Source organism: Sphaerotilus hippei, from assembly GCF_003201595.1.
GTDB lineage: Bacteria > Pseudomonadota > Gammaproteobacteria > Burkholderiales > Burkholderiaceae_C > Sphaerotilus > Sphaerotilus hippei.
In genome coordinates this window covers 113740-170062 of the sequence record NZ_QJJS01000010.1, presented here as the reverse complement: position 1 = coordinate 170062, position 56323 = coordinate 113740, and the positions used below count along the sequence as shown (strand labels likewise).

Below are 56323 nucleotides of genomic sequence, written 5' to 3'. Positions count from 1 at the left end.
CCGCACCCCTGTGCGCGACCACGCCGAGCTGGACCGCCGCATGCGCTCCGGCGAGCTGAGCGTGGCCCTGGAGCTGCCCGCCGGCTTTGCACGCGACATCGCGCGCGGCGCGCCCGTGCAGGTGGGCATGTGGGTGGATGGCGCCATGCCCCAGCGCGCCGAGACCGTGGTGTCCTACGTGCAGGCCCTGCACGCCGGGTGGCTCACCGAGAAAGCGAGGTACGCCGGCCAGACCGCCAGCGTGCGCTTCAATGTGCAGACGCGCTTTCTCTACAACCCCGACATCCAGAGCTTGGTGGCGATGATGCCCGCCGTCATCCCCATCCTGCTGCTGATGATCCCCTCGATGCTGACCTCGCTGAGCATCGTGCGCGAAAAAGAGCTGGGCTCCATCGTCAACTTCTACGTCACCCCGGCCACGCGGCTGGAGCTGCTGCTGGGCAAGCAACTGCCTTACGCCCTGCTGGCCATGGTCAACTTTGCGCTGATGCTGGCCCTGGCCGTGTGGGTGTTCAAGGTGCCGCACAAGGGCAGCTACCTGGCGCTGTGCCTGGGGGCCAGCCTGTACGTGCTGTCGGCCACCGGCCTGGGGCTGTTGACCTCGTCTTTCTTCCGCAGCCAGACGGCGGCCATCTTCGCCACCACGCTGATGACCATGCTGCCGGCCATCAAGTACTCGGGCTTCACCGACCCGGTCACCTCGCTGGAAGGAGCGGGCGCCTTCATCGGCCACATCTACCCGGCCACGCACTTCCTCACCATCGCGCGAGGCACCTTCTCCAAGGCGTTGGGGCTGGCCGACCTGCAGCCCGAGTTGCTGGCCCTGGCCCTGGCCTACCCGGTGATCCTGGGCCTGAGCGTGGCCATGCTGCGCAAGCAGGAGAGCTGAATGCGCTGGAAGACCGTGCTGCAACTGGGCTACAAGGAGCTGTGGGCCTTGTGGCGAGACCCGATGCTGCTCATCCTGATCGGCTACACCTTCACGCTGGGCTTGTACGGCGCAGCCACCTCGGCGCCTGAATCACTGCACAAGGCGCCCATGGCCTGGATCGATGAAGACCAGAGCCAGCTGTCCATGCGCATGGCCAGCGCCCTGTACCCGCCGCATTTCATGAACCCGGTGCCGCTGGGCCCGCAGGCCGCTGACGCGGGCCTCGACAGCGGCCGCTACACCTTTGCCCTGACCATCCCCGCAGGCTTCGAGCGCGACATCAAGGCCGGCCGCCAGCCCGAGCTGCAGCTCAAGGTGGACGCCACCCGCATGAACCAGGCCTTTGTGGGCAGTGGTTACGTGCAGGCCATCCTCAGCCAGGAGGTGGCCGCCTACCTGGACCGCGACGCGCCCGCCGCCACGCCATCGGTGGAACTGGCCACCCGCGTGCGCTTCAACCAGAGCCTCACCACCAGCTGGTTCACCGCCGTGATGGAGCTGATCAACAACGTGACCATGCTCACGCTCGTGCTCACCGGTGCCGCTTTGATCCGTGAACGCGAGCACGGCACCATCGAGCACCTGCTGGTCATGCCGGTGACGCCGCTGGAGATCATGCTGGCCAAGGTCTGGGCCATGGGCCTGGTGGTGCTGGTGGCCAGCGGAGCGGCCCTGGTGGGCGTGATCCAGGGCTTCCTGGCCGTGCCCATCAACGGCTCCTTGCCGCTGTTCCTGGCGGGCACGGCGCTGCACCTGTTTGCCTGCACCGCCCTGGGCATCGTCATGGCCACGGTGGCCCGCTCCATGCCGCAGTTCGGGTTGCTGCTGGTGCTGATCCTCTTGCCCTTGCAGATGCTGTCGGGCGGGCAGACGCCGCGTGAAAACATGCCGCAACTGGTGCAGCAGGTCATGATGCTGGCACCGACCACCCACTACGTGGCCCTGGCGCAGGCTATCCTTTTCAGGGGCGCTGGTTTCGACGTGGTCTGGCCGCAGTTCGCCGCCTTGCTGGCGCTGGGCGGCGGGGCATTTGCCTACGCCGCAGCGCGCTTTCGGCGCACCATTGCCAGCATGTCTTGACCTGAACGCATGAAGCTCATCCAGCGCTTGACCACCCTGCTCATGGCCGCAGCCCTGTTGGCGCTGACGGCCTGCAGCACCGTGCAGTACCCCGTCAACGCCAAGCTCAAGGCGGCCAATGAGCCTGCCATGCCCTACAACACCCAGGGCTTCTTCCGCCACCCCGGTGACGAAGCGCTGCTGATCACGGTCAGCTTCTCCGGTGGCGGCTCGCGCGCGGCCGCGCTGGCCTTGGGCGTGATCGAAGAACTGGCCCGTCATGACATCACCTGGCGGGGCCAGCGCAAGCGCCTCATCGACGAGGTGGACCTGGTCTATGGCGTGTCGGGCGGCGCGATCATCGCTTCCTACTGGGCGCTGAAGGGCGATGCCGTGATCGACGAGTTCCCCGAGCACTTTCTGGCGCGGGACTTCCAGAAGCAGGTGGTGAACGAGGTTTTCTCCATCGGCAACCTGTGGCGCCTGGGCTCGCCCCGCTTTGGCCGGGGTGACCTGTTGGCCGAATCGCTGGACCGCGAGCTGTTCAAAGGTGCCACCTTTGGCACCCTGGCCGCCGAACGCAAAGGGCCGTTCGCCGTGGTCAGCGCGGCCGATTTGAGCGACGGCACGCGCTTCGATTTCCTGCAGGAATACTTTGACCTGATCTGCAGTGACATGAGCCGCTTCCCGCTGGCGCGCGCGGTGGCGGCGTCCAGCGCCGTGCCCCTGGTCTTCGCCCCCATCACCCTGTGGAACCACGGCCAGGACTGCCCCAAGGCCATGCCGCGTGAGGCCGCGCGTGCCGCGCTGGCCCGCAGCGGCGACAAGACCCGTGAACAACAGCGGCTGATGGATCTGTCGCGTTACCTGGACGTGGCAACGCACCCCTATCTGCACCTGGTGGATGGCGGCGTGGCCGACAACCTGGCCCTGCGTGGCATGGTGGAAATGGATGGCATGGCCAAGGCCGTCATGCCCGATGGGACCGTACCCTGGATGCGCAACGTCAGGAAAGCGCTGTTCATCGTAGTGGACTCCGGCACCGAGTCGCCCGAGCATGTGGAGCTGAGCCCCAATGTGCCGCGTGTGGGCGAGGTGGCTGCGGCCCTGGCCGACATCCCCATTCACCGCTACTCGGATGAGACGCGCTACCTGTTCCAGCAGACGTTGGCAAGCTGGCGACAGCGCGCAGCGGGCGCGGGCATCACACCGCAGGAGATGCCCTTGTACCTGGCCGACATCTCCTTGCGCGGCGTGCCCGATGCCCCGCTGCGCAAGAAGCTCGTGTCGCTGCCCACCACCTTGTACCTGCCCGAAGCGGTGACGCGTGAGCTGCGTGAAGCGGGGGCGGACATGCTGAGACGGTCCCCCGATTTCCAACGCTTGCTGCAGGCCCTGGACGCCTCCCCTCCCACCTCACTGCCAGGAGATCAACATGGCCCCTGAACTGAATCACACTGGCAAATCGGCCGCGGTGCGGGCTTCGGCCCTGGCCTGGACCTGGCTGTGCGGCATGTCCCTTGTCTCCGTTTCGGCGGTGGCTGCCGAGCCTGATGGGCCCGGTCGCTGGACGCTGGGCGCGGGCGTGGCCGCTACCCCATCGCCCTACCTGGATGTGAAGTCGCGCACACGCCTCATCCCTGTGGTGTCCTACGCGCGAGGCGGGCTGCGCGTGGCCGACGGCGTGTACTTCGGTGGCCAGTTGAGTCCTGAAATCAAGGCTGAACTGGGCGTGCAGGTCGGCTTCAGTGAAGGGTACAAGGCCAGCGATTCGTGGGCGCTCCAGGGCATGCAAAAGCGCCGCATCGGCGTCTGGCTGGGGCCCCAGGCCAAGTGGCGCTCAGGCCAGAGCGAGGTCCAGGCGTCATGGCAGGCCGATGCATCGGGGCGGGGCAATGGTTTTCGGATGAGCCTGGGCTACAGCCACACGCTGCCTGTGGGCGGGTGGGTGCTGTCGCCATCCGTGGGGGCATCCTGGTGGAGCCAGGGGGTGACGCGCTACCTCTTCGGTGTGCAGGAATCGGAAGCCACGGCGCTGCGCCCCGAATATGTCCCTGGTGCCACCACCAACCTGAATGTGGGCTTGAAACTGATCAGGCCGATCACCGCATCCACCTCGGTGGCCCTGTCTGTGTCCGGCACACGCTACGGCGACGAGGTCGCCAACAGCCCGATTGTCGGGCGCCGTCAGGTCAACGTGAACGCATTGACCGTGGTGTCCGTGTTCTGAACCGCTGTTGATCGGCTGCTCGCCCACCATGGGGCGGTGGTCCGCCTCGGCCTTCCCGGGCCCGGGGCTTGACGGATTTCCCCCGCACGACCAACGGTGACCTGAGGCCAAGGCGGCCTGAATCAAGTTCCGAGCGGCCGCAACGATCACCCATCGGGTTCGGTGGGTTGCATGCGGTGGCCACCGACGCGTTTGCATCATCCACACCACCGCCCTCGGATGGCCGTGGACCCCATTTGCCTTGCTCTATCGCAGGCGCATGGCGCTGGACCGCAACGCCATGGCCCTGCTGATCGGCACCGAGGTGCCCGACACGCTGGTCTCCAGCCGCCCAACAAGCGCCCAGCGGCAGCCGGCTGGCCCAGCTCAGCAATGGGGTGACGCTGTTCAAGGTGCTGGGCGGGGCTGGACGCCGCAGCAAACTGCCGTGCAGCAGAAACTGTCGCAACGGTGACCCCAGTGCCGTGGCGATCTGTCCTGGCAGGTCACCTCAGCGCGGTTCCAAGCTGCGCGCTCCGGTGCAATCAGAATTGGGCAACAAGTGGTGCACGCCAGGACATCAGCTTCCGTGAAAGGCCTTGCGCACCGTACGGGGGTGTCGCCTCTGCGGTGCCGCGCACGCCCACTCAATCCAGCTTGAACAGCCGGCGCGCGTTGCCACCCAGGATGGCCTGCTCGTCGGCCTCGGCCAGGCCCAGTTGGCGGATCACACCCACACCCTCGAAGAACCAATCCTTGCGGATGGGGTAAGAGCCGCTGTAGAGGATGTTGCGTGCCCCCAGCACCTCCACCGCACAGCGCAACTGGGCCGCGCCCCATTGCGGCGCGCCCGAGATGTCGAAGAACAGGTTCTTCTTCAGCTGGCCGCGCAGCTTCTCGGTGTCGGCGGCAAAGCGGTCCACGGCATCGGGGTAGGCTGCGGCCTTGGTGGGGCACAACATGTCGGCATAGGCAAAGAAGCCACCGCCCAGCATCGAGTGGATGAAGGTGAGGTTGGGGAACTCGTCGAACACGCCGCTGAACAGCTCACGCCCCACCGCCGTGGCCTGGGCCACGCAGCGCCCGTATTGCCGACGCTGGTTGGTGTAGCTGAGGATGGAGCCGTAGTCCACCGGCAGGGGCGTGTGGTGCACCACCACCGGCACCTCCAGATCGTTGAGGAAGCGCAGGTAGGGCTTGAACGCGGGGTCGTCAAGGTAGAGCTGACCATAGTGCGCAGCCATCTGAACGCCGGCAAAACCCAGCTCTTTGATGCAACGCTCCACCTCGCGCAGGCTGTCTGCCGTGCCCCAGGGCGGCGCCACCGCCAGCGCCGTGAAGCGGCTGGGGCAACGGGCCACGTGCCGGGCCAGCTGGTCATTCACCAGCTTGCAGGCGTCCAGCGTCAGCCATTCCTGCCAGCAGGGCATGCGGAACACCGCGCGCTCGATGCCGGCGCGGTCCATGTCGGCCAGCTGGGCTTCCAGGCTGTACTGGCTCTCGGCGTAGTTGAGCACCTCTTGCCCACGAGGCTGCTCGATGATGATCTGGCGCAGCGGGCTGCCGGCAATGGGCTCCAGCCGGGCCCAGATGCCGTACTCGCGCGGCGGGGTGTTCAAGAAGGCATCCAGCAGGCGGGGATCCGAGAACAGGGTCTCGGGCAGCCAGTGCATGTTGGCGTCCACCACGCCGGGGGTGGGAAGGGGGGTCGGGGTCGACATCACAGGTTCTCCTTGCGGCGCACCGGTATCCGCGGTGCTGTGAAACCAGTATCGGCAGCCCTGCGTGTCGACATGTTTGCCCAGGTTAAAGAACGGTGAACTTGCGCCGGTGCCTGCTTTAGATCAACCCGCAGGCCGGGTCACTTTTTACGATCTGCCTCATGCAAGCACCCACCCTGCCGATGTCATCGACCAGCCCTTCGGCGCTGGCGGCCCTGAGCCCCGCGCTGCTGTCCTTGTTCCTGGTTTACCTGGTTCTGGGCCTGAGCCTGCCGGTGATCCCCCTGCAGTTGGCGCAGGCCCTGCACCTGGAGCCGGGGCTGTTGGGCCTGGTCGTGGGTTGCTTGTTCGTGACCTCGGTGCTCTTGCGCGCACCGGCTGGCCGTGTGGCGGACGAACGCGGGCCCCGCCAGGCCATGCGCGCGGGCACGGGCCTGGCCCTGGCGGCCGGTGCAGCCTACCTGGTCTCGTGGGGCTGTGGCACGCAGCGCCTGGCTGCCTTGCTGGCGATCGCCTTGGGCCAGGTGTTGCTGGGTGCGGCCAGCAGCTTCACCGCGACGGGAGCCTTGGGCTGGGGTGTGGCCAGGCTGGGCGCAGACAAGGCCGGGCGGGTGATGTCATGGGCGGGCACGGCGATGTTCCTGGCCTTTGCTCTGGGGGCGCCCGCGGGCTCGTGGTTGTGGCACCAGCAGGGCTTTGGCGCCTGGGCGCTGGTGGAGACCCTGCTGGCCGGCCTGGTGGCGCTGAGCCTGCGGCGGCTGCCCCCACAGGCACCCAGGCAGAGCAGCGCACGCAGCAGGGTCAGCATGCTGCGCACCGTGGTCTGGCCGGGCCTGGGCCTGGCCCTGGCCAGCGTGGGCTTTGCCGCCGTCACCGTGTTTGCTGCCGCCCTCTACCGGGCGCACGGGTGGGACATGGGTTGGCAGGCCATGAGCGTGTTTTCTGCGTCGGTGGTTTTGTCCCGCCTGCTGTTGGGCCATTGGCCTGATCGCTTTGGCGGTGCGCGGGTGGCGCTGGCCGCTGCCGGCCTGGAGGCGCTGGGCCTGGTGCAGCTGGGCCTGGCCGACAGCCCCGCCCGGGCCGTGCTGGGCGCCGCTTGCGCGGGCACCGGCTTCGGCCTGGTGTTCCCGGGCCTGGGCGTGGTGGCCGTGCGCCTGGCCGACCCGCAACGCCGGGGCACCGCGATGGGGCTGTATGCCGCCTTCCTGGACCTGACGCTCGGTGTGGCCAGCCCGCTGCTGGGCCTGGTGAGCGCCGCACACGGCCTGGGCGGCGTGTTCATCACCGCATCGGCATGCGCACTGCTGGCCATGGTGGCCGCCTGGGGCTTGCAACGCGGCAGCGCGGCTCGGGCCATGGGCGCCTGAATCGGGCGCCGGCTTCGCACTGCGGCGCGGCACCACACACGGGCATGAAGGCAAAGGCTTCCGCCGCCAAATCCAACAGACCTGATTCCGTCAGATCAAAGGTGCTTTCGGCGGTGAAGTTCGTCGAAAGCAGTCACGCTGAGGCGCCCTTGAAAATCAAGGGCTTTAATGCATTCATGAGACGTTCCGGGACGGTGTGAACCGTCTTCAAATCATTCCCACTCGATCGTCGCGGGCGGCTTGCTCGACACGTCGTAAGCCACGCGGTTGATGCCGCGCACCTCGTTGATGATGCGGCTCGACACCTTCTTGAGCAGGCTGTAGGGCAGCTCGGCCGAGTCGGCGGTCATGAAGTCGGAGGTCTCGACCGCGCGCAGCGACACCACGTACTCGTAGGTGCGGCCGTCGCCCATCACGCCCACGCTCTTGACCGGCAGGAAGACGGTGAAGGCCTGCGAGGTGAGGTCGTACCAGCTCTTGCCCGTGGTGGGGTCGATGGTCTTGCGCAGCTCTTCGATGAAGATGTGGTCGGCGCGCTGCAGCAGCGACACGTACTCGGGCTTGACCTCGCCCAGCACGCGCACGCCCAGGCCCGGGCCCGGGAAGGGGTGGCGGTAGACCATGTCGGCGGGCAGGCCCAGGGCCACGCCCAGCTCGCGCACCTCGTCCTTGAACAGCTCGCGCAGCGGCTCCAGCAGCTTCAGGCCCAGCGTCTCGGGCAGGCCGCCGACGTTGTGGTGGCTCTTGATCGTGGCCTTCTTGCTCTTGGTGCCACCGCTCTCGACCACGTCGGGGTAGATCGTGCCCTGAGCCAGCCACTTGGCGCCCTTGTTGCCGTCGCCCTTGAGCTTGGCCGCCTCGGCCTGGAAGACCTCGACGAACTCGCGGCCGATGATCTTGCGCTTGGCCTCGGGGTCGGTCACGCCCTGCAGGTGACCCAGGAACTGCTCGGCGGCCTGCACGTGCACGACCTTGGCGTGCAGGCGGCCGGCGAACATGTCCATCACCATCTGGCCTTCGTTCAGGCGCAGCAGGCCGTGGTCGACGAAGACGCAGGTGAGCTGGTCGCCGATGGCGCGGTGGATCAGCGCGGCGGCCACCGACGAGTCGACCCCGCCGGACAGGCCGAGGATGACCTCCTCGTCGCCGACCTGCTCGCGGATCCTGGCGACGGCCTCCTCGATGTAGTCGCCCATGATCCAGTCGCCGCGGCAGCCGGCGATCTCGCGCACGAAGCGGTTCAGCATGGCCGCGCCCTGCTGGGTGTGGGTCACCTCGGGGTGGAACTGGACGGCGTAGTAGCCCTTGTCCTCGTTGGCCATGCCGGCGATCGGGCAGCTCGGCGTGGAGGCCATCAGCTTGAAGCCCGGCGGCAGCGTGGTGACCTTGTCACCGTGGCTCATCCAGACCTTGAGCATGCCGTGGCCTTCATCGGTCACGAAGTCCTGGACGCCGTCGAGCAGCCGGGTGTGGCCGTGCGCACGCACCTCGGCATAACCGAACTCGCGGTGGTCGCTCCAGCTGACCTCGCCGCCCAGCTGGGTGGCCATGGTCTGCATGCCGTAGCAGATGCCCAGCACCGGCACGCCCGCGTCCCACACGGCCTGCGGCGCGCGCAGCTGGTGGTCCTCGTAGGTGCTGGCATGGCTGCCGCTGAGGATGATGCCCCTGGGCGCGAAGTCGCGGATGAAGTCGTCGCTGACGTCGCTCGGGTGGATCTCGCAGTACACGTGGGCCTCGCGCACGCGGCGGCCGATGAGCTGGGTGACTTGCGAGCCGAAGTCGAGGATGAGGATCTTGTCGTGTTGCATGTGGAGGGCTCAGGCAGCGGCAGCAGCCGATGCGGTCAGGGCACGATGGCGGCGGAAGTGCAGCAATGCCATCACGGTGGCCAGGCCCTGCAGGGCCGAGCAGAGGAAAAACGGGGCGCCGATGCGCCAGTCACCCCGTGGCAGGTGGGACACGAAGCCCAGCAGCGCCGCACCGATCACCGGCGCGGCCACCGCGGTCAGGCTGTTGAGCGAGGCCACCGCGCCCATGGTGCGGCCCTGCGACTGGTCGTCGGCGGCGTTGGACACCAGGCTCTGGATGGCCGGGTTGGCCATGAAGCCGAACAGGTTCAGCCCGACCACCGCGTACATCATCCAGCCTTCGGTGGCCGCGCCCCACAGGGCGTAGGCCGTGGCCGAGGAGATCAGGCCGATCACGGCGATCTTCTCCGGCGCGGCGCGCTTGAGCGCCACGCGGATCAGGCCGCCCTGCACCAGCACGGCCATCACGCCGACGGTGAACAGCGACCAGCCGTTCTCCTTCGGACCCCAGCCGAACTTGAAGGTCGTGTAGAGCACCCAGGTGGTGTGCATGATGAACTGCGCCAGGCTCGACAGCCCGACCACCGCCACCAGCAGGCCCACGCCCTGGAGCTGCGTCAGCTGGCGCAGCGACGAGACCGGATTGGCCTTGCGCCACTGCACCGGCTGGCGCCGGGCGGGCGGCAGCGATTCAGGCAGCACGAAGATGCCGTAGATCGCGTTGAGCACCGCCAGTCCGCCGGCCACGAAAAACGGCAGGTGCAGGTCGATGCCGCCCAGCAGGCCGCCCATGACCGGCCCGAGCACGAAGCCCATGCCGAACATGGCCCCCAGCATGCCGAAGCGCTTGGCCCGCTCCTCGGGCGCACTGATGTCGGCCACGTAGGCCTGGGCGACCGCGGCGTTGGCCTGCAGCGCACCGCTGACCAGCCGGATCGCCACCAGCATCCACAGGGCCGTGGCCAGCCCGGTGACGAAGAAGCTCAGCGCCAGGCCGGTGAAGCCCAGCAGCAGCACCGGGCGGCGGCCGTAGTGGTCCGACAGCGCCCCCAGCAGGGGCGAGCCGAAGAAGTTGGCGAAGCCGAACGCGAAACTGACCACCCCATACCAGAAGGCATGGTCGGCCTGGGATCCGGTGAACAGCCCCACCAGCGGGGGCAGCACCGGAATGATCAGGCCGATCGCCACCATGTCGATCAGCACGGTGAACATGATGAAAGGCATGGCCGCCTTGCGGCGGCCGGCTTCGGCCGTGCCGACCGGCTCGGCAGCCGGCGGCGGGGTGGTCGGCGTCGGATTCACGCGAGGTCACTCCATCCGGTAGTTCGGCGCTTCCTTCGTGATCTGCACGTCGTGGACGTGGCTCTCACGGATGCCGGCCGAGGTGATCTCGACGAACTCGGCACGGTTGCGCATGTCCTCGATCGAGGCGCAGCCGCAGTAGCCCATCGAGGCCCGGATGCCACCGGCCATCTGGTAGAGGATGGCGACGACCGAGCCCTTGTAGGGCACGCGACCCTCGATGCCCTCGGGCACCAGCTTGTCCGCATTCGGATTGGCGCCGGTGTTGTCCTGGAAGTAGCGGTCGGCGCTGCCCTGCTTCATCGCCCCGATGGAGCCCATGCCGCGGTAGCTCTTGTAGCTGCGGCCCTGGTAGAGGATGACCTCGCCCGGCGCCTCTTCGGTGCCGGCGAACATGCCCCCCATCATCACCGTGCCGGCGCCGGCGGCGATCGCCTTGGCGATGTCACCGGAGTAGCGCACGCCACCGTCGGCGATCAGCGGCACGCCCGTGCCCTGCAGCGCGGTGGCGACGTTGTCGATCGCGGTGATCTGCGGCACGCCCACGCCGGCGACGATGCGCGTGGTGCAGATCGAGCCCGGGCCGATGCCGACCTTGACGCCGTCGGCGCCGGCCTCGACCAGGGCCAGCGCGGCCGCACCGGTGGCGATGTTGCCGCCGATGACGTCGATGTGCGGATAGTTCTGCTTGACCCAGCGCACCCGCTCGATCACGCCGTGGCTGTGGCCGTGGGCGGTGTCGACGACGATCGCGTCGACGCCGGCCTGGGCCAGCAGGTCCACACGTTCTTCGGTGCCTTCACCGACGCCGACGGCCGCACCGACGCGCAGCTTGCCCTGCGCATCGCGGGCGGCGTTCGGGAAGCTGGTCTGCTTGGTGATGTCCTTGACGGTGAACAGGCCACGCAGCTCGGAGGCGTCGTTGAGCACCAGCACGCGCTCGAGCTTGTGCTTGTGCATCAGCGCCTTGGCCTCGGCCAGGGACGCGCCTTCGCTGACGGTGATCAGCCGCTCGCGCGGGGTCATGATCTCGCGCACCGGGATGTCCAGGCGGGTCTCGAAGCGCAGGTCGCGGCCGGTGACGATGCCCACCACGCGGCCCTCGTCGACCACCGGGAAGCCGGAGATGCCGTGGGCACGCGACAGCTCGATCACGTCACGCACCGGGGCACCCGGGGCGATGGTGATCGGATCCTTCAGCAGGCCGGATTCGTAGCGCTTGACGCGCGCCACTTCGGCCGCCTGCTGACGGGGCGTCAGGTTCTTGTGGACGATGCCGATGCCGCCCTCCTGGGCGATCGCGATCGCCAGGCGGGCTTCGGTGACCGTGTCCATCGCCGCCGAGACCAGCGGGAGATTCAGGGTGATGTTGCGCGACAGACGGGTCGCGAGGGACGTGTCGCGGGGCAACACCTGAGAATACGCGGGGACCAACAATACATCATCGAAGGTCAGTGCTTTGCCTAGAAGGCGCATGGGTCGGGCTCCAGACGCAAAAGCGGATTATAGGGAGGACGGGCGATACACTCGTCGACATGCATTCAAGCCGCTCCCGAACCGCCCGCCGCCGCACCTCGCCGAGGGCGCTGCTGGGGGCCGCCGCCCTGCTGCTGATCGCCTTGCCCTGCGCGGCCCAGTGGAAGTGGCGCGACGCCGACGGACGCATCCAGTACAGCGACCGCCCGCCCCCGGCCAGCGTGCCCGACCGCCACATCCTGCAGCAGCCGCCGCGCGCGACCGCACCCGCGGTGGTCGCCTCCAGGCCCGCCGCGTCGGCCGCCGCCAGCGCCCAGCCCGCCGCTTCGGCGGTGGTGCAGACCGATGCCACGCTGGAGGCCCGCAAGCGCCAGGCGCTGGCCGCCGAGGAAGCCCAGCGCCGGGCCGAGGAGCAGAAGCTGGCCCGCCAGCGCGCCGACAACTGCCAGCGGGCCCGCGACTACGCCCGCACGCTGCAGTCGGGCGTGCGCATCAGCCGCATCACGGCCAGCGGCGAGCGCGAGTTCCTGAGCGACGAGCAGCGTGCCGCCGAGACCCGCCGGGCGCAGGGCCTGATCGCCTCCGAGTGCTCCTGAGGCGGTGAGCCGGGCCGGCGGGCTCAGCCGGTCTCGAGCGGGCGGCGGTGCAGGCGCTGGCGCCCGCCCTGCGCGCGGTAGCGCACCCGCCGCGCCTCCTTGGGGTCGACCTGCAGCGGCCGGTAGATCTCCAGCCGGGCGCCGTCCTCCAGCGCCTCGCCGAGCGACAGGCGGCGGCCTCGGCAGCCGGCCAGCCAGGCGCCCGACTGCAGCGCGGCCTGCAGGCCGGCATGGCGCTCGAGCAGGCCGCTGGCCGCCAGCGCCTGCCAGCCGTCGGCCCCGGCAGGCAGCGTCAGCGAGGCCAGCTCGACCTCGCGCGGCCGCGGGCTGAAGGCGACCTGGACATGCATCACCGCCCCCGCCATCCCGGACTCAGCGCCGGCCATAGACCTGCTCGGCCCGGGCGACGAAGGCATCGACGAAGGTGTTGGCGACCCGGTCGAAGACCGGGCTGACCACCAGCTCGAGCGGCCGGCTGGCAAAGGCGTAGCTCAGGTCGAACTCGACCCGGCAGGCCTGCGGCCCGCCCTGCGGGGTGGACGCCGCAGGCGCGCCGATCGCGACGAATTTCCAGGAGCCCTCGAGGTGGGAGAACGGCCCGTCCACCAGCGACATCGTCACCGAGTCGCCGTCGACGTGGGTGTTGCGCGTCGTGAAGGCGTGGCGCACCCCGGCATAGGCCAAGTGCAGGCGGGCGGTCATCGAAGCGGAATCCTCCGCCAGCACCTCGGCGCGCTGGCACCAGGGCAGGAATTTTGAGTAGGACTGGACGTCCACCACCAGATCGTAGATCTCTCGCGGGGCGTACCAGAGGAGGACTGACTTCTTGACGTGCTTCATACTACGCACCGATTGTATTGAGGCCGAGCGTGGCCCACGGCGAGCATCGCCCCATCCGGCCCGAATTCCATGAGCATTGCAGAAAACAGAAAAGCGCATTTCAACTACCACCTCGAGGAACGCTACGAGGCCGGTGTCGTGCTGGAAGGCTGGGAAATCAAGGCCATCCGCGAAGGCCAGGTGCAGCTGACCGACGGCTACGTCGTCATCAAGAACGGTGAGCTGTTCCTGATCGGCGCGCGCATCAACGCGCTGCGCAGCGCCTCCACCCATGTGCACCCGGAGCCCGACCGCACCAAGAAGCTGCTGATGCACAAGGCGGAGATCCGCCGCCTGATCGGCAAGATCGAGCAGAAGGGCTACACCCTGGTGCCGCTGAACCTGCACTACAAGGGCGGGCGCGTGAAGGCCGAGATCGCCCTGGCCAAGGGCAAGGCCAACCACGACAAGCGCGAGACCGAGAAGAAGCGCGACTGGGAACGCGAGAAGGGCCGGCTGATGCGCACCAAGGTGTCCTCGCCCGCCCGCGACCGCGACTGAGTCCACCGCTGCACCCGCCTCGACCATGGACAGCCCGGCCACCCTCTTCCCGCCGATCGAGCCCCACACCCAGGGCCGGCTCGCCGTCGACGCGCTGCACACGCTGCACTGGGAGCGCTGCGGCAGCCCGGGCGGCCTGCCGGTGGTCTTCCTGCACGGCGGGCCGGGCAGCGGCAGCTCGGCCAACAGCCGGCGCTTCTTCCATCCGCAGCACTACGACATCGTCGTCTTCGACCAGCGTGGCTCGGGCCGCTCGACCCCGCTGGGCGAGATGCGCGGCAACACCACCGCCGACCTGGTCGCCGACATCGAACGGCTGCGGCAGCACCTGGGCATCGAGCGCTGGCTGGTGTTCGGCGGCTCCTGGGGCTCGACCCTGGCGCTGGCCTACGCCCAGGCGCATCCCGCCGCCTGCCTCGGTCTGGTGCTGCGCGGCATCTGGCTGGTCGAGCAGGAAGGCATCGACTGGTGGCTCTACGGTGGGCGCCAGTTCTTCCCCGAAGCCTGGGAAGCGTTCGCCGGCCACCTGCCGCCCGACGAGCGCGGCGACCTGCTGTCGGCCTACTGGCAGCGGCTGAGCTCGGACGACCCGGCCATCTGCCTGCCCGCCGCACGCGCCTGGAACCGCTACGAGAGCGCGCTGCTGCGCCTGCGCCCGCCCGAGGACACCGCCGGCCCGACGGGCGGCGACGACGACACGACGCTGGGCCCCGCCCGCATGGAGGCGCTCTACTGCCGCCACCTCGGCTTCATGGCCCCCGGCCAGCTGCTGCACGACCTGCCGCGCATCCACCACCTGCCGGTGCAGATCGTGCACGGCCGCTACGACCTGATCTGCCCGGTGCGCAACGCCGTGCGGCTGGCCCGGGACTGGCCCGGCGCGCGGCTGAGCATCGTGGCCGACGCCGGCCACACCGCCTTCGAGCCCGGCATCACCGCCGAACTGGTGCGCGCCACGGAGCAGTTCCGCCGGACGGGGGATTTCCGGGACGCCTGAGGCGCCCCGCCCCGCTCACCCGTCCAGCCGGGCCAGCCCCTGCGCCAGGTCGGCGATCAGGTCGTCGACGTCCTCCAGGCCGATGCACAGGCGCACCAGCACGCCTTCATGGGACGTGCCGAGCTGGCGCATGCCACGGGCCCGGTAGGGCACGGCCAGGCTGACCGGGCCGCCCCAGCTCCAGCCGATGCGGAACCAGCGCAGGTGGTCGACGAAGGCGTCGACCTGCGCGCTGGAATGGCGGGGATCGATCTCCAGCGTCAGCAGGCCGGCGGCGGCGCTGCACAGCGCGGCCCAGTGCTCGTGTCCGGGCGAGCCCGGCAGCGCCGGGTGCAGCACGCGGCGCACCTGGGGCTGCTGCACGGCCCAGGCGGCCAGGCGGCGGGCGGCGGCGTCCTGGGCCGCGTACCGCAGCGGCAGGCTGGGCAGCGAGCGCAGCAGCAGCTCGACATCGTTCATGCCCACGCCCAGGCCGAGCCGGCTGTGGGTCCAGGCCAGGCGCTGGTACAGGTCGTCGTCGCGGCAGGCGATCGAGCCCATCAGCACGTCGCCGCCCCCCGACGGGTACTTGGTCAGCGCGTGGATGGTCAGGTCGACCCCGAGGCCGGCCTCACCCAGCTCGAAGGCATTGAACGCCAGGCCAGCGCCCCAGGTGTTGTCCAGCGCGATCACGGCGCGTGGCGCCTTCGCGCGGATCAGGCGCACCAGCGCCGGCAGGTCGGGAAACTCGAGCGTGACCGAACCGGCCGCCTCCAGCCAGACCAGCCGCACGCGCTCGTCGAGCCGGTCGGCCAGCGACTGCGGCTGCATCGGGTCGTAGAGCTGGTGCGACACGCCCCACTGCGCCAGCTCGTGGCGGGTGAAGTCCTTGCTCGGGCCGTAGACGTTGTCGGGCAGCAGCACGCTGTCGCCGGCCTGCAGCAGCGCCATGTCGACGACGGTCAGCGCCGACAGGCCGCTGGGGGCGAGGATGACGTGGCGGGCCCCCTCGAGCGTGGCCAGGCGCGCCTCCAGCGTGAAGCTGGTGGGGGTGCCGTGCAGGCCGTAGGTGTAGGCGCTCTTGTCGACCCAGGTGCGCGCGCGCATCGCGGCCACGCTGGGGAAGAAGACGGTGGAGGCCTTGTGCACCGCGGCGACCGGCGACTCGAAGTCGGCCGGCGCGCGGTAGGGGTGGTGGATCAACCCGGTCGGGGTGCCGGGCGCGGCGGCCGGGGTGTCGGCGCCGGAAGGGTCGAGGGGGGCATCGGTGCTCATGCCCCCCAGTATCGCGTGGGCCGGCGGGCGGCGCACCGCGGCCGGCCCGCGCGCCAGGCTCAGATCGGCTGGCCGATCAGGTCGTGGCCTTCGACCGCGAGGATGCGCACGCGGGCGAACTCACCCACCCGCAGCTGGGTCGAGATCTTGGCCGGCGGCAGCAGGCGCACCGTGCCGTCGATCTCGGGCGCGTCGGCCCAGGTGCGGCCCACGCCACCGCGGCGGCCCAGCGCCGGGGCGCTGTCGACCAGCACCTTCAGGGTCGAGCCGACGCGGCGGCTCAGGCGCTCGATCGAGACCTGCTCGGCCACGGCCATGAAGCGGGCGCGACGCTCTTCGCGCAGCTCGTCGGGCAGCGCGCCGGGCAGCTCGTTGGCGGTCGCCCCGGTCACCGGCGAGTAGGCGAAACAGCCGGCGCGGTCGATCTTCGCTTCCTTCAGGAAGTCGAGCAGGTGGCTGAACTCCTCTTCGGTCTCGCCCGGGAAGCCGGCGATGAAGGTCGAGCGGATCACGATCTCCGGGCACAGCTCGCGCCAGCGCAGGATGCGCTCCAGGTTCTTCTCGCCGCTGGCCGGGCGCTTCATGCGGCGCAGCACGTCGGGGTGCGAGTGCTGGAAAGGCACGTCGAGGTAAGGCAGCACCAGCCCCTCGGCCATCAGCGGGATGACGTCGTCGACGTGCGGGTAGGGATAGACGTAGTGCAGCCGCACCCAGGCGCCGTGCTCGCGCGCCAGCTCGCCGAGCTTGGCGACCAGGTCGAGCATGCGGGTGCGCACCGGCGCGCCATTCCAGAAGCCAGTGCGGTACTTGACGTCCACGCCATAGGCCGAGGTGTCCTGGCTGACGACCAGCAGCTCCTTGACGCCACCCTCGAACAGCGCGCGGGCCTCGTTGAGCACGTCGCCCACCGGGCGCGACACCAGGTCGCCACGCATGCTGGGGATGATGCAGAAGGTGCAGCGGTGGTTGCAGCCTTCGCTGATCTTCAGGTAGGCGTAGTGCTTGGGCGTGAGCTTGATGCCGGCAGCGGGCACCAGGTCGAGGAAGGGGTCGTGCGGCTTGGGCACGTGCTGGTGCACCGCGTCCATCACCTCCTGGGTGGCGTGCGGGCCGGTCACGGCGAGCACCTTCGGGTGCACCTCGCGCACCAGGTTGCGGGCCTCGCCACCGGCGGTGCCGTCGACGTTCTTGGCGCCCAGGCAGCCGGTGACGATCACCTTGCCGTTGGCTGCCAGGGCCTCGCCGATGGTGTCCAGGCTCTCGCGGACCGCGTCATCGATGAAACCGCAGGTGTTCACGATGACCAGGTCGGCACCTTCGAAGGTCTTGCTGGTCTGGTAACCCTCGGCGCTGAGCTGCGTGAGGATGAGTTCGGAGTCGGTCAGGGCCTTCGGGCACCCGAGGCTGACGAACCCGATGCGCGGGGCGGCACCCGTCGCGGCGGGGGCCGACACGGGGTCGGAGGGCAGGTTCACGGCGTCGTTCATGCCTCGATTGTCCGCGAATTGCCCTGACCGCCGCGCCAAGGCCCGCCGCGGGAGCGGGCATCATCGCGCCCATGTCGCTTCCGTCGTTCGCACCGATCAGCCCCGCCCCGGCGGGATCGCGCACCGCCGCCCCGGCCGCGTCGGCCCCACCGGGTCCGCTCGACCGGCCCGAGGCCTGGCGCGGGCGCCTGCGCTTCGTGCGGCTGGACACCCGCTTCGGCACGGGTCAGCGCTTCCTGCGGACCTGGCAGGCCTGGCGCGACGATCCGCAGCGCTGCGAGCGCCTGATCGTCGTCGCGATCGACGACCGCCCGCCCGCGCCCGAGGACCTGGCGCTCCGCCACGCGCACAGCCCCTGGTCGGCACTGGCGCAGCAGCTGGCCGCCGTCTGGCCCGCCCCCACGCCCGATCTGCACCTGCTCGACTTCGAGGGCGGCCGGGTGCAGCTGATGCTCGCGCTGGGCACGCTGGCCGAGTGGCTGCCGGCGCTGCAGCTGCAGGCCGATGCGGTCGAGATCGATGCCGGGGCGCAGACGCTGGACGCCGATCGCTGGAACGACGAGGCGCTGCGGCGCCTGGGCCGCCTGATGGCACCGGGCGCGACCGTCGACGCACCCCTCGATCCGGCGACGCCCGGGCGGCTGGCCCCGGTCGGCATCGAGCCCTCCCTCCCGAGCTCCCCGGTCCCCACGGACGCGACCACGGGCGGTCGCTGGACGGGCCGCCATGCGCCCCGCTTCGTCGCGCCCCGCCCGCGCGCCCTGGCGCACCGCCCCGACGATCAGCCGCCCGAGGCCCGCCATGCGCTGGTCATCGGCGCCGGCCTGGCGGGCTGCGCGGCCGTGCACGGCCTGGCGCTGCAGGGCTGGCACAGCACGCTGGTCGACCGGCTCGAGGCGCCCGCCGGCGCCACGTCCGGCAATGCCGGCGGGCTCTACCACGCGATCTTCAACTCGCCCGACAGCCTGCACGCCCGCTGGTTCCGCGCGGCAGCCGCCCTCACCCAGCAGCTGGCGCGCCCCTGGATCGACGCGGGCCGGGTGGCCGGCCAGGCCGGCCGTTTCCTGCGCCTGGAGCCGCGGCTCGACGGCGAACGCGCCGCCGCCCAGCTCGAGCGGGCCGGCCTGCCCCGCGAGGTGGTGCGCTGGTGGGGCGCCGGCTGCGCTGCCCGGGCGACCACGCTGGCACTGGCGCACGGCGGCTGGTGTTTCGGCCTGGGCGGCTGGCTCAGCCCCGGCGACCACTGCCGCGCCCTGCTCGCCGCCGCGCAGGCGCTGGTGCCGGTGCACTGGCAAGGCGGCACCACGATCGCCCGGCTGGCGCACGACGGCCACCAGTGGCAGGCCTTCGATGCCGACGACCGGCTGGTGGCCCGCGCGCCCGTGGTCGTGCTGGCCAGTGCGCTCGACACGCCCCGGCTGCTGGCCACGGTGCAGCCGCAGCAGGCCCTGCCGCTGAGCGCCGTGCGGGGCCAGACCACGCTGCTGCCCGCCGACCTGCCCGGCCTGCAGGCCCCGCGCTGGCCGCTGTCGGGCCAGGGTTATGCGCTGCGCCTGCCCGATGGCCGGGTGCTGATCGGCGCGACGACCCGGCACCACGACGACGACCCCGCCGTGCGCGAGGCCGATCACCGGCACAACCTGCAGCGGGCCGCCGCACTGGGCGTGGTGCCGGCGCTCGCCGACGGGCAGGCGCTGCCGGCCGACCTCGGAGGCCGGGTCGGCTGGCGGGCCGGCACACCCGACCGGCTGCCGCTGGTCGGGCCCGTCGTCGACCTGCAGGCGCTGGCGGCGCTGCGCGCCTTGCCGCGTGAACGGCTGCACACCCCCGCCCACCTTCCCCGCCTGCCCGGGCTGCACACGCTCACCGGCCTGGGCTCGCGCGGCATCACCAGCGCCGCGCTGGCCGGGCGGCTGCTGGCCGCGTGGGTCACCGGTGCGCCGATGCCCGTGGAGCAGCGCCTGCAGGACGCGCTGGACCCCGCCCGCGCGTGGATGCGCCCGGCCGGCCCCCCGCCCGGGTCGAGCTGAAGGCGAGCTCGCCCGGCGCCGGCGTCAATCCGGCTCGGGCGCCTTCAGCAGGCGGGCGGCCTCGTCGTCGGACAGCGCCTCGACGCTGCGCAGCTGGCGGCTCATCGCGCGGGTGCGCACCTCGGCCGCATCGATGGTGTTGCTGGCTTCCTGCAGCTTCTTGCGGGTCTTCTCCAGCACCTCGCCGAACTTGCCGAACTCGGTCTTGACCGCGCCGAGCACCTTCCAGACCTCGGAGCTGCGGCGCTCCAGCGCCAGCGTTCGAAAGCCCATCTGCAGGCTGTTGAGCATGGCCAGCAGCGTGGTCGGTCCGGCCAGCGTGACGCGGTGTTCGCGCTGCAGCGCCTCGCTCAGGCCGGGGCGGCGCAGCAGCTCGGCGTACAGGCCTTCGGTGGGCAGGAAGAGGATCGCGAAGTCGGTGGTGTGCGGCGGCGCCAGGTACTTGGCGGCGATCGATCGCGCCTCGTCGCGGATGCGCTGCTCCAGCGCACGCGCGGACTGCTCGGCGGCCTCGCGGTCGGCCCGGTCCTGCGCGTCGAGCAGGCGCTCGTAGTCCTCGCGCGGGAACTTGGCGTCGATGGGCAGCCAGACCGGCGCGTCGGTCGCGGTGCTGCCGCGCCCGGGCAGGCGGATCGCGAACTCGACCCGTTCGCCGCTGCCCGGCACGGTGGCCACGTTGGTCGCGTACTGCTCGATCGTGAAGACCTGCTCGAGCAGCGCGGCCAGCTGCACCTCGCCGAGCAGGCCGCGCGACTTCACGTTGCTCAGCACCCGCTTGAGGTCGCCCACGCCCTGGGCCAGGTGCTGCATCTCGCCCAGGCCGCGGTGGACCTGCTCGAGCCGGTCGGCCACCTGCCTGAAGCTCTCGCCCAGACGCTGCTCCAGCGTGGCGTGCAGCTTCTCGTCGACGGTGGCGCGCATCTGCTCGAGCTTGCGCTCGTTGTCGGCCTGCATCGCGCCCAGGCGCTGGTCCACGCCGGCCTGCAGCGTCACCAGGCGCTGCTCGATGCCCTGCTGCAGCGTGGCCAGGCGGCGGTCGTTGGCCTCGGTCAGCAGGTGCAGCTGCTCGTGCTGCTGGCGGGCGAAGCTCTGCAGGCTGTCGGCCTGGCCCTGCTGCAGGCCGGCGAGCTGCAGGCGCAAGGCGTCGATCTGCTCGTTCTGGGTCCGCAGGCCGTCACCGGACTGCAGCATCAGCAGGCGCTGGAAATCGGCCAGCGTGGCCCCCAGCTCCTGGCGGGTGCCGCGGGCGCTGCCCTGCACCTCCTCGCGCAGGCTGCGCTCCAGGCGCTCGGCCTCGAGCGCGCGGGCACGAGCCGACGCTTCGGCGCTCTCGCGCAGCACCGACTCGACGGCATCGGCCAGCGCGTCCTCGAGGGCCAGCGAGCGGGTCGGGCTGAAGCTGCGCCACAGCCAGAGCAGCAGGTGCAGCGCCGCCACCAGCAGCAGCGCCCAGAGCAGGAATCGATCGGACATGGGCCGGCATTGTCTCAGCGTGCCGCCCGGTCAGGCCGGCACGGCCGGCGGGCCCGCGATCAGGCGCCGATCGCCTGGCGCAGCGACTCGGGCAGCGGGCGCGACACCTGCTCGCGCAGATCGACCCAGACCACCTTGGCGCCGCCGCTGGCGCAGACCTCGTCCGGGGCATCGTGGCGCGACAGCGTCGTGTAGGTCTGCACGCTGCTGCGGCCGACCTGGCCGACGTACTGGCGGGCCAGCACGTCGCCGGGATGCGCGAGCTGGCGATGGAAGCTGCAGAAGGCGTTGACGATCACCGGCCCCTGGCCCTGCGAGCCCGGCTCGGGCATCAGCGTCAGCGAGCGCAGCCACTCGACCCGCACCGTCTCGAGGTAGCGGAAGTAGACCGCGTTGTTGACGTGCCCGTAGGCGTCCATGTCGCCCCAGCGGATCGGGATGATCATCTCGAAGACCAGGCGCCGGTCCTCGGGCAGATCGAAGCGCATCTCAGGCCTCCTCGCGGCTCACGCCGAGCTGGTCCTCGAGCTGCGCGAGCCGCTGGCTCAGCCGGCGCACCTCGTCGCGCAGCTGCGCCTGCTCGGCACGCAGCAGCTGCAGCTCCTCGGTGACTCCGGTGGGCGCCACCCCCGCTGCCACCGGGCCGAGGTCGACCTCGCCGCACAGCAGGTGGGCCCAGCGGGCCTCGCGGGCCCCGGGCGCACGCGGCAGCCGCACGACACGCGCCGGCTGGCGCTCCATCAGCTCGTCGAGAAAACCCTCGACCGAGGACACGTCGGCAAAACGGTGCAGCCGCTCGCAGTGCAGGCGCAGCTCGGCGGCCGTCTGCGGGCCGCGCAGCATCAGCATGGCCAGCAGCGCGACCGCCTGCCCGGGCACGCCGTAGACGCGGCCGAGGTTGTGCTCGTAGCGCACCACCCGGCTGCCGCTGGACTCCAGCACCAGGTGCAGCGACTTCAGGCCGTCCAGCGCCAGCAGCACGTCCCCCTCGGCCACGGCCATGACCGGATCGCGCGCGGTCTTCTGATTGCAGCCGCCGATCAGCGCGTTGATCGACATCGGGTAGGTGTCGGGCACCGTGGCCTGCTTTTCCACCAGCACCGCCAGGACCCGGGCCTCCAGCGCGGTCAGGGCCCGCACGGCCGGTCGTGCGGGGTGGCTCGTCACGTCGCTCATCGTCGACTCAGAGGCTGTAGCCGTCATCGGCCTGGATGATCGCGCCATTGATGAAATGGCTCTCGCGGGCGCACAGCATCAGCAGCACCGGATCGAGGTCGACGGGCGTGCCCAGGCGCTTGCGCGGCAGCGACTGCACCAGCCGCTCGCCCGCCTCGGAGGCCCAGTGGTGGTGGTTGTCGCCGGTGTCGATGTAGCCCGGGCAGATCGCGTTGACGTTGATGCCGTGGCGGCCCCACTCCAGCGCCATCGCGCGGGTCATGTGGATGACCGCGGCCTTGCTCATCGAGTAGACGCCGATCTGGCTGACGGCCTTCAGGCCGGCCATCGAGGCGATGTTGACGATGCGCCCGCCAGCGAAGGTGCCGGGTGCCGCGCCGCGGGCCCGGGCGATCATGCGCTTGCCGACCTCCTGGGCCAGGAAGAAGCCGCCCCGCACGTTGGCGTCGAAGATGTCGTCGTATTCCTGCTCGGTGACGTCGACCAGCTTGTTCGTGCTGGTGACCCCGGAGTTGTTGATCAGGATGTCGAGCGTGCCGACCTCGGTCTCGGCATGAGCGACGGCCGACTTGATGCTGGCCAGGTCGGTCACGTCCAGGCTCACCACGTGAGCGTCACCGTCGTTGGCCTCGATCTCGGCTCGCAGCTCCTTGAGCCGGTCGCTGGGCCGACCCGCCAGCACCACGGCGGCGCCAGCGCGTGCGAGCACGCGGGCGAACTGGGCGCCCAGGCCGCCGGAGGCGCCGGACACCAGGGCCACACGGCCCGACAGATCGATGGGATAGCTCATGGTGGGGTCCTTTTTGTTCTGTGCTGCGATGACGATAGCACGGGCCGACCGGGCTCGATCCACGCAACAGCAGTCCGGATCGGACCCTGGAAAGGCCGCCCGGCACAAAAAAGTACGATCGTGCTTTTTTGTACCGGCAAGCCGCTAGAATCCCGGGCTGCATCGGCAGGCCCGCAGCCTGCACACCCGAATTCTCTCAAGGACACGCATGACTTCCCAGGACCTGCTCGCCCAGTACGGCCCACGCGAATCGATGGACTACGACGTGGTGATCGTCGGCGCCGGCCCGGGCGGGTTGTCGACGGCGATCCGCCTCAAGCAGCTGGCCGCGCAGCAAGGCACGGAAGTCAGCGTGGTGGTGCTCGAGAAAGGCTCCGAGCCGGGCGCGCACACCCTGTCGGGCGCCGTCATGGACCCGCGCGCCCTCACCGAACTGTTCCCCGACTGGAAGGAGCGTGGCGCACCGCTGAACCAGCCGGTGAGCGGCGACGAGGTGCTGATCCTGTCGCAGACCGGCGCGAAGCGCACGCCCGACTTCCTCGTGCCCGAGTGCTTCCACAACGACGGCAACTACGTCGTCAGCCTCGGGGCCTTCACCCGCTGGCTGGGCGAGCAGGCCGAAGCGCTGGGCGTGGAGATCTTCCCGGGCTTCACCGCCGCCGAGGTGCTGCATGACGAGCAGGGGCGCGTGCGTGGCGTGGCCACCGGCAACCTCGGCCTGGGCAAGGATGGCGAGCCGACCGACCACTTCCAGCTCGGCATGGAGCTGTGCGGCAAGTACACGATCTTCGCCGAAGGCGCACGCGGCCACCTGGGCAAGCAGCTGATCGCGCATTTCAAGCTCGACGCGGGCCGTGACCCGCAGAGCTACGCGCTGGGCATCAAGGAGCTGTGGGAGATCGATCCGGCCAAGGCCCGGCCCGGCCTGGTGGTGCACACCGCCGGCTGGCCGATGGACACCGAGACCTACGGCGGCGGCTTCCTCTACCACCTCGAGGGCAACAAGGTGACGCTGGGCTTCGTCACCGGGCTGGACTACAAGAACCCCTGGCTGTCGCCGTTCGAGGAGATGCAGCGCTGGAAGACCCATCCGGCCATCCGCGCGCACCTCGAGGGGGGCAAGCGCATCGGCTACGGCGCCCGCGCGATCACGGCCGGCGGCATCCTGAGCCTGCCCAAGCTCGTGTTCCCGGGCGGCGCGCTGGTGGGCTGCGACGCCGGCACGCTCAACGCCGCGCGCATCAAGGGCAGCCACGCGGCCATCAAGACCGGCATGCTCGCCGCCGAAGCGGCCTTCGAGGCCCTGGCCGCCGGCCGCAGCCACGACGAACTGGACGCCTACCCGGCCGCCTTCGAGCAGAGCTGGCTGCATGCCGAGCTGATGCGCTCGAAGAACTTCAAGCAGTGGTTCAAGAAGGGCTTCCACGTCGGCTCGCTGATGACCGGCGTGGAGCACTGGCTGCTGCCCAAGCTGGGCGTGGACACGCCGCCGTGGACCGTGCACCGCCCCGCGCCGGACCACCTCTACCTGCGTGCGGCCGCCGAGTGCAGCCCGATCGACTACCCCAAGCCCGACGGCCAGCTGACCTTCGACCGGCTCTCCTCGGTGTTCATCAGCAACACCAACCACGAGGAGAACCAGCCGGCGCACCTGACGCTCAAGGATGCCTCGGTGCCGGTGCAGCTCAACCTGGCGAAGTTCGCCGGCCCGGAAGCCCGCTACTGCCCGGCGGGCGTCTACGAGTTCGTCAAGAACGACGACCAGTCGGACCGGCTGCAGATCAACGCGCAGAACTGCGTGCACTGCAAGACCTGCGACATCAAGGATCCGACCCAGAACATCGTCTGGGTCACGCCCGAGGGGGGCGGTGGCCCCAACTACGCCGGCATGTGATGGGCGCCGGGCCGTCGCGGCCCGGCCCCGACCCTCAGGCCCGCACCAGCGCGGGCCGGCGCCCCAGCCGGTTGCGGATCAGCTTCTGGCAGGGCACCTCGAAATACCGGTAGACCAGCACCGACAGCACCAGCGTCACGCCGAGGAAGGCGGCCAGGAACAGCGGGCTCTCCTTCGGGATCGGCAGGCCCGCCTGGCGACAGCCGATGGCGATCATCAGCTGGATCGGGAAGTGGATCAGGTAGCTGGAATAGGTGACGTTGCCCGCCACGTCCAGCAGCCGGTCGAAGCGCGCGGGAATCGTGCACTGCTCGGCCAGGAAATACAGCAGCACCGGCGTGTAGGCGACGATGAACAGCTGGATCACCGGCCGGTGCGCGAACAGGCCCAGCACCCCCGCCACCGACGGAGCGGCGAGCAGCAAGGCCAGCACCCCGCGCCCCACCATCACGCGGCGGGCCTGCACCCAGCCGGTGCGGCCGACCTGGGCGGCCAGCCCGCCGATGAAGAAGCACAGCACGCACTGGAAGACCTGGTGCGGCACCTTCAGCAGGAAGGCCCCGGCGCCGACGGCGATCAGCACGCAGGTGATGCCGATCGAGGCCCCCAGGCGCCGCATCACGACGAAGAAGAGCGCGTAGACGATCACCTCGAGCGAGATCGACCAGATCGGCCCGTTGAAGCTCGGACCCTGCTCGAAGCCCCAGTTGCTGGCCATGAACAGCTGCAGCAGGAAGTGCGGCAGGTCATTGTGCGCATAGACGAAGTAGTCGTTGGCCAGCGGGAAGTAGACCGCCTGCAGCAGCGCGACCAGCAGCAGCGTGACCAGGTGCAGCGGATACAGCCGGGACAGCCGCAGGATGAAGAACTGGCGCGCCGCCATCCGGCCCTCGGCGATCATGCGGCTGTACTTCCAGAAGAAGATGTAGCCGCTGATGCACCAGAACACCTGCACGCCATAGACGCCGTATTCATAGAGCCAGCGCAGCGGCACGTACAGCGGCTGGGCGCTGCGCTCGAAATCCGGCACCTCGGTGCCCAGGTGCCAGAAGTGCTGGTAGTGCCAGATCAGCACGGCCATCGCGGCGAGGAAGCGGACGATTTCGAGCCCCATCATCTTCTGGGGAGCAGACGACGAGGCGCTCATCGGCCTCGTTCCCGCGGACTTGGACATGGATCAGGATCTCGTCAAGGTGAATCGGATGGAAGCGCCAGCGCATGGCCGGCCCGGAATCGCCACGCGCCCTCGGCGGCGACCGACCGGCGTCAACGCCCGGCCGTGAGGCACCCGGGCCCGGATGCAGCTTGCATGCCGGCATTTTCGCTGGCGACGGCCCCGCACCGTCCCCAGCACCTCGCTCGTGCGCGAGAGGCGGAGCACATCGGGCAATAAGTCGCGGGATCGCCCCCCGACAGGCATCAGCCACCCGCACCGGGGATGGACGGCCATCGGGAACGGGGATCCGATCAAGAACCCCTCCGTAAGCTCGGCCGCAAGGGCGACAGCTACGACAACGCGCTGGCCGAGACGATCAACGGCCTATACAAAGCCGAGCTGATCCACCGTCGGGCACCGTGGAAGACCAGGGAGGCGGTAGAGCTGGCAACCCTGGAATGGGTGCACTGGTTCAACAACCACCGCCTGCTCGCACCCATCGGCTATGTGCCACCCGCCGAGGCCGAGGCAAACTACTACCGGCAACTCGCCAGTCAGGCTACCGAGGTGGCGGCCTGACTTAACCCAACGGGCCTCCACGAATCCCGGGGCGGTTCAAGACGCAGTAAACCCTGGGCCCAGACTGACTTATCAGCAAGCCAAGGCGCTCGCGGTGGGGAAATCAACCATCGACGAACGTTGGCGACTTCCTACGCGCAAAGAGCTGCTCACGCTCCGCGAGCCGAACTGCCATAACCCATCGCAAAACCTGAACGTATTTCCAACCAAGCCTGAGTGGAGCTCCGATGGTGCATTCTGGTCTTCGACCCCAGAAGCCCAGGGCGTATCCGTCGTATCGGCAATTGGCACAAGTGATGCTTGGGCAAGCACTGACGGAGCAAATACGAATCATGTTCGTCTCGTTCGAACGCCACCAACTTCGCACAAGAAGTAGCAGTGCGCCAATGCAGGCCATGCCTTCGGCATTTTCATGGCCTGCATTGGTGCCCTCCGCACTTCATGCTCCGGCGCTGGTTGAACAGGGGCGCAAGGGCATCCCCACCTGTCAAGCCAAGCCAAGCCCTGACGAATGGCCCAGCAATTCGCCTGGTTGGCGGACTCCTGCTACTTCAGGCGGGTACGGCTGGAAGGGAGCAGGTCACTTCAGGCTCGTCTCGGGATGCAGACCGATGGCGAGTCGTTTCTCCTTGCCGCCGCAGTAGAACGTCCAGAACCAGCGCTTGGATCCGGTGGCCGCGACTTCGAGGGACAGGCCAGGATCAACGCGGACGATCGAGACATGAAAAAAGCCCCAAGTGCTTGATTCTCAGGGCTTTTCTGGACATCCGGGGATGTCATGGAGATGTTCCGGTGGAGCGGGTGATGGGAATCGAACCCACGCTATCTGCTTGGGAAGCAGAAGTTCTACCATTGAACTACACCCGCGTCGCTGCGCAGTATAGCCGACGCGGCGCTCAGGCGCGGCTCGCGGCCAGCCACTCGATGCAGGCATCGAGCGCGGGCGTGGCCTGGGGGGCCAGCGTCTCGTGGTTGGCCAGCAGCGTGACGGCCAGCGTCGTGCCGCCGCGGGTCTGCACATAACCGGCCAGCGCCCGGGTGTCGAGCAGGGTGCCGGTCTTCAGCCAGGCCCGGCCGACCGCCGCGCCCCCGCGGAGGCGATGCTCCAGCGTGCCGTCCAGCCCGGCGACCGGCAGGCTGTCGCGGAACAGCCGGGCATAGGGTCCATGGTGGGCGCGCTGCAGCAGGTGCACCAGCGCCGACGGTGCCGCCCGCTCCAGGCGCGACAGCCCCGAGCCGGAGTCCACGCCGATGCGCCCGGGGGCCACCCCCTGCTGCTCGAGCCAGGCGAGCATGCGCTGGCGGGCGGCCGGCACGGTGGCCGGCACCTGCGGAAAGTCGGCCGACAGGCTCAGCATCAGGTGACGGGCGATCAGGTTGTTGCTGCGCTTGTTCATCTCCTGGATCAGCACGGCCAGCGTGGGCGAGGCATGCACCATCCAGGGCGTCGACACCACCGGGGCCGCGGACGGCGACAGGCTGCTCACCCGACCCCGCAGCCCGCCGCCCTGCACCCGCCACAAGGCGCCCAGGGTGCGGCACGCCAGCTCGGCCGGCGACGGCTCGGGGGCCGCCGCCGGGCACGCCAGCAGCGCGGAGCGGGCCGACAGCGGGCCGCAGCCCGCGGCACCCGGTGACGTCGCCTGCCAGGTGACGCGCCGATAGGCGGCCCCGCCCGGGCCCGGGCTGGCCGCCGCCGAGCGCACCACGCCCTCGTCGAGCAGCAGGGCATCGGGGCGCGCATGGTGCGGCCGCTCGGGTGAAGGCTCGGGCGTGCTGGCCAGATCGGCCTCGGACAGGCTGAAGCGGCTGTGGTCGAGCACCATGTCGCCGACGATGCGGTCCAGCCCCTGGCCACGCAGGCGCCGAAACCACTGCGCCACCGACTGGCTGTCGAGCGACGGGTCGCCCCCGCCCACGATGCGCAGGTCGCCCAGCAGCGCCCCCCGATGCAGCGGGCCGCCCAGGTGGGCGCGGGTCTCCCAGCGATATCCAGGCCCCAGCACCGACAGCGCGCACAGGCTGGTGATCACCTTGGCGGTCGACGCCAGGATGAACGGTTTGTCGGCCTGCCAGGACACCCAGGGCGCACCGCCCTCCACCGGCACCACGCTCAGGCCGAAACTCTCCAGCGGCAGCCCGCTGGCGGCCAGCCGGGCCGCCAGTTCGGTGGGCAGGCGCGGGCGGGCGGCACGGGCCGGTGCGGCACCGACCCGCGTGGCCGGCAGCAAGGCACCGGCCGCGAGGGCACCCACCCAGCGGCGGCGAGACGGATCGTTCAGGGTCATCGGAGCAGGATCAGAAAAGGCTTGAGGCACAATCTCGCACCCCGCGGGCCGGATCGGGGCGGTCACCAGACCGCTGTCCACCGTTCCGGTGACGGGCGTCACGCAAATGCCGGGGTCGGACCGGGGCCTGCCTGTTGTCGACAGGACCCTGCCGTTCTTGAGTCGACCGACCCGCCGACCACCGACCCGGCCTGCGCCCACCCTGATCCGCCGCTCTTCGCGCACTGCCTTCGCTCCCTCTGCTGCCATGACCACGTCGCCCCTCTCCCTGCCGCCCGCCGATGAATCCGAACCCAGCCCCGCGCAGGCGGGCGAAGGTGGGCCGATCCGTCGCAGCGTGCGCAGTTTCGTGGTGCGTGCCGGGCGCATGGGCACCGGCCAGCAGCGGGCGCTCGAGGAGCTCGGCCCCCGTTACGTGCTGCCCTACCAGCCCTCGGCCATCGAGCCTGCCGCGGCCTTCGGACGCGAGGCGCCGCTCGTGCTGGAGATCGGCTTCGGCATGGGAGACGCCACCGCCCAGATCGCCGCGGCACGACCGGACCATAACTTTCTCGGGGTGGAGGTGCATACCCCCGGAGTGGGCGCGCTGCTCAAGCACATCAGCGAGCGGAAACTCGAAAATCTGCGCCTGGTGCAGCACGACGCGGTCGAGGTGCTGGAACACATGCTGACGCCGGGATGCCTGGCCGGCGTGCACATCTTCTTTCCCGATCCGTGGCACAAGAAGAAGCACAACAAGCGCCGGCTGATCCAGTCCGCTTTCGTCGCGCAGCTGGTCACCCGCCTGGCGCCGGGCGGGTACCTGCACTGCGCCACCGACTGGGCGCCTTATGCCGAGCAGATGCTCGAAGTGCTCAGCGCGGAAACCTCGCTGGAAAATACCGCCGAGGGTTATGCCCCCCGGCCTGAATACCGTCCGCTGACCAAGTTCGAGAACCGCGGCCTGAAACTCGGACACGGCGTCTGGGACCTGGTCTTCCGCCGCCGCGCCGGCTGAAGGCGGCGGGCGGCGCGGCCGGCGTCAGTCGTGCCAGCTGATGGCACCGGTGTAGGCCGTCGCCAGGATCAGCAGGCCGAAGGCGATGCGGTACCAGGCGAAGGGCACGAAGTTGTGCGTCGCCACGTACTTCAGCAGCCAGCGCACGCACAGCCAGGCCGACAGGAACGAGAACACCAGGCCGACCAGGAACAGCGGCAGGTCGCCCATGGCCAGGTGCTCACGCTCCTTCAGCAGGCTGTAGGCCCCGGCGCCGATCAGCGTCGGGATGCCCAGGAAGAAGCTGAAATCCGTGGCGGCCTGGCGCGACAGCCCCATCAGCATGCCGCCGATGATCGTCGAGCCCGAACGGCTGGTGCCCGGCACCATCGCGAAACACTGGACCAGCCCGACCTTCAGCGCATCGAGTGCCGTCATGTCATCGACCGACTGCACCCGCACCGAACTGGCCGGGCGTCGCTCGGCCCAGAGAATGATCAGACCACCGACAATGAAGGCCGACGCCACGATGACCGGCGTGAACAGATGGGCCTTGACCACCTTGCCGATCAGCAGGCCCAGCACCACGGCCGGCAGGAAGCCGATCAGCACGTTCAGCACGAAGCGGCGGGCATCCCGGCTGCGGCCGAACTGGCTCGCGGTGCTCGACAGGCGCTGCCAGTACACCAGGATGACGGCGAAGATGGCACCGGTCTGGATGGCGATCTCGAAGACCTTGAGCTTGGCGTCCGTGATGTCCTGGGTGAGGTTCAGCAGCGAACCGGCCAGAATGAGGTGCCCCGTGCTCGAGATCGGCAGGAATTCGGTCAGGCCTTCGACGATGCCCATCAGGGCGGCCTTGATCAGCAGTACCAGATCCACAATGACTCCTCCAAACGCGCTTTTCAGGACAAGAAAAAGCCCCGGTGACGGGGCTGACTAGGGTTGATACCTATCATTTGTCACGATATCACAGCGCAATTGCCGTTTGACAGGGGCTCCGACAGCCCCCCAGCCCACACGCCGACATGGTCACACTCACACTGAAAAAAAAGCCCGGCACCCCCTCACCCGCAGGGCGGCGCAACGAGCGCGCGGCGGCCACCCACCCCGACTCCCCGCCACGCGGCAAGACCCGGCCCGGCGGCGTGAGGGTGCGCCCCACGCTGGCCCAGGCACAGGCTGAACGGCTCGAGCGCGACGAACGCATGGCCCGGCAGGATCGCCCGCCCCGCCCCCACGGGCCGGGGGCCGGCGACGATCGCCGCGATCCTCGCGATCGCCGTGACGCTCGCCCCGCGGCCGGCGACCGGCGCGGCCCCGCGTCGGCCGAACCGCGCCGGCCGGGTCCTTTCGACGCCGAGCCACGCCGACCTGGCCGACCCGGCCCCTTTGACGCCGAGCCGCGCCGGCCCGGTCGACCGGGTCCGTTCGATGCCGAACCGCGCCGACAGGCTCCGCGCCCCGTGATCCCCGCGCCCCCTCCGATGGAGCGGCCCCCGGCACGGGAGCGCCGTGTGCTGCCTCCGGCCACGCGCGCCCGGCCGATGCTGCCGGGCGAGGCCGCGCCGGCCTCCCCGCCACCGCAGCGCCCTGAGGGCGCCGCCCTGCGCAGCACCACCGGCGAGCGCCTGTCCAAGCGCATGACCGCGCTGGGGCTGGCCTCGCGCCGGGAGGCCGACGAGTGGATCGAGGCCGGCTGGGTGAGCGTCAACGGCCAGATGGCCGTGCTGGGCCAGCGGGTCGATGCCGATGCACGCATCGTGATCGATCCGGCCGCGCACAAGGACCAGGCCAAGCGCGTGACCATCCTGATCAACAAGCCCGTGGGCTACGTCAGCGGCCAGGCCGAGGATGGCTACGAGCCGGCCGCCAGCCTGATCCGGCCCGACAACCAGTGGGCCGAGGACCGCTCGGGCCGCAAGTGGCATCCGGGGCACCTGCGCAGCCTGGCGCCTGCCGGGCGCCTGGACATCGACTCGGTCGGCCTGCTGGTGCTGACGCAGGACGGCCGCGTCGCCCGCCAGCTGATCGGTGACGACTCGCTGGTCGAGAAGGAATACCTGGTGCGGGTGGCCTACACCCCCGGCGAGCGCCTGCCCGACCGTGACCTGGCGCTGCTCAACGAGGGCCTGGAGCTCGACGGCCAGCGGCTGCGTCCGGCCAAGGTCAGCTGGCAGAACGAGGACCAGCTGCGCTTCGTGCTGCGCGAGGGCAAGAAGCGCCAGATCCGGCGCATGTGCGCGGCCGTGGGCCTGCAGGTGCTGGGGCTCAAGCGGGTGCGCATCGGCAGCGTGGTGCTGGGCAAGCTGCCGCCCGGCCAATGGCGCTACCTCTGCGACGACGAGTATTTCGCCTGAATGCTTCCGCGCCGCCGGGGTGACGCCCCGGCCCGCGGATCCTGACCCGACCGGCCCGGAGAACCGCTCCGAGGCCGGTTTTTTTTCATCCGGTGACGGTGATTGTGGATGACGGCATGGACAACTTGATACAGGCCCTCGACAACAGAAACATGAGACGTGGTTTTCCCTGAAACCCTACCCCTGTCAGGAACCCAAAGGTACCTATACAGTCGATGGAGCACAGCTTGAATTGAAAAATTCGGTGTCCCACAAGCTGACAGGGAGGGCAGAAAGAATGAATACCGTCACAGGAAACAACATCACCGCCATCGATCACCGCAAGCGATTGCTCGATGGCATGTCCAAGTGCGTCGCCGAACAGGGTTACGCCACCACCACGATCGCCGACATCGCCTCCACGGCGCACGTGTCCAAGCGCACGTTCTACGAGCACTTCCGCTCCAAGCAGGATTGCCTGCTGGCACTCTATGAAAACGCCACGGGCGCGGCGATGCAGCGGCTCAAGGACGTCGCGATCGCGGAGTCGGGCAAGCCCGACTGGCTCGACCAGGCCGTCGCGGCCTATTTCGGCTACCTGGCCGAGCGCCCGCAGCAGCTGCGCACGCTGTTCGTCGAGGTCATCAGCCTGGGCATGGACGGGCTGAAGGCACGCCGCAAGGTGCATCAGGAACTGGCCCGGCTGCTGACCTGCGGCGCGGACGCCCAGTCGGCCGAACTGGCCCGCTACACGGCCGCCGGGGTGATCGGGGTGCTGGTGGAGTTCGTGCTGTGCGCGATCGAGGACAACGCCATCGCCGAACTGCCCAGCCTGGCGCCTCAGGCCAGCCGGATCATCCGCAACACGCTGGAGGCGATGGACCAGCCCGCGGGCCGCCTGGCCGCCTGACCCCTCCACGACGGAGGCCGGTCAGGCAGGGCTCTCAGGCTCAGCCGACCCAGCGACGGGCGCTGCCGAACATGCGTGCCCAGGGGCTGCGCGCCTCCAGGTCGCCCGAGGTCCAGCTCATCTGCACATTGCGGAACACCCGTTCCGGGTGCGGCATCAGCACGGTGAAACGGCCGTCGGCCGTGGTCACCGAGGTCAGGCCGTCCGGGCTGCCGTTCGGGTTGAACGGATAGACCTCGGTGGCCGCGCCGTGGTGGTCGACGAAACGCATTGCGCGCTGCACCCGGGACGCGTCGCCGCGCTGCGAGAAGTCGGCATAACCCTCGCCGTGCGCCACGGCGATCGGCATGCGGCTGCCGGCCATGCCCTGCAGGAAGATCGACGGGCTCTCCAGCACCTCGACCAGGCTCAGGCGGGCCTCGAACTGCTCGCTCTTGTTGCGCGTGAACTTGGGCCAGTCCTGGGCACCCGGGATGATCGGCGCGAGGGCGGCCATCATCTGGCAGCCGTTGCACACGCCCAGCGCGAAGGTGTCGCCGCGGCCGAAGAAGGCCGCGAACTGATCGGCCAGCTTCGGGTTGAACATGATCGAGCGGGCCCAGCCTTCGCCGGCGCCCAGCGTGTCGCCATAGCTGAAGCCGCCGCAGGCGACCACCCCCTGGAACTGGTCGAGGCGGGCCCGGCCGGCCTGCAGATCGGACATGTGCACGTCGAAGGTGTCGAAGCCGGCCTGGGCCATCGCGTAGCTCATCTCGACGTGCGAGTTCACGCCCTGCTCGCGCAGGATCGCCACCTTGGGCCGCGCGCGGCCGATGAACGGCGCGGCCACGTCTTCCCGCGGATCGAAGGAGAGCGCCACATGCAGGCCCGGATCGGTGGCGACACCGACCGTCGAGTGCTCGCTGTCGGCGCAGGCCGGGTTGTCGCGCTGGGCGGCGATGCGCCAGCTGACCTCGTCCCAGGCCTGCTGCAGCGACTGCAGCGGGGCGCTGAACACGGCCTTGGCGTCGCGCCAGACCTCGACCGAAGCCCGGTCGTTGGTCTTGCCCACGACATGGCTGTGGCGGCTCAGGCCATGTTCACGCAGGGTCTGCATGACCTCGTCGCGCACGGCGGTGGGCACCTGGATCAGCGCGCCGAGCTCTTCGTTGAACAGCGCCTTGAGCGTCAGCTCGTTGCGGCGTTCGGCGACCTGGCCGGCCCAGTTCTTGGAGTCGCCGGTGTCGGCCCGGCTGTCGCTGATGCCGTCGCCTTCGGTGACCAGCATGTCCACGTTCAGGCTGACGCCGACGTGGCCGGCAAACGCCATCTCGCAGGCCGCCGCCCACAGGCCGCCGTCGCTGCGGTCGTGGTAGGCCAGCAGCTTGCCGTCGGCACGCAGCCGGTTGATCGCGGCGACCAGCGCCTTGAGCTGCGCCGGGTCATCCACGTCCGGCACCTCGTGGCCGAACTGGCCGATGACCTGCGCCAGCATCGAGCCGCCCATGCGGTTGCGGCCCTGGCCCAGGTCGACCAGGATCAGCGAGGTGTCCAGGCCGGCGGGCGTGTCGGTGCGCAGCTGCGGCGTCAGCGTGCCGCGCACGTCGTCGAGCGTGACGAAGGCGGTGACGATCAGCGAGACCGGTGCGACCACCTGCTTCGTCTGGCCGGCATCGTCCCACTTCGTGCGCATCGACAGCGAATCCTTGCCCACCGGGATGCCGATGCCCAGCGCCGGGCACAGCTCCATGCCGACGGCCTTGACCGTCTCGTAGAGCGCGGCATCCTCGCCGGGCTCGCCGCAGGCGGCCATCCAGTTGGCCGACAGCTTGACGCGAGAGAGCTCGAACGGCGCGGCCAGCAGGTTGGTGATGGCCTCGGCCACCGCCATGCGGCCCGAGGCGGGCGCATCCAGCGAGGCCAGCGGCGTGCGCTCGCCCATGGACATGGCCTCGCCGCGGAAGCCGGCGTAGTCGGCCAGCGTGACCGCGCAGTCGGCCACCGGCACCTGCCACGGACCGACCATCTGGTCGCGGTGGCTCATGCCCCCCACGGTGCGGTCGCCGATGGTGATCAGGAAACGCTTGGAGGCCACCGTCGGGTGGCGCAGCACGCTGAAGGCCACCTCGTCGAGCGGCACGCCGGTCAGGTCGAGCGGCTGCTCGCTGCGCTCGAGGCGCCGCACGTCGCGGTGCACCTTGGGCGGCTTGCCCAGCAGCACGTCCATGGGCATGTCGATCGGACGCTCGCCGCCCGGGCCGTCCTCGAGGATCAGTTCGCGGTCATCGGTGGCCACGCCGACCACGGCGTAGGGCGCGCGCTCGCGGCGGCACATCTCGTCGAACAGCGGCAGCGCCTCGGGCGTGACCGCCATGACGTAGCGCTCCTGGCTCTCGTTGCACCAGATCTCCTTGGGCGCCAGGCCGGTCTCTTCCAGCGGCACCTTGCGGATGTCGAAGGTCGCGCCCTTGCCGGTGCCGTCGACCAGCTCGGGGAAGGCATTGCTGATGCCGCCCGCACCGACGTCGTGGATGGCCACGATCGGGTTGTTCACGCCCAGCGCGAAGCAGTGGTTGATGACCTCCTGCGCACGGCGCTGGATCTCGGGGTTGCCACGCTGCACCGAGTCGAAGTCGAGCGAGGCGGTGTTGGTGCCCGCGGCCATCGAGCTGGCGGCGCCGCCACCCATGCCGATGCGCATGCCCGGGCCCCCCAGCTGGATCAGCAGCGTGCCGGCGCCAAAGGGCAGCTTGTGGGTCTGGCCCTCGGTGATCGTGCCCAGACCGCCGGCGATCATGATCGGCTTGTGGTAGCCGCGGCGCACCCCGGCGACCTCCTGCTCGAAGACGCGGAAGTAGCCCGCCAGGTTGGGCCGGCCGAACTCGTTGTTGAAGGCCGCGCCCCCCAGCGGGCCTTCGGTCATGATCTGCAGCGGGCTGGCGATGTGCTCGGGCTTGCCGACCGGGTTCTTCTCCCAGGGCTCGTCGGTGCCGGGCAGGTGCAGGTTGGAGACGTTGAAACCCGTCAGGCCGGCCTTGGGCTTGGAGCCGCGGCCGGTGGCGCCTTCGTCGCGGATCTCGCCGCCCGCGCCGGTCGAGGCGCCGGGGTACGGGGAGATCGCGGTCGGGTGGTTGTGCGTCTCCACCTTCATCAGCACGTGGGTGGTTTCCTGGCGCGCGCCATACTGCGGCGCGTTGGTGTAGCCCTGCGGCACCCAGCGCTCGATCAGGCCGCCTTCCATCACCGCGGCGTTGTCGCTGTAGGCCACCACGGTGGACTGCGGCGCGAGCTTCTCGGTGTTGCGGATCATGCCGAACATCGACATCGGCTGGCGCTCGCCGTCGATGGTGAAGTCGGCGTTGAAGATCTTGTGGCGGCAGTGCTCGGAGTTGGCCTGCGCGAACATCATCAGCTCGACGTCGCTGGGGTTGCGCTTCAGGTCGGTGAAGGCCTTGACCAGGTAGTCGATCTCGTCGTCCGACAGCGCCAGGCCGAAGTCCTTGTTGGCGGCGACCAGCGCGTCGCGCCCGGCGCCCAGCACGTCGACATGGGCCAGCGGCTCGGCCGGCTGCTCGTCGAACAGGTGGCGGGCGGCCTCACGCTCGAGCGCCGCCGATTCGGTCATGCGGTCGTGCAGCACCAGCGCGCAGGCCTGCAGCTCGTCGGCGCCCAGGGGCCGCGAGCCCTTGAGCGCATCGAGCAGGCCCGACTTCAGCACCAGGCGGAACTCGGTGACCCGCTCGACCCGGTGCACGCCGGCCAGGCCGCAGTTGCGGGCGATGTCGGTGGCCTTGGAGGCCCAGGGCGAGACCGTGCCCAGGCGCGGCATGACGACGATCAGCTCGCCGTCGGCCGGGGCGGTGCAGGCGTCCCCGTAGGTCAGCAGTGCGGCGAGCTTGTCGAGGTCGGCGCGCTCCAGCGCGGCGTCGCTCCACACCCAGTGCACATGGCGAGCCGACACATCGACGATGCGCGCACTCACGGCCTGCAGCCGGGGCAGCAGCGCCTGGGCGCGGAAGGCGGAAAGGGCGTTGCCGCCCTCGAAATGCACGAGGTGCTTGGAGGAGGAAGAAGACACGCGGTGAGTCCCGAAGGGCTGGAGGATCGGCCTGGACCGGACGCGGTGCGTCCGGCGCCAAAACCAGGATTTTAGGCGAGGCTCAGACCAGCGACTGCACATGACGTGCAATCGCGAGGCTGGAGGTCAATCCCGGGGACTCGATGCCGAAGAGCTGCACCAGGCCGGGCACCCCGTGCCGGGCCGGCCCGTCGATGCGGAAATCGGCGGCGGCGTCATCGGGCCCGCTGATCTTCGGGCGGATGCCCGAGTAGGCCGGCGCCAGCGAGCCGTCGGGCAGGCCGGGCCAGTAGCGGCGGATGGATTCGTCCATGCCGGCCTGGCGGGCGGGGTCGACGACATAACGTGCACCGAAGTCGGCCGGGCTGCCGTCGGGCTGGATCGGCTCGACGTCGATCCACTCCGTGTCCGGCCCGAAGCGCATCTGGCCGGCCAGGTCGAGGGTGATGTGCACGCCCAGGCCGGCCGAGTTGGGCATCGGATAGATCAGGTGCTTGAACGGCGCCCGGCCGGTGTAGGAAAAATAGCTGCCCTTGCAGAAGTGCGCGCGCGGCGACAGTTCGGGCGCCAGCCCCTGCACCCGGGAGGCCACGACCGGCGCCCACAGGCCGGCCGAGTTGATCACCGTGCGGGCACGCAGCTGCGACGCCTCGGCGCCGCCGACGTGCAGCAGCAGGCCGGGCCCGCCATCGTCGGGCCGCTCCATCGACAGCACCGGCGAGCACAGCGCCAGCATCGCGCCGTGGGCCTCGGCATCGCCCAGCAGCGCCAGCATGTAGCCGTGGCTGTCGAGGATGCCGGTCGACGGCGACAGCAGCGCCGCCGTGCAGTGCAGCTCGGGCTCCAGCGCGCGGGCCTCGTCGGCGCTCAGCCAGCGCAGGTCGTCGACGCCGTTGGCCACGGCCTGCCGGGCCAGCGCCTCGAGCTTGCCGTGCTGGGACGGGTCGGTCGCCACCAGGATCTTGCCGGGGCGCTGGTAGGTCACCTGGTGGCTGTCGCAGAAGTCGTAGAGCAGGCCCTTGCCCTCGACGCAGAATTTCGCCTTCAGCGAACCGGTCGGGTAGTAGATGCCGGCGTGGATGACCTCGCTGTTGCGCGAGCTGGTGGCGGTGCCGATCGCGTCCTGCGCCTCCAGGATCACCACTTCACGGCCGGCCATGGCGAGCGCGCGCGCCACCGCCAGACCGATCACGCCGGCACCGATCACTACACAATCCACAGATTCCATGTCCGATTCACTCCGAGTTTTTTCCAGACGCCGCCGAGGGCCCGCCGCCGCGAAGGCCGCCCCCGCGGGCCCCAGGAGGTTATCCCAGAACCATGCGGGTGCCGCCCCGGTGCAATAATTCGGCGCATGTCGATCACGATCAAGAACGCCTCGGACATCGAGGCCATGCGCGTGGCTTGCCGGCTCGCTTCCGAGGTGCTGGACATGCTGACGCCCCATGTCAGGCCCGGTGTCACCACCAACGAGCTGGACCGTCTGGCGCACGACCACATTGTGCAGGTGCAGGGCGCCATTCCCGCCCCCCTCAACTACGCCCCCCCGGGCTACACGCCCTACCCCAAGTCGGTGTGCACCTCGATCAACCATCAGGTCTGCCACGGCATCCCGAACGACCGCGCGCTCAAGAGCGGCGACATCATCAACATCGACATCACCGTCATCAAGGACGGCTGGCACGGCGACACCAGCCGCATGTTCGTCGTCGGCGACGGCTCGATCGCGGCCCGGCGCCTGTGCTCGCTGACCTACGACGCGATGTGGAAGGGCATCATGAAGGTGCGCCCCGGCGCCCGCCTGGGTGACATCGGCCACGCGATCCAGACCTTCGCCGAGAACCAGGGCCTGTCGATCGTGCGCGAATTCTGCGGCCACGGCATCGGCCTGAAGTTCCACGAGGACCCGCAGGTGCTGCACTACGGCCGGCCCGGCACGCTCGACGAGCTCCAGCCCGGCATGATCTTCACGATCGAGCCGATGATCAACGCCGGCCGGCGCGAGATCAAGGAAGCCGGGGACGGCTGGACCATCGTGACCAAGGACCGCTCGCTGTCGGCGCAGTGGGAGCACACGGTGGTGGTGACCGAGACCGGCTACGAGGTGCTGACGCTGTCGGCCGGCAGCCCGGCGACGCCGGCCTTCGTGACGGCCGAGGCCTGACCCGCCGATGCCTGGAGTGAACTCGGCACCGGGACATCCGGACCCGTCGTCGGCCGCGCCGCACACCGACCTGAAGAACGGCCAGCTGGCGCGCCTGCGCACCGAGCTGAAGCAGGGCAAGGCCGACCTGATCGAGGCCTTCGGCCGGACACGCGCCTCGGCCTCCACCGCCACGGCGCTGATCCGCGTGATCGCCCGGCACGTCGACCACATGCTCGAGCAGCTCTGGCACCTCAGCGGCATGCCGCGCGGGGCCGCGCTGGTGGCCGTGGGCGGCTACGGCCGCGGCGAGCTCTACCCGGGCTCCGACGTCGACGTGCTGGTGCTGATGCCCGCCGAGCTGTCGTGCGCCGAGGACTTTCCCGACAGCCCCTCGTCGGCCGAGGCACGCCACTGCGTCGAGCGCTTCATCACCGCCTGCTGGGACATCGGCCTGGAGATCGGCTCGAGCGTGCGCACCGTCTCCGAGTGCGTGGCCGAGGCGCAGGCCGACGTCACCGTGCAGACCGCGCTGCTGGAGAGCCGTTTCCTGCGCGGATCGCGCCGGCTCTACGAACAGTTCTGCCAGGAGACGGCCGCGATCATGGATCCGGCCGCCTTCTTCCGCGCCAAGACGCTGGAGATGGTGCAGCGCCACGTCAAGTACGAGGACACGCCCTACTCGCTGGAGCCCAACTGCAAGGAGAGCCCGGGGGGCCTGCGGGACCTGCAGGTGGTGCGCTGGGTCGCCAGCGCGGCCGGCCTGGGCAAGTCCTGGACGGAGCTGGCCAGCCGCGGCCTGATCACGCGCTTCGAGGCGATCCAGCTGCACCGCAACGAGGGCCTGCTGCAGAGCATCCGCGCCCGCCTGCACGTGGTGGCCGGCCGGCGCGAGGACCGGCTGGTCTTCGACCTTCAGACGGCCGTGGCCGAGAGCTTCGGCTACCAGAACACGCCGGAGCTGCGCGCCAGCGAAGCGCTGATGCGGCGCTACTACTGGGCCGCCAAGGCGGTGGTGCAGCTCAACCAGATCCTGATGATGGGCATCGAGGAGCGGGTCAACGGCTCGCAGCACGCCCCGATGCGCCCGATCAGCGAGCACTTCTACGACCGGGGCGGCATGCTCGAGGTGGCCAGCGACGACCTCTACCTGCGCCACCCGCACACCATCCTCGAGACCTTCCTGACCTACCAGCGCACGATGGGCATCAAGGGCCTGTCGGTGCGCACGCTGCGGGCGCTCTACAACGCCCGCGGCATCATGAACGCGGCCTTCCGGCGCGATCCGGTCAACCACCGCTGCTTCCTGGAGATCCTGCGCCAGCCGCGCGGCCAGACCCATGTGTTCCGGCTGATGAACGAGACCTCCGTGCTGGGGCGCTACCTGTGGGTCTTCCGGCGCATCGTCGGCCAGATGCAGCACGACCTGTTCCACGTCTACACGGTCGACCAGCACATCCTGATGGTGCTGCGCAACGTGCGCCGCTTCTTCATCCCCGAGCACACGCACGAATACCCCTTCTGCTCGCAGCTGGGCACGCAGTGGGACAAGCCCTGGGTGCTCTACGTGGCCGCGCTGTTCCACGACGTGGCCAAGGGGCGCGGGGGCGACCACTCCGAACTGGGCGCGGTCGAGGTGCGCCGCTTCTGCCGCGACCACGGCATCGATCGCGAGGACTGCCGGCTGATCGAGTTCATCGTCAAGGAACACCTGACGATGTCGCGGGTCGCGCAGAAGGAGGACCTGTCGGACCCCGAAGTGGTCGACGCGTTCGCGCAGCGGGTGCAGAACCCGCGCTACCTGACCGCGCTCTACCTGCTGACCGTGGCCGACATCCGCGGCACCAGCCCGAAGGTCTGGAACGCCTGGAAGGGCAAGCTGCTGGAGGACCTCTACCGGGCGACCTTCCGTGCGCTCGGCGGCGCACGTCCGGACATGAGCAACGAGATCGAGCAGCGCAAGCGCGAGGCCCGCCAGATGCTGGCGCTGCACTCGATGCTGCCCGGCGCCGAGGAGGCGCTGTGGAAGACGCTGGACCTGAACTACTTCGCCCGCCACGACAGCGGCGAGATCGCCTGGCATGCCCGCGCGCTCAACCGCCGCGTCGACACTCCGGTGCCGCTGGTCAGCACCCGGCTGTCGCCGGTGGGCGAAGGCATGCAGGTGCTGGTGTACTCACCCGACCGCCAGGACCTGTTCGCCCGCATCTGCGGTTATTTCGAAGGGGCGCAGTTCAGCATTCTCGATGCGCGGGTGCACACCAGCCGCAGCGGTTATGCGGTCGACACCTTCCAGGTCATCTCGCCGCATTTCGACCAGCCCTACCGCGACCTGCTGTCGCTGGTCGAGCACCAGCTCGGCGAGGCCCTGACGACCTCCGGGCCGCTGCCCGCCCCCGGGCGCGGCCGGCTGTCGCGGCGGGTCAAGTCCTTCCCGATCACGCCGCGGGTGCAGCTGCGTCCGGACGAGCGGGCGCAGCGCTGGGTGCTGTCGGTGTCGGCGAGCGACCGCTCCGGGCTGCTCTACAGCATCGCCCGGGTGCTGGCCGAGCACCACATCAACCTGCAGCTGGCCAAGATCAGCACGCTGGGCGAGCGGGTCGAGGACACCTTCCTGGTCGACGGCGCCGCGCTGCAGCACAACCGCAGCCAGATCGAGTTCGAGACCCGGCTGCTCGACGCGCTGGCCTGAGGTCCGCGGACCCGAGGCAGTCCGGCCTCGGGTCCCGGTCCGCTCGTCAGGCGGCGTCGGCGTCCGACTCGTCCGATGCCCGTGAGGCCTGCGACGGCGCCTCAGCCACGACCCCGTCGGCGGCATCGGCCACCTCGACCGCCACCGCTTCAGGCTCGGGGGCGGCCGGCAGGGTCCAGCCGTCGATGCGCTCGAACACCGCGATCGACTCGACGTGGGCCGTGTGCGGGAACATGTTGACCACGCCGGCCTGCACGCAGCGGTAGCCGGCCTGATGGACCAGCAGGCCGGCATCGCGGGCCAGCGTCGCCGGGTTGCAGCTGACGTAGACGATGCGCAGCGGCGGCTCGAACCCGTCGATCGGCTGCTGGCGCACGTCGGCCAGCGCCTTGACCAGCGCGAACGCCCCTTCGCGCGGCGGGTCGATCAGCCAGCGTGGCGCGCTGCCGTAGACGGCCAGGTCGGCGCCCGACAGCTCGAACAGGTTGCGCGCCTCGAAGCTCGTCTTGTGCGCCAGCTGGTTGAGCACGGCGTTCTCGCGCGAGCGCTGCACCAGCGTCTCGCTGCCCTCGATGCCCAGCACCTCGCGGGCCTGGGTGGCCAGCGGCAGCGTGAAGTTGCCCAGGCCACAGAACCAGTCGAGCACCCGGTCATCGGGCCGCACCGCCAGCAGCCGCAGCGCACGGGCGACCAGCACCCGGTTGATGTGGTGGTTGACCTGCGTGAAGTCGGTCGGCTTGAACGGCATCACGACGCCGAACTCGGGCAGCGTGTAGGCCAGCTGCACCCCGCCCTCCTCCAGCAGGTGCACGGTGTCGGGCCCCTTGGGCTGCAGCCACCACTGCACGTCGTGCACGGCGGCGAAGGCCTTCAGGCGCTCGACGTCGGCCGGCGACAGCGGCTCGAGGTGGCGCAGCACCAGCGCATTGACCAGACCCTGGGGCGACTCGCCCAGCGCCAGCTCGATCTGCGGCAGGCGGTCACGCGCGTCCATGCCGGCGATCAGCTCGCGCAGCGGCATCAGCATCGCGCTGATGTGCGGCGGCAGCACCTCGCAGCGCTGCATGTCGGCGACATAACGCGACTTGCGCTCGTGGAAACCCACCAGCACGACCCCCTTCTTGACCACGTGACGCACCGACAGCCGGGCGCGATAGCGGTAGCCCCAGGTCGGACCCTCGATGGGCCGCAGCATGCGTTCAGGGCGGACCTTGCCGAGGTGCTTGAGGTTGTCCTCGAGGATGCGCTGCTTGACCGCGACCTGCGCGGTGGGCTCGAAGTGCTGCATCTTGCAGCCCCCGCAGGCGCCGCCGTGCAGGCCGAAGTGCGCGCAGCCGGGGCGCACCCGCAGCGAGCTCTCGCGCCCCAGCACCTTCAGCGTGGCCTGCTCCCAGTTGTTCTTGCGGCGCAGGACCTGCACCTGCACCTGCTCGCCGGGCAGCGCCCCTTCGACGAAGACCACCTTGCCCTCGGCATTGCGGCCCACGCCCTGGGCGTCCAGATCGAGCGCGTCGATCGTCAGCCATTCGTTCACGTCAGTCATTCATGTCTCCAAAATGCAGCAAGGCGGGCCGAGCCCGCCTTGTCATCCCTGTGGACGGGGGGTGGCGGTCAGCGCGCCGGCAGCAGGCGCATCGGATCGACCGGCTTGCCACGCCGGCGGATCTCGAAATGCAGCTGGACCCGCTCGGCATCGGTGGACCCCATCTCGGCGATCTTCTGGCCGCGGCGCACGACCTGCTCGTCCTTGACCAGCAGCGCCCGGTTGTGGGCGTAGGCGCTGAGGTAGACCTCGTTGTGCTTGATGATCACCAGGTTGCCGTAGCCGCGCAGGCCCGCGCCGGCATACACCACCCGGCCGTCGGCGGTGGCCAGCACCGGGTCGCCTTCCTTGCCGGCCAGGGCCACGCCCTTGTTGCGCGCGTCGTCGAAGGCCGCCAGCACGGCACCGCCGGTGGGCCACATCCAGTTGATGCCGTCATCGTCGGGAGCGGCCGCCGGCGCGGCGGGCGCCGGGGTCGGCGTCGGGGCCGGAGCACTCGCCACCGGCGCGGCCGGTGCGGCACCCGAGGCCGGCAGCGGCGCCGGGCGCGGCTCGGGCAGGCGAGCCGCACCGATCGGACGGCTGGCGCTGGAGGTCGGATCCAGCCCCGGCGGCACCACGCGCAGCACCTGCCCGACCTCGATGCGGTCGGCGTTGTCCAGCGTGTTCCAGCGCTGCAGGTCCTTCCAGTTCTGCCCGGTCTCCAGCCCGATGCGGATCAGGGTGTCGCCCGGCTTGACCATGTAATAACCGGGCTTGCCGGCGTTCTCGCTGCCGGGTGGCAGGCGATTCGGGTCCGAGGGCGTGGAAGAGGCGCCCGCGCGCACCGGCACGGAACGGTCCTCGACCGGCGCGCGGGGTTTCACGCCCGAAGCGCAGCCGGCCAGCCAGAGGCACACGCCGGCCAGCACAAGCAGGCGACCCGCGGGGACAGCAGTACGAAGAGGTGTCATGGAATAGGAGAAATCAGGTGCCACCGGGGTTGCAGGGCCTCGACCTCCCGTCGAACTGCTCAACCCTGCCCGGATTCGCTGGTGCCGGATTCTAAGGGGACGAAGCGCACACCCTCGTGCACCGTGTGGACCAGCCGGCCATCGGCCAGGCGGTCCACCACCATCAGCACCTGGTGGTTGCCGCCACCCTCGTGGACCGGTGCCACCAGGCGCCCGCCGACGGCCAGCTGCTCGAGCCAGGCCGGCGGCAGCGCCTCGCCGCAGGCGGCGGCGATGATGCCGTCGTAGGGCGCGTTGGGGGGATGTCCGAGGCGGCCGTCGCCGTAGATCAGGCGCAGGTTGTCCGCCCGGATGGGCGCGAGGTGATCGCGTGCCCGGTCGTACAGGGCCCGCAGGCGCTCGACCGAATAGGCCTGCCGGGCCAGCATCGACAGCAGCGCCGCCTGGTAACCACAGCCGGTGCCGATCTCGAGCACACGCGACAGTTGGGTGCCGCCCGGGCGGTGGCGCAGCAGCGACAGCATGCGGGCGACCACCGTGGGCTTGGAGATGGTCTGGCCCAGGCCGATCGGCAGGCTGGTGTCCTCGTAGGCTTGGCCCGCCAGCCCCGCATCGACGAACTGGTGCCGCGGCACCACGCCCATCGCCTCGAGCACGCCCTCGTCGACGCAGCCATCGCGGCGCAGGCGCTCGACCATGCGCAGCCGGAAGGCGCGCGAGTCCATGCCCACGCCGGGCGAGGCCACGACCGCGCGAGGCGCCTCGGGCACCGGCCGCGCCCCGCGGGCAGCCGCCTCCGACACACCCGCGGCGACCACGGGCGAGCCCGAGGACAGCAGCGCGGGTGCACCGACCAGGCGCCTGGGCACCGGCACCGTGGCCCCGAGCTTCAGCGGAAAACGGCGCGGGCGATCCGGATCCCGGCCCGGAGCGTCGGCCGGATCGGCCCCCTCGGCCGACAGCCCCGGCGGCACGACCGGGTCGAGCGGATCCAGCGTCATGCGCCGCGGTCCTGCAGACGCGCCGACCACGACGGCAGCGCCGCGTGATCGGTCAGATCCACCTGCAGCGGCGTGATCGAGATCTCGCCCTGCGCCACGGCGTGGAAGTCCGTGCCTTCACCGGCCTCGCGCACCTCCCCCACCGCGCCGATCCAGTAGATCGGGTCGCCGCGCGGGCTGCATTGCCGGATCACCGGCTCGCTCGCATGGCGGCGTCCCAGGCGGCTGACCCGCCAGGGACGGCTGGCCGCATCGGCCCGGGCCGGCACGTTGACGTTGAGCAGGAAAGGCGCGCCCAGCGGCCGCGACAGCACCTGGGCGAGCATCTGGCGCGCCACCATCGCCGCCTGGTCGAGGTGCTCCCAGCCATGGCGGGCCAGCGAGAACGCGATCGCCGGCACGCCGAACAGGTAGGCCTCCATCGCCGCGGCCACCGTGCCGGAATAGATCGTGTCCTCACCGAGGTTGGCACCGTTGTTGATCCCCGAGACCACCAGGTCGGGCCGGCGGTCCAGCAGGCCGGTCAGCGCGACGTGCACGCAGTCCGACGGCGTGCCGTTGACATGGTGGAAGCCGCTGGACGCGGTGTGCAGCGACAGCGGACGCTGCAGCGTCAGCGCGTTGGACGTGCCGCTCGCGTTCTGCTCCGGAGCGACGACATCCACATGGCCGAACTCCCTGCAGACTTCGACCAGCGCGGACAGCCCGGGGGCGAGGTACCCATCGTCATTGGCAACCAGGATATGCATGCGGTCGATTGTAGGGACGCGGACCGCTGCCGTCTCGTGACGGTGCGCACGTCCGGCCTCGGTGTCGACCCGAGCAGGGCCGCGCCGAGGCTGAAAAAAGAGGCCGGTCAGCGCAGGCTCGACCCCCCGCTTCCCGGCCGCAGGCCCCGGGAGCAAAGGGTCCGCAGCAATGATCGGCCGGCGCGGGCGCCGCATAATCCGGTCTCGACGCGCCCCGGCGTGCGGCAGAGATTCAGAGGTTGTGCGATGTCGATCCGAGTGCTGATTGTTGAGGCGAACCCCATGGCGAGGAAGTTTCTCGTGCGCGTGGTGCGGGAGAGTTTCAGCGACGACATCACCTTCGACGAAGCCGCCGACTGCGACGCCGCCCGTGGCCTGGTCGGGCTGCCCTGGCACGGCGGCGTCGTGCCCGAGGCGGCCGACCGCTACCGGCTCATCCTGTGCGACCTGGAACAGCCCGGCTGCGGCGGCATCGAACTGCTGGCCGCCCTCAGCGACTATCCGGCCATCAAGATCGCCACGACGCTGCATTCGGACGACGAGCACCTGTTTCCAGCGCTGCAGTGCGGCGCGGACGGCTACCTGCTGAAGGAAGACCGCTTCGAGGTGCTGGTTGAAGAACTGCAGAAGGTGGTGCGGGGCCAGCCCTCGCTGTCCCCGGCGATCGCGCGCCGGCTGCTCGGCTTCTTCCGGCAGGCACAGCCCGGCCGGGAAGGTGCGCGCACCGGCTGGATGGACACCCAGCCCAACGCCGCCGCGCTGGGGCGCTCCTCGAGCTTCGGCGTCTCGGCGCTGGTGGCCACCAGCGGGTTCGGCGCGGAGGCCGGCACGGCCGTCGCGACCCAGGACCGACTCAATCCCCGCGAGAACGAGGTGCTGACCTACCTGAGCAAAGGCTTCACGCTCAAGGAAGTGGCTCGCCACATGGGCATCAAGTGGTTTGCCGTCAACGACCACATCCGCTCGGTCTACGCCAAGCTGTCGCGATCGAGCGACACCGAAGAGGCCGTCCAGGCCGGCCGGCAGGCGATGACCTGAAACACCGGTGGCCTTCACTCAGGACGAGTGAAGGCCACCGGAAACGAAAAAACCCCGAACGTTGCCGTTTCGGGGTTTTTTTGACTACTGCAGAATTCTGCAGGTCTTATCGGGTGGGGTGGCTAATGGGACTCGAACCCACGACAACCAGAATCACAATCTGGGACTCTACCAACTGAGCTATAGCCACCGCTGAACAGAAATAAATTATATGCCGAAATCAGAACCGGTTGCAAGCGTTTTCACCGGATCCTTTTCAATTCATCGATCGGACTCGGGGGCCGCCGCGGCGAGCGGCTTCACGCTGACCTTGAAACGCTGTTTCAGGGCCGCTTCGTAGGCCTGGGCTTCCGCCGCCGCCCAGAGCTGGGTGTACTGGGCACGCACCCGCGCGGCATCCCGGGTGATCTCGGCGGCGGCCGGCAGCACCTTGTTCATCCGCACCACCGCATAACCGGCCTGGCCCAGGTCGACCCCGACCCAGGAGCCGCCTTCGACGATCGGTGCCCGCAGGGCCGCATCGACCAGCGCCTGCGGCAGCTCACGCGCCTGCTGGCGTGACACGACGACCGCCGCCGACAGCGCCGCGGCCGCCTCCTGCGGCTTGCTCTTCCACTGCGCCAGCCGGCTCTCGCCCAGCTGACGGGCGGCCTGGGTCGCCTTGGCCTGCGCCACCTGCTGGCGCACCTGCTCGCGGGCCTCGGCCAGCGCACGCTTGGCCGCCGGCCGGTGCGTCAGCACATGCACGGCCGCCATGCGGTTGCCACCCAGGTCCAGCGGCTCGGAATTGCGCTTGCCATCCAGCGTCGATGCGGCGAAGACCAGATCGATCAGCTTCTGCTCGGCCAGCGGCCCCTTGGCATCCGGGCGGACCTGGCGCGACACCGCGCTGGCCTGACCCAGCTCCAGCTTGAGGCGCTCGGCCACCGGCTTCAGGCTGTCTTCCTGCTCGACCAGGTTGGTGAACTGCTCGGCCAGCTCGACGAAGCGGCGCTGGGCCAGCTGCTGGCGCACCTCGGCCTCGATCTCGGTGCGCACCGCCTCGAAGCTGCGCTGGCCACCGCCGCGCAGATCGGTCAGCTCGATGACGTGGTAGCCGAAGTCGGACTCGACCACGGCGCTGAGCTCACCCTTCTTCAGCGCGAACACCGCGTCCTCGAAAGGCTTGACCATCGCGCCGCGGGCGAACCAGTCCAGGTCACCACCGCGGGTGGCCGAACCTGGGTCTTCGGACTGCTTGCGGGCGAGCTCGGCGAACGAGGCCGGGTTCTTGCGCAGCTCGGCCAGCAGCGCCTCGGCGCGCTGGCGGGCCTGGGTGCGCGCCTCGGCGCCGGCACCGGCTTCGGCCTTGATCAGGATGTGGCTGGCCCGCCGCTCCTCGGGCGTGCTGTAGCGGGCCTGGTTTTCCTTGTAGTAGCTGCGCAGCTCGTCGTCGGTCACGGTGACCGAGCGGGCCACCGCCGGCAGGTCCAGCACCAGGTATTCGATGTCGGCGCTCTCCGGCGACATCAGGCGCGCCTGGTGGGCCGGATCGTCGTAGTAGGCCTGCAGCTCGGCGTCGCTGACCTGCACCTTGGCCAGCTCGGCGCTGGTGTCGAAGCGGGCGAACTGGATCTCGCGCTGCTGGAAGAAGGCGTCCACCGCGCGCGAGGCCACCGTCTGGGCACCGAACGAGGTGTCGGTCACGCCGGAGGTGACCTGGCGCATGGCCAGCTCCTGGCGCAGCTGGGCGGCGAACTGCTCGGAGGTCAGGCCGCGGGCCTGCAGCAGCTCACGCTTGAGGCTGCCGTCGGCGTTGCGCAGCGCCGCGAACTGCGGGTCGGTCTTGAACAGGCGGTCCAGGCGCTCGTCGGTGGGCAGCAGGTGCAGGCCGACGGCGGCGTCGAACATCAGGCGCTCGCGCACCAGCGCGTCGAGCGCGCGCGCGCGCAGCTCGGGGCTGTCGAGCAGCTTCGGGTCCATGCCCGGCATCTGGGTCTGCAGGCGCTCGAGCTGGCTGCGCAGCGCGGCATCGAGCTCGGTCTTGCTGATCGAGCGGCCGTTCACCTTCGCGACCTCCTGCTTCTCGTCGGAAAAGCTGTCGTAGCCCTGGATGCCGAAGGCCACGAACGACGGCACGATCAGCACCAGCAAGGCGCCCTGGAAGATGCGGTTGTGACGGCGAACAAAATCGAACATCGATGTACCCGAATACGACAAAGGCGAACCGGGGTTCGCCTTTGACAAGTGAAACGGCGGCATGCGGTGGCCGCACGCGCCCGGAAAGATCGTGATGCCGGCCACCATCGCCGGTGGTGGGTGCTGAGAGGCTCGAACTCCCGACCTACGCCTTGTAAGGGCGCCGCTCTACCGACTGAGCTAAGCACCCCGGCCCATGACTGACATCAAGCCGCCCAGTATATCAATTCGGATCGGTGCCTCAGACCAGCGCGTCCCGCAGCGCCTTGCCGGGCCGGAAGCGCGGCATGCTGGTGGCGCCGATCCGGATCACCGCCCCGGTGCGGGGATTGCGGCCGGCCCGGGCCGCGCGGCGGGTGACCGAGAAGCTGCCGAAGCCCACCAGCGAGACCGACTCGCCCTGGACCAGCGAGGCGGTGATGCCGTCGATGACCGAGTCGAGCGCCCGGGCGGCCGAGGCCTTGGAGATGTCTGCCTGTCGGGCGATGTGTTCGATCAGGTCGGTCTTGTTCACGAGCTGCTCCTCTCTCGACGATGCGGGCCGCCTGATGGAGGTCGGCTCCGGATGCTGTGGCCGGCAGGCGGTGCGCTGCCTGCAAACATTACAGCCGCCGTCGGGCGAGGGTGTCAACCGGGATGGACAAGGGTGGGCGATGGCCGATCAGCCTACGCGGGCGCGGATCTCGGGCACGGCCTTGCGCAGGTAGTAGACCATCGACCAGATGGTCAGCACCACCGAGATCAGGATCAGCCAGTGGCCCCACAGGCGCGTGTCGACCAGACCGAACAGCAGGCCGTCGTAGAGCAGGAAAGGAATCGCCGTCATCTGCGAGGCGGTCTTGAGCTTGCCGATCATGTGCACGGCCACGCTGCGCGAGGCGCCGATCTGGGCCATCCACTCGCGCAGCGCGGAGATGGCGATCTCGCGCCCGATGATGACCAGCGCCACCAGCGCCGGCACCCGGCCCAGCTCCAGCAGCACCAGCAAGGCCGCGCAGACGAGGAACTTGTCGGCGACCGGGTCGAGGAAAGCGCCGAAGGACGAGGTCTGGTTCAGGCGCCGGGCCAGGTAGCCGTCGAGCCAGTCGGTCAGCGCCACGGCGATGAACAGCACCGTGGCGATCAGGTTGCGCATACCGGGCTCCACCGGCAGGGAAAATACGCTGACGAGCAGCGGAATCGCGACGATGCGCGCCCAGGTGAGCAAGGTAGGCAGGGTCAGGAACATGGCGCGATTGTGCCGAAGTTCTCGCCGACCGCCGGCATGCCCGGCCCTGAGAATGAAGGCCCCCGTCCCGGGAGCCTCGTCGACGTCAGCGATCGAGCACCGCCGGCTTGAAGCGCCGGTCCTCGTTGAAGAGGAAGACCTCGGTGAATTCCCAGGGCCCGGGCAGGTGGGCCACCGGGCCGAACGGGGCGGCCCGGCGCACCGCGTCGATCGCGATCTGGGTGGTGTCGGCGGCCTGGCCCGGCCGGCGCACGACCTCGACCTTGCGCACCGAACCGTCGGACTCCAGCTGGATGCGCAGCACCGGGATGGCCAGTGCCGGCTGCTCGACCTCGCCGTCGTGCGTCTGGCGCGGGTTCATCGCCACCAGGCGCCGCCCGGCCATGACCCGGTACTCGGCCCAGCTCGCGGCCCGCGGCGCACCTGATCGCTCCGGATAGGCCGAGCCGGCCGCCTCGCTCGACCCGCCCCGCTCGGGGGCGGTGCCGCAACCGGCCAGCGCCGCCAGCCCCGCCACCAGCAGCAGCCTCAGCGCAGCAGGCCCGCGGCCCCTGCGGCCCCGGCCCGGGGCCGCCACCTTCGATTCAACGCAATGCACGGTAGATCTCCTCCGCCAGTTCCCTTGAAATGCCATCGACCGTGATCAGGTCGTCCACGCTGGCCGCCGCCACGCCCTTGATGCCGCCGAACCGCTGCAGCAGCTTCGCCCGCTTCTTCGGGCCGACGCCGGCGATGTCCTCGAGGCGGCTGGAGCCGGTGCGCACCGAGGCGCGCCGGGCACGCATGCCGGTGATCGCGAAGCGGTGGGCCTCGTCACGGATCTGCGCGACCAGCATCAGCGCGGCCGAGTCCATGCCGAGGTAGACCTTGTCGCGCCCGTCGGCGAACACCAGCTCCTCCAGGCCGACCTTGCGGCCCTCCCCCTTCTCCACGCCCACGATCAGGCGCAGGTCCAGCCCCAGCGACTCGAACACCTCGCGGGCCATCGCCACCTGGCCACGCCCGCCGTCGACCAGCACCAGGTCGGGCAGCCGGCCTTCGCCCTGCTGGGCGGCTTCGGCCAGGCGGGCGTAGCGGCGGGTCAGCACCTGGCGCATCGCCGCGTAGTCGTCGCCACCGGTGATGCCGGTGATGTTGAAGCGCCGGTACTGGGCCGGCTGCATGCGGTGGTTCTCGAACACGACGCAGGAGGCCTGCGTGGCCTCGCCGGCGGTGTGGCTGATGTCGAAACACTCGATGCGCAGCGTCGCCAGGTCGGGGTCGGCCCCTTCGGGCGCCAGGTCGAGCGCCTCGACCAGCGCGCGGGTGCGGGCCTGCTGCGAGCCTTCTTCGGCCAGCAGGCGGGCCAGCGCCAGCTCGCAGCCCTGGATGGCCATGTCCAGCCAGGCGCGGCGCTGCTCGCGCGGCTGGTGCAGCGCGGCGACCTTGTGGCCGCACTGCCCGGCCAGCGCGGCCAGCAGCGCACGATCGACGGCGTGGCTGGTGACCAGCAGCGGCGGGCAGTCGGCGCCGAGGTAGTGCTGGCCGATGAAGGCCTCCAGCACCTGGGTCTCGACCTCGGCCAGCCCCGCTGGCGCATCCTGCGGGGCCGTGGACGCGGCCTCGCCCACGCCGCCCCCCGCGTCCGCCGGCGGCGCCGAGGCCACCCCGTCGTCACCATCGGGCATCGCCTCGCGGGCCAATGCCACCGCGTCGTCGACATGGGTCGGGAAATAGGCCCGGTCGCCGAGGTGGCGCCCGCCGCGCACCATCGCCAGGTTGACGCAGGCCCGCCCGCCCTGCACCTTGACGGCCAGCACGTCGGCGTCACGGTCCTCCCCGGTGTCCACCGACTGCTGGTGCAGCACGCGCGACAGCGCGCTGATGCGGTTGCGCACCTCGGCGGCCTTCTCGAACTCGAGCCGTGCGGCCGCATCCATCATCTCGGCCTGCAGGCCGTCGAGCACCTCCTGCGTCTGGCCGTCGAGGAAACGCACCGCCTGATGCACGTCCTCGGCGTACTGGCGCGGGCTGATCTCGCCCACGCAGGGCCCCGAGCAGCGGCGGATCTGGAACAGCAGGCAGGGCCGGGTGCGGTTGTTGAAGACGGTGTCCTCGCAGGTGCGCAGCCGGAACACCTTCTGCAACAGCTGGATGCCCTCCTTGACCGCCCAGGCGCTCGGATAGGGGCCGAAGTAGCGGTGCTTGCGATCGACCGCGCCGCGGAAGTAGGCCACCCGCGGAAACTCGTGGCTGACGAGCTTCAGGTAGGGGTAGCTCTTGTCGTCGCGGAACAGGATGTTGAAGCGCGGGTTCTGCGTCTTGATGAGGTTGTTCTCGAGCAGCAGCGCCTCGGCCTCGGAGCGCACCACCGTGGTCTCCAGCCGGGCGATCCGGCCGACCATGTGGCCGATGCGCGTGCCGCCGTGATCCTTCTGGAAATAGCTCGAGACCCGCTTCTTCAGGCTGCGCGCCTTGCCCACGTAGAGCAGCTGGTCGTTGACGTCGAAATAGCGGTACACGCCGGGCAGCGCCGGCAGGGCGGCCACCTCCAGCAGCAGGCGCTGCCAGCGGGCAGCCTGGGCCGCGGCGGCCACCTCGGCCGCCGACGGTTCTGCGGCCGCACCGGGCGGGGGCGGCACGGGCACCGGTGGCGGGGTCTGCTGGACTTCATTCATGCGCCCATTGTGCCGTCGGCCCGGACCGGATAATGACGCCATGCCCGCGACCCCGACGCCCTCCACCCCGTCTCGCTGGGACCTGTTCTGCCGCGTCATCGACAACCACGGCGACCTCGGCGTGTGCTGGCGCCTGGCCGCCGACCTGGCCCACCGCGGCGTGCAGGTGCGGCTGTGGATCGACGACGCCCGTGCGCTGACCTGGATGGCCCCGCAGGGGCAGGCCGGCGTGCAGGTGATGCCCTGGCGTGACCCGCTGGCCGACGAGCTGCCCGGCGACGTGGTGGTCGAGGCCTTCGGCTGCGACCCGCCGGCCGCGTTCGTCGCCCGCATGGCCGCCGCGGTCGTGCCGCCGGTCTGGATCAACCTCGAATACCTGAGCGCCGAGGGTTTCGTGGAACGCTCGCACGGCCTGCGCTCGCCGCAGTGGAGCGGGCCGGGCACCGGGCTGGACAAGTGGTTCTTCTACCCCGGCTTCACGCCCCGCACCGGCGGGCTGATCCGCGAGCGCCACCTCGGGCTGCCGGTCGACGAGGCGCCCGGGTCACCCCGCCCGTCGGCGGCCGAGCTGCTGCAGGCCCACGGCCTGCTGCTGCCGCCGGACCGGGACATCGAGCGCACCGTGCTGCTCTTCGGCTACCGGCAGCCGGCCCTGCCCGGCCTGCTGGAGGCCCTGGCCGGGGGGCACGGCCCGGGCCGCACGAGGCTGCTGGTCACGCCGGGCTGGTCGGCCGAGGCGGTGGGCGACTGGCTGGGCGCGCCGATGCGCCCGGGCGCGCCCGCCGTGGCGCGTGGCCGGCTGCAGCTGATCCCGCTGCCGGCGCTGCCGCAGACGGCATTCGACCGCCTGCTGGCGGCCTGCGACCTGAACCTGGTGCGCGGCGAGGACTCGCTGGTGCGTGCGCTGTGGGCCGCCCGGCCGATGCTGTGGCAGCTCTATCCGCAGGAGGACACGATCCGCCTGACCAAGCTGCAGGCCTTCCTCGACGTGCATCTGGACGATGCGGCGCCACCGGGACTGCGGGCGGCCTTCGAGGCCTGGAACGGCGCACGGACCTGGACGGCCGGCGACTGGAGCACGCTGCTGGAGGCGGCGCTGCCGCCCGTGTCGACCCGCCGCACCGCGGGCTGGACGGACTGGAGCGCGGCCCGGGCGCGACAGCTCGCCCAGGGCCGGCCCGACCTGACGAGCGCCCTGCTCGACTTCGCCCGGCAGCACCGGTCGCGCACCGGCTGAACCCCGTCCGGCCGGCCCCAAACGGCGCGTTCTGACACGCGTCACATGAAGGTGTCGCGCTTACGGGCTAAAATGCCGGGTTCTGCGAAGGCGACACGGGTGCAGTACCCGTGCGCCCGCACCCACCTGACAGCAACGAGCCGCGTGCCGGCCGCTGGTCTGTCGAGATCCAACGCCGCCCCGATGGCGGGGCTACAGGACACCCAGATGAAGATCGCACAGGAAATCCGCGCCGGCAACGTGATCATGCAGGGCAAGGACCCGATGGTCGTGCTCAAGACCGAATACAGCCGGGGTGGCCGCAACGCCGCCACCGTGCGCATGAAGCTCAAGAGCCTGCTGAGCAACTTCAACACCGAAGTGGTGCTGAAGGCCGACGACAAGATGGACCAGGTCATCCTCGACAAGAAGGAATGCACCTACACCTACTTCGCCGACCCGATGTACGTGTTCATGGACACCGAGTTCAACCAGTTCGAGGTGGAAGCCGAGAACATGGGCGACGCCATCAACTACCTCGAGGACGGCATGGCCGTCGAAGTGGTGTTCTACGACGGCAAGGCCATCTCGGTCGAGCTGCCCACCTCGCTGGTGCGTGAAGTGACCTGGACCGAGCCGGCCGTCAAGGGCGACACCTCGGGCAAGGTGCTCAAGCCCGCCAAGATCTCGACCGGCTTCGAGATCCCGGTGCCGATCTTCGTGGCCCAGGGCGACAAGATCGAGATCGACACCCGCACGCACGAGTACCGCAAGCGCGTCTGAGCGTTCGACGCTGCGGCTTCGCGGCCGACGGAAAAGGGCACCTCCCGAGGTGCCCTTTTTTCGTGGTGCCGACTCAGAACCGGTAGTTCATGCGCAGCGTCCAGGTGCGCCCGAGCGGGTCGGTGTAGCGCGAGTCGTAGCCGTACTGGTAGGTCGACAGCTGGTAGGTGCGCGGCGGGTCGGTGTCGAGCAGGTTCTTCACGCCCACGGCCACCACCAGGTCCTTCAGGCCGCTCCAGCTGGCCGACAGGTCGTAGAGCGAGTAGGAGCCGACCCGATGGGTCGGTTCCTGGTCCTGGTAGCCCGACTTGAAGCGCTGCGCCAGCGTGAGCGCCCACGGCCCCGCGCCCCAGTGGGCGCTCAGCGTGTGCTGCCAGCGGAAGATCGGCGCGTGGTCGCTGTAGCGACCCGCCGCGCTGATGAACTCGCCACCGGCCTCGCGCTGGTACTTGTAGGACAGCACATAAGTGCCCTCCAGACCGATGGCCAGGCGACCCAGCGCCGACGGCGCCAGGCGCCACAGCCCCGACACGTCGAAGCCGCTGGTGTGCAGCTCGCCCAGGTTCTGGGTCTGCTGGTCGACGTAGGCGATCGGGTCGAACCCCGGGTAGTTGGCGCAGACGCCGAAGTCGCTGCGCGTGACGCCACTGCCGCTGGCGGGCAGCTGGCTGCAGCGCACCAGCCGGCCGGCGTAGCGGGCGCTGTCGGCGAAGATCGCCTGATCAGGCAGGCCGCCGATCAGGTTGCTGACCTTGACGTTCCAGTAGTCGATGCCCAGGGTCAGCCGCTCGACGGGCTCGATCACCGTGCCGAAGCTGACGGTGGTCGACTTCTCCGGCTGCAGCGAACCGCCCGAGGCGCCCGGCCCGCCGATGCGGCTCACC

General features: G+C 70.0%; 48 protein-coding genes, 3 tRNA genes and 1 pseudogene (2 of these 52 running past the window's edge). 21 read left to right on the top strand and 31 right to left on the bottom strand.

Going from position 1 to position 56323, the window contains the following annotated elements:
• The 5 genes from rbbA to C7444_RS20265 form a co-directional block, all read left to right on the top strand.
• Positions 1–889, top strand: partial view of a ribosome-associated ATPase/putative transporter RbbA gene (rbbA, locus tag C7444_RS12355; RefSeq protein WP_110401158.1) — the end only. The gene continues 1859 nt to the left of window position 1, outside the view; the window shows 889 of its 2748 coding nt (coding positions 1860–2748); its start codon lies beyond the left edge, outside the window; its stop codon occupies positions 887–889.
• On the top strand, positions 890–2011 hold the full coding sequence (locus C7444_RS12350; protein WP_110401157.1) for an ABC transporter permease: 1122 nt from the start codon (positions 890–892) through the stop codon (positions 2009–2011).
• Between the two features lie 9 nt (positions 2012–2020).
• Positions 2021–3436, top strand: coding sequence for a patatin-like phospholipase family protein (locus C7444_RS12345; RefSeq protein WP_110401156.1), 1416 nt, complete (start codon positions 2021–2023; stop codon positions 3434–3436).
• Positions 3426–4220 carry a MipA/OmpV family protein gene (locus C7444_RS12340; protein WP_110401155.1) on the top strand — a complete coding sequence of 265 codons (795 nt, stop codon included), beginning with the start codon at positions 3426–3428 and terminating at the stop codon, positions 4218–4220. The genes C7444_RS12345 and C7444_RS12340 overlap by 11 nt, the downstream gene beginning before the upstream one ends.
• A 259-nt stretch (positions 4221–4479) precedes the next feature.
• Positions 4480–4674, top strand: a complete 195-nt coding sequence (locus tag C7444_RS20265) for a hypothetical protein (RefSeq protein WP_170130733.1) — start codon at positions 4480–4482, stop codon at positions 4672–4674.
• Positions 4675–4846: 172 nt separating this feature from the next.
• Here C7444_RS20265 and C7444_RS12335 read toward each other — a convergent pair whose 3' ends face one another.
• On the bottom strand, positions 4847–5920 hold the full coding sequence (locus C7444_RS12335; RefSeq protein WP_110401154.1) for an amidohydrolase family protein: 1074 nt from the start codon (positions 5918–5920) through the stop codon (positions 4847–4849).
• Between the two features lie 161 nt (positions 5921–6081).
• Here C7444_RS12335 and C7444_RS12330 point away from each other — a divergent pair, with 161 nt between their 5' ends.
• Positions 6082–7287, top strand: coding sequence for an MFS transporter (locus tag C7444_RS12330; RefSeq protein WP_110401153.1), 1206 nt, complete (start codon positions 6082–6084; stop codon positions 7285–7287).
• Positions 7288–7499: 212 nt separating this feature from the next.
• Here the strand turns inward: C7444_RS12330 and guaA are convergent, their stop codons facing one another.
• Genes guaA through guaB form a run of 3 tightly spaced genes read right to left on the bottom strand, consistent with a single transcriptional unit; the run spans position 7500 to position 11876 of the window.
• Positions 7500–9098 (bottom strand): glutamine-hydrolyzing GMP synthase, encoded by a 1599-nt coding sequence (gene guaA, locus C7444_RS12325; RefSeq protein ID WP_110401152.1) that lies wholly within the window; start codon positions 9096–9098, stop codon positions 7500–7502.
• A 9-nt stretch (positions 9099–9107) separates the two neighbouring features.
• A complete protein-coding gene (locus C7444_RS12320) occupies positions 9108–10400 on the bottom strand; it encodes an MFS transporter (RefSeq protein WP_245909537.1) in 1293 nt (430 codons plus the stop codon).
• Between the two features lie 6 nt (positions 10401–10406).
• Entirely contained in the window at positions 10407–11876 is a 1470-nt protein-coding gene (gene guaB, locus C7444_RS12315) for an IMP dehydrogenase (protein WP_110401151.1), read from the bottom strand.
• A gap of 59 nt (positions 11877–11935) precedes the next feature.
• On the opposite strand from guaB, the gene C7444_RS12310 reads away from it, so the two are divergent.
• Positions 11936–12472 carry a DUF4124 domain-containing protein gene (locus C7444_RS12310; RefSeq protein ID WP_110401150.1) on the top strand — a complete coding sequence of 179 codons (537 nt, stop codon included), beginning with the start codon at positions 11936–11938 and terminating at the stop codon, positions 12470–12472.
• Between the two features lie 23 nt (positions 12473–12495).
• Here the strand turns inward: C7444_RS12310 and C7444_RS12305 are convergent, their stop codons facing one another.
• Positions 12496–12822 (bottom strand): RnfH family protein, encoded by a 327-nt coding sequence (locus C7444_RS12305; RefSeq protein WP_110401172.1) that lies wholly within the window; start codon positions 12820–12822, stop codon positions 12496–12498.
• Between the two features lie 22 nt (positions 12823–12844).
• Positions 12845–13312 carry a type II toxin-antitoxin system RatA family toxin gene (locus C7444_RS12300; RefSeq protein ID WP_110401149.1) on the bottom strand — a complete coding sequence of 156 codons (468 nt, stop codon included), beginning with the start codon at positions 13310–13312 and terminating at the stop codon, positions 12845–12847.
• Between the two features lie 69 nt (positions 13313–13381).
• Here C7444_RS12300 and smpB point away from each other — a divergent pair, with 69 nt between their 5' ends.
• Positions 13382–13852, top strand: a complete 471-nt coding sequence (gene smpB, locus C7444_RS12295; RefSeq protein WP_110401148.1) for an SsrA-binding protein SmpB — start codon at positions 13382–13384, stop codon at positions 13850–13852.
• A 25-nt stretch (positions 13853–13877) separates the two neighbouring features.
• Positions 13878–14849, top strand: coding sequence for a prolyl aminopeptidase (gene pip / locus C7444_RS12290; protein WP_110401147.1), 972 nt, complete (start codon positions 13878–13880; stop codon positions 14847–14849).
• A gap of 15 nt (positions 14850–14864) precedes the next feature.
• Here pip and C7444_RS12285 read toward each other — a convergent pair whose 3' ends face one another.
• Together C7444_RS12285 and rimO are read right to left on the bottom strand one after the other, a co-directional pair.
• Positions 14865–16103, bottom strand: a complete 1239-nt coding sequence (locus tag C7444_RS12285) for a PLP-dependent transferase (RefSeq protein WP_110401146.1) — start codon at positions 16101–16103, stop codon at positions 14865–14867.
• 59 nt (positions 16104–16162) lie between these two features.
• On the bottom strand, positions 16163–17590 hold the full coding sequence (rimO, locus tag C7444_RS12280) for a 30S ribosomal protein S12 methylthiotransferase RimO (RefSeq protein ID WP_110401145.1): 1428 nt from the start codon (positions 17588–17590) through the stop codon (positions 16163–16165).
• A 71-nt stretch (positions 17591–17661) separates the two neighbouring features.
• Here rimO and mnmC1 point away from each other — a divergent pair, with 71 nt between their 5' ends.
• On the top strand, positions 17662–19620 hold the full coding sequence (mnmC1, locus tag C7444_RS12275) for an FAD-dependent 5-carboxymethylaminomethyl-2-thiouridine(34) oxidoreductase MnmC1 (protein WP_110401144.1): 1959 nt from the start codon (positions 17662–17664) through the stop codon (positions 19618–19620).
• A gap of 24 nt (positions 19621–19644) precedes the next feature.
• Here mnmC1 and C7444_RS12270 read toward each other — a convergent pair whose 3' ends face one another.
• From C7444_RS12270 to C7444_RS12255, 4 genes are read right to left on the bottom strand one after another with little or no spacing between them, the layout of a single operon-like run.
• Positions 19645–21093: a DNA recombination protein RmuC gene (locus tag C7444_RS12270; RefSeq protein WP_110401143.1), complete on the bottom strand. Its 1449-nt coding sequence runs from the start codon at positions 21091–21093 to the stop codon at positions 19645–19647.
• 59 nt (positions 21094–21152) lie between these two features.
• The gene (locus C7444_RS12265; protein ID WP_110401142.1) at positions 21153–21581 is read right to left on the bottom strand and encodes an acyl-CoA thioesterase; all 429 of its coding nucleotides are present in this window, start codon (positions 21579–21581) and stop codon (positions 21153–21155) included.
• A gap of 1 nt (position 21582) precedes the next feature.
• A complete protein-coding gene (locus tag C7444_RS12260; protein ID WP_110401141.1) occupies positions 21583–22269 on the bottom strand; it encodes a YceH family protein in 687 nt (228 codons plus the stop codon).
• Between the two features lie 7 nt (positions 22270–22276).
• A complete protein-coding gene (locus C7444_RS12255; protein ID WP_110401140.1) occupies positions 22277–23059 on the bottom strand; it encodes an SDR family oxidoreductase in 783 nt (260 codons plus the stop codon).
• A gap of 208 nt (positions 23060–23267) precedes the next feature.
• Between C7444_RS12255 and C7444_RS12250 the strand changes: the two genes are divergently transcribed.
• Positions 23268–24953, top strand: coding sequence for an electron transfer flavoprotein-ubiquinone oxidoreductase (locus C7444_RS12250; RefSeq protein ID WP_110401139.1), 1686 nt, complete (start codon positions 23268–23270; stop codon positions 24951–24953).
• A gap of 34 nt (positions 24954–24987) precedes the next feature.
• Here C7444_RS12250 and C7444_RS12245 read toward each other — a convergent pair whose 3' ends face one another.
• Positions 24988–26127 carry an acyltransferase family protein gene (locus tag C7444_RS12245; protein ID WP_110401138.1) on the bottom strand — a complete coding sequence of 380 codons (1140 nt, stop codon included), beginning with the start codon at positions 26125–26127 and terminating at the stop codon, positions 24988–24990.
• A gap of 258 nt (positions 26128–26385) precedes the next feature.
• Here C7444_RS12245 and C7444_RS12240 point away from each other — a divergent pair.
• Positions 26386–26688: pseudogene (locus C7444_RS12240) on the top strand (integrase core domain-containing protein); the annotation flags it as partial.
• A complete protein-coding gene (locus C7444_RS21000) occupies positions 26615–27064 on the top strand; it encodes an Lcl C-terminal domain-containing protein (protein WP_110401137.1) in 450 nt (149 codons plus the stop codon). The pseudogene C7444_RS12240 and the gene C7444_RS21000, both read left to right, overlap by 74 nt.
• Positions 27065–27268: 204 nt before the next feature.
• Here the strand turns inward: C7444_RS21000 and C7444_RS20995 are convergent, their stop codons facing one another.
• The 3 genes from C7444_RS20995 to C7444_RS12225 all read right to left on the bottom strand — a co-directional run bounded on the left by C7444_RS20995 (position 27269) and on the right by C7444_RS12225 (position 28976).
• Entirely contained in the window at positions 27269–27382 is a 114-nt protein-coding gene (locus tag C7444_RS20995; RefSeq protein WP_375136932.1) for an Arm DNA-binding domain-containing protein, read from the bottom strand.
• A 99-nt stretch (positions 27383–27481) separates the two neighbouring features.
• A tRNA-Gly gene (locus C7444_RS12230) sits at positions 27482–27555 on the bottom strand.
• 29 nt (positions 27556–27584) lie between these two features.
• Entirely contained in the window at positions 27585–28976 is a 1392-nt protein-coding gene (locus tag C7444_RS12225; RefSeq protein WP_170130730.1) for a D-alanyl-D-alanine carboxypeptidase/D-alanyl-D-alanine-endopeptidase, read from the bottom strand.
• A 247-nt stretch (positions 28977–29223) separates the two neighbouring features.
• On the opposite strand from C7444_RS12225, the gene trmB reads away from it, so the two are divergent.
• Positions 29224–29973 (top strand): tRNA (guanosine(46)-N7)-methyltransferase TrmB, encoded by a 750-nt coding sequence (trmB, locus tag C7444_RS12220; RefSeq protein WP_110401135.1) that lies wholly within the window; start codon positions 29224–29226, stop codon positions 29971–29973.
• A 24-nt stretch (positions 29974–29997) separates the two neighbouring features.
• Here trmB and C7444_RS12215 read toward each other — a convergent pair whose 3' ends face one another.
• Entirely contained in the window at positions 29998–30834 is an 837-nt protein-coding gene (locus C7444_RS12215; protein ID WP_110401134.1) for an undecaprenyl-diphosphate phosphatase, read from the bottom strand.
• Positions 30835–31469: 635 nt separating this feature from the next.
• Between C7444_RS12215 and C7444_RS20645 the strand changes: the two genes are divergently transcribed.
• Entirely contained in the window at positions 31470–32312 is an 843-nt protein-coding gene (locus tag C7444_RS20645; RefSeq protein WP_245909536.1) for a pseudouridine synthase, read from the top strand.
• A 340-nt stretch (positions 32313–32652) separates the two neighbouring features.
• Positions 32653–33201, top strand: coding sequence for a TetR/AcrR family transcriptional regulator (locus tag C7444_RS12205; RefSeq protein ID WP_211317541.1), 549 nt, complete (start codon positions 32653–32655; stop codon positions 33199–33201).
• A gap of 40 nt (positions 33202–33241) precedes the next feature.
• Here C7444_RS12205 and purL read toward each other — a convergent pair whose 3' ends face one another.
• Together purL and C7444_RS12195 are read right to left on the bottom strand one after the other, a co-directional pair.
• Entirely contained in the window at positions 33242–37360 is a 4119-nt protein-coding gene (gene purL / locus C7444_RS12200; protein ID WP_110401131.1) for a phosphoribosylformylglycinamidine synthase, read from the bottom strand.
• Positions 37341–38486, bottom strand: a complete 1146-nt coding sequence (locus C7444_RS12195; RefSeq protein WP_110401130.1) for an NAD(P)/FAD-dependent oxidoreductase — start codon at positions 38484–38486, stop codon at positions 37341–37343. Before C7444_RS12195 ends, purL begins: the two co-directional genes overlap by 20 nt.
• A gap of 126 nt (positions 38487–38612) precedes the next feature.
• Between C7444_RS12195 and map the strand changes: the two genes are divergently transcribed.
• Together map and C7444_RS12185 are read left to right on the top strand one after the other, a co-directional pair.
• Positions 38613–39422 (top strand): type I methionyl aminopeptidase, encoded by an 810-nt coding sequence (gene map / locus C7444_RS12190; protein WP_110401129.1) that lies wholly within the window; start codon positions 38613–38615, stop codon positions 39420–39422.
• 7 nt (positions 39423–39429) lie between these two features.
• A complete protein-coding gene (locus C7444_RS12185) occupies positions 39430–42093 on the top strand; it encodes a [protein-PII] uridylyltransferase (RefSeq protein ID WP_110401128.1) in 2664 nt (887 codons plus the stop codon).
• 46 nt (positions 42094–42139) lie between these two features.
• Here the strand turns inward: C7444_RS12185 and rlmD are convergent, their stop codons facing one another.
• The 4 genes from rlmD to surE form a co-directional block, all read right to left on the bottom strand.
• Positions 42140–43636 carry a 23S rRNA (uracil(1939)-C(5))-methyltransferase RlmD gene (gene rlmD / locus C7444_RS12180; protein WP_110401127.1) on the bottom strand — a complete coding sequence of 499 codons (1497 nt, stop codon included), beginning with the start codon at positions 43634–43636 and terminating at the stop codon, positions 42140–42142.
• A 68-nt stretch (positions 43637–43704) separates the two neighbouring features.
• Positions 43705–44589, bottom strand: a complete 885-nt coding sequence (locus C7444_RS12175; protein ID WP_110401126.1) for a peptidoglycan DD-metalloendopeptidase family protein — start codon at positions 44587–44589, stop codon at positions 43705–43707.
• Between the two features lie 59 nt (positions 44590–44648).
• On the bottom strand, positions 44649–45590 hold the full coding sequence (locus tag C7444_RS12170; protein WP_110401125.1) for a protein-L-isoaspartate(D-aspartate) O-methyltransferase: 942 nt from the start codon (positions 45588–45590) through the stop codon (positions 44649–44651).
• Complete coding sequence (gene surE, locus C7444_RS12165; protein ID WP_110401124.1) at positions 45587–46339, bottom strand: 5'/3'-nucleotidase SurE; 753 nt, start codon at positions 46337–46339, stop codon at positions 45587–45589. The genes C7444_RS12170 and surE overlap by 4 nt, the downstream gene beginning before the upstream one ends.
• A 246-nt stretch (positions 46340–46585) precedes the next feature.
• Between surE and C7444_RS12160 the strand changes: the two genes are divergently transcribed.
• On the top strand, positions 46586–47377 hold the full coding sequence (locus C7444_RS12160) for a response regulator (protein ID WP_110401123.1): 792 nt from the start codon (positions 46586–46588) through the stop codon (positions 47375–47377).
• A gap of 114 nt (positions 47378–47491) precedes the next feature.
• Here C7444_RS12160 and C7444_RS12155 read toward each other — a convergent pair.
• From C7444_RS12155 to uvrC, 7 genes are all read right to left on the bottom strand, one after another.
• Positions 47492–47567: transfer RNA gene (locus C7444_RS12155), tRNA-His, on the bottom strand.
• Between the two features lie 71 nt (positions 47568–47638).
• The gene (locus C7444_RS12150; protein ID WP_110401122.1) at positions 47639–49555 is read right to left on the bottom strand and encodes a SurA N-terminal domain-containing protein; all 1917 of its coding nucleotides are present in this window, start codon (positions 49553–49555) and stop codon (positions 47639–47641) included.
• 114 nt (positions 49556–49669) lie between these two features.
• A tRNA-Val gene (locus tag C7444_RS12145) sits at positions 49670–49745 on the bottom strand.
• Between the two features lie 51 nt (positions 49746–49796).
• Positions 49797–50105 carry an HU family DNA-binding protein gene (locus tag C7444_RS12140; protein ID WP_170130737.1) on the bottom strand — a complete coding sequence of 103 codons (309 nt, stop codon included), beginning with the start codon at positions 50103–50105 and terminating at the stop codon, positions 49797–49799.
• A 111-nt stretch (positions 50106–50216) separates the two neighbouring features.
• Positions 50217–50783: a CDP-diacylglycerol--glycerol-3-phosphate 3-phosphatidyltransferase gene (gene pgsA / locus C7444_RS12135; RefSeq protein WP_110401120.1), complete on the bottom strand. Its 567-nt coding sequence runs from the start codon at positions 50781–50783 to the stop codon at positions 50217–50219.
• A gap of 85 nt (positions 50784–50868) precedes the next feature.
• Positions 50869–51381, bottom strand: a complete 513-nt coding sequence (locus tag C7444_RS12130) for an energy transducer TonB (protein ID WP_245909533.1) — start codon at positions 51379–51381, stop codon at positions 50869–50871.
• On the bottom strand, positions 51368–53440 hold the full coding sequence (gene uvrC / locus C7444_RS12125; protein ID WP_110401119.1) for an excinuclease ABC subunit UvrC: 2073 nt from the start codon (positions 53438–53440) through the stop codon (positions 51368–51370). Before uvrC ends, C7444_RS12130 begins: the two co-directional genes overlap by 14 nt.
• A gap of 40 nt (positions 53441–53480) precedes the next feature.
• Between uvrC and earP the strand changes: the two genes are divergently transcribed.
• Positions 53481–54677: an elongation factor P maturation arginine rhamnosyltransferase EarP gene (gene earP / locus C7444_RS12120; RefSeq protein ID WP_110401118.1), complete on the top strand. Its 1197-nt coding sequence runs from the start codon at positions 53481–53483 to the stop codon at positions 54675–54677.
• Positions 54678–54884: 207 nt separating this feature from the next.
• Positions 54885–55439, top strand: coding sequence for an elongation factor P (gene efp / locus C7444_RS12115; RefSeq protein ID WP_110401117.1), 555 nt, complete (start codon positions 54885–54887; stop codon positions 55437–55439).
• A gap of 73 nt (positions 55440–55512) precedes the next feature.
• On the opposite strand, the gene C7444_RS12110 is transcribed toward efp, so the two are convergent.
• Positions 55513–56323, bottom strand: the end of a protein-coding gene (locus tag C7444_RS12110) for a TonB-dependent receptor (protein WP_110401116.1). Its footprint extends 1910 nt past the window's final position; 811 of the gene's 2721 nt are visible here — the last part of the coding sequence; the start codon falls outside the window, past its right edge; its stop codon occupies positions 55513–55515.

What these genes read in the sequence shown, in the direction of transcription:
- rlmD (WP_110401127.1), bottom strand. Translation starts at nt 43,636, where the DNA reads ATGACTGACGTGAACGAATGGCTGACGATCGACGCGCTCGATCTGGAC.
- C7444_RS12345 (WP_110401156.1), top strand. Translation starts at nt 2,021, where the DNA reads ATGAAGCTCATCCAGCGCTTGACCACCCTGCTCATGGCCGCAGCCCTG.
- pgsA (WP_110401120.1), bottom strand. Translation starts at nt 50,783, where the DNA reads ATGTTCCTGACCCTGCCTACCTTGCTCACCTGGGCGCGCATCGTCGCG.
- C7444_RS12330 (WP_110401153.1), top strand. Translation starts at nt 6,082, where the DNA reads ATGCAAGCACCCACCCTGCCGATGTCATCGACCAGCCCTTCGGCGCTG.
- C7444_RS12195 (WP_110401130.1), bottom strand. Translation starts at nt 38,486, where the DNA reads ATGGAATCTGTGGATTGTGTAGTGATCGGTGCCGGCGTGATCGGTCTG.
- guaA (WP_110401152.1), bottom strand. Translation starts at nt 9,098, where the DNA reads ATGCAACACGACAAGATCCTCATCCTCGACTTCGGCTCGCAAGTCACC.
- C7444_RS12305 (WP_110401172.1), bottom strand. Translation starts at nt 12,822, where the DNA reads ATGCATGTCCAGGTCGCCTTCAGCCCGCGGCCGCGCGAGGTCGAGCTG.
- C7444_RS12150 (WP_110401122.1), bottom strand. Translation starts at nt 49,555, where the DNA reads ATGTTCGATTTTGTTCGCCGTCACAACCGCATCTTCCAGGGCGCCTTG.
- C7444_RS12340 (WP_110401155.1), top strand. Translation starts at nt 3,426, where the DNA reads ATGGCCCCTGAACTGAATCACACTGGCAAATCGGCCGCGGTGCGGGCT.
- smpB (WP_110401148.1), top strand. Translation starts at nt 13,382, where the DNA reads ATGAGCATTGCAGAAAACAGAAAAGCGCATTTCAACTACCACCTCGAG.
- C7444_RS12335 (WP_110401154.1), bottom strand. Translation starts at nt 5,920, where the DNA reads ATGTCGACCCCGACCCCCCTTCCCACCCCCGGCGTGGTGGACGCCAAC.
- uvrC (WP_110401119.1), bottom strand. Translation starts at nt 53,440, where the DNA reads ATGAATGAAGTCCAGCAGACCCCGCCACCGGTGCCCGTGCCGCCCCCG.
- C7444_RS12265 (WP_110401142.1), bottom strand. Translation starts at nt 21,581, where the DNA reads ATGCGCTTCGATCTGCCCGAGGACCGGCGCCTGGTCTTCGAGATGATC.
- C7444_RS12270 (WP_110401143.1), bottom strand. Translation starts at nt 21,093, where the DNA reads ATGTCCGATCGATTCCTGCTCTGGGCGCTGCTGCTGGTGGCGGCGCTG.
- C7444_RS12205 (WP_211317541.1), top strand. Translation starts at nt 32,653, where the DNA reads ATGTCCAAGTGCGTCGCCGAACAGGGTTACGCCACCACCACGATCGCC.
- C7444_RS12170 (WP_110401125.1), bottom strand. Translation starts at nt 45,590, where the DNA reads ATGACGCTGGATCCGCTCGACCCGGTCGTGCCGCCGGGGCTGTCGGCC.
- efp (WP_110401117.1), top strand. Translation starts at nt 54,885, where the DNA reads ATGAAGATCGCACAGGAAATCCGCGCCGGCAACGTGATCATGCAGGGC.
- C7444_RS12175 (WP_110401126.1), bottom strand. Translation starts at nt 44,589, where the DNA reads ATGACACCTCTTCGTACTGCTGTCCCCGCGGGTCGCCTGCTTGTGCTG.
- purL (WP_110401131.1), bottom strand. Translation starts at nt 37,360, where the DNA reads ATGTGCAGTCGCTGGTCTGAGCCTCGCCTAAAATCCTGGTTTTGGCGC.
- mnmC1 (WP_110401144.1), top strand. Translation starts at nt 17,662, where the DNA reads ATGTCGCTTCCGTCGTTCGCACCGATCAGCCCCGCCCCGGCGGGATCG.
- C7444_RS12300 (WP_110401149.1), bottom strand. Translation starts at nt 13,312, where the DNA reads ATGAAGCACGTCAAGAAGTCAGTCCTCCTCTGGTACGCCCCGCGAGAG.
- trmB (WP_110401135.1), top strand. Translation starts at nt 29,224, where the DNA reads ATGACCACGTCGCCCCTCTCCCTGCCGCCCGCCGATGAATCCGAACCC.
- rimO (WP_110401145.1), bottom strand. Translation starts at nt 17,590, where the DNA reads ATGAACGACGCCGTGAACCTGCCCTCCGACCCCGTGTCGGCCCCCGCC.
- pip (WP_110401147.1), top strand. Translation starts at nt 13,878, where the DNA reads ATGGACAGCCCGGCCACCCTCTTCCCGCCGATCGAGCCCCACACCCAG.
- C7444_RS12245 (WP_110401138.1), bottom strand. Translation starts at nt 26,127, where the DNA reads ATGTCCAAGTCCGCGGGAACGAGGCCGATGAGCGCCTCGTCGTCTGCT.
- C7444_RS12350 (WP_110401157.1), top strand. Translation starts at nt 890, where the DNA reads ATGCGCTGGAAGACCGTGCTGCAACTGGGCTACAAGGAGCTGTGGGCC.
- earP (WP_110401118.1), top strand. Translation starts at nt 53,481, where the DNA reads ATGCCCGCGACCCCGACGCCCTCCACCCCGTCTCGCTGGGACCTGTTC.
- C7444_RS12250 (WP_110401139.1), top strand. Translation starts at nt 23,268, where the DNA reads ATGACTTCCCAGGACCTGCTCGCCCAGTACGGCCCACGCGAATCGATG.
- guaB (WP_110401151.1), bottom strand. Translation starts at nt 11,876, where the DNA reads ATGCGCCTTCTAGGCAAAGCACTGACCTTCGATGATGTATTGTTGGTC.
- C7444_RS12225 (WP_170130730.1), bottom strand. Translation starts at nt 28,976, where the DNA reads ATGACCCTGAACGATCCGTCTCGCCGCCGCTGGGTGGGTGCCCTCGCG.
- C7444_RS12310 (WP_110401150.1), top strand. Translation starts at nt 11,936, where the DNA reads ATGCATTCAAGCCGCTCCCGAACCGCCCGCCGCCGCACCTCGCCGAGG.
- C7444_RS12185 (WP_110401128.1), top strand. Translation starts at nt 39,430, where the DNA reads ATGCCTGGAGTGAACTCGGCACCGGGACATCCGGACCCGTCGTCGGCC.
- C7444_RS20265 (WP_170130733.1), top strand. Translation starts at nt 4,480, where the DNA reads ATGGCGCTGGACCGCAACGCCATGGCCCTGCTGATCGGCACCGAGGTG.
- C7444_RS12285 (WP_110401146.1), bottom strand. Translation starts at nt 16,103, where the DNA reads ATGAGCACCGATGCCCCCCTCGACCCTTCCGGCGCCGACACCCCGGCC.
- C7444_RS12160 (WP_110401123.1), top strand. Translation starts at nt 46,586, where the DNA reads ATGTCGATCCGAGTGCTGATTGTTGAGGCGAACCCCATGGCGAGGAAG.
- surE (WP_110401124.1), bottom strand. Translation starts at nt 46,339, where the DNA reads ATGCATATCCTGGTTGCCAATGACGATGGGTACCTCGCCCCCGGGCTG.
- C7444_RS12260 (WP_110401141.1), bottom strand. Translation starts at nt 22,269, where the DNA reads ATGAGCGACGTGACGAGCCACCCCGCACGACCGGCCGTGCGGGCCCTG.
- C7444_RS21000 (WP_110401137.1), top strand. Translation starts at nt 26,615, where the DNA reads ATGTGCCACCCGCCGAGGCCGAGGCAAACTACTACCGGCAACTCGCCA.
- C7444_RS12255 (WP_110401140.1), bottom strand. Translation starts at nt 23,059, where the DNA reads ATGAGCTATCCCATCGATCTGTCGGGCCGTGTGGCCCTGGTGTCCGGC.
- map (WP_110401129.1), top strand. Translation starts at nt 38,613, where the DNA reads ATGTCGATCACGATCAAGAACGCCTCGGACATCGAGGCCATGCGCGTG.